The organism is Litorivita pollutaquae (assembly GCF_003205515.1).
GTDB classification, from domain to species: domain Bacteria; phylum Pseudomonadota; class Alphaproteobacteria; order Rhodobacterales; family Rhodobacteraceae; genus Litorivita; species Litorivita pollutaquae.
Window position 1 is genome coordinate 1 of record NZ_KZ826488.1, and the last position, 57671, is coordinate 57671.

General features: G+C 58.6%; 53 protein-coding genes (1 of these 53 running past the window's edge). 31 read left to right on the top strand and 22 right to left on the bottom strand.

Annotation, left to right across the window (positions count from 1 at the left end):
• Window positions 1–89: 89 nt before the first annotated feature.
• From DI396_RS12780 to DI396_RS12800, 5 genes are read left to right on the top strand one after another with little or no spacing between them, the layout of a single operon-like run.
• Entirely contained in the window at window positions 90–1289 is a 1200-nt protein-coding gene (locus tag DI396_RS12780) for an acyl-CoA dehydrogenase family protein (RefSeq protein WP_110796622.1), read from the top strand.
• Between the two features lie 11 nt (window positions 1290–1300).
• Window positions 1301–2155, top strand: coding sequence for an SDR family NAD(P)-dependent oxidoreductase (locus DI396_RS12785; RefSeq protein WP_110796623.1), 855 nt, complete (start codon window positions 1301–1303; stop codon window positions 2153–2155).
• Entirely contained in the window at window positions 2148–2951 is an 804-nt protein-coding gene (locus tag DI396_RS12790) for an enoyl-CoA hydratase-related protein (RefSeq protein WP_027238543.1), read from the top strand. Before DI396_RS12785 ends, DI396_RS12790 begins: the two co-directional genes overlap by 8 nt.
• A gap of 11 nt (window positions 2952–2962) precedes the next feature.
• A complete protein-coding gene (locus tag DI396_RS12795; protein WP_110796624.1) occupies window positions 2963–3445 on the top strand; it encodes a PaaI family thioesterase in 483 nt (160 codons plus the stop codon).
• The gene (locus tag DI396_RS12800; RefSeq protein ID WP_235851866.1) at window positions 3442–3846 is read left to right on the top strand and encodes a PaaI family thioesterase; all 405 of its coding nucleotides are present in this window, start codon (window positions 3442–3444) and stop codon (window positions 3844–3846) included. Before DI396_RS12795 ends, DI396_RS12800 begins: the two co-directional genes overlap by 4 nt.
• Window positions 3847–3864: 18 nt before the next feature.
• On the opposite strand, the gene DI396_RS12805 is transcribed toward DI396_RS12800, so the two are convergent.
• Window positions 3865–5238 (bottom strand): TetR family transcriptional regulator, encoded by a 1374-nt coding sequence (locus DI396_RS12805; RefSeq protein ID WP_110796625.1) that lies wholly within the window; start codon window positions 5236–5238, stop codon window positions 3865–3867.
• 90 nt (window positions 5239–5328) lie between these two features.
• On the opposite strand from DI396_RS12805, the gene DI396_RS12810 reads away from it, so the two are divergent.
• The 3 genes from DI396_RS12810 to DI396_RS12820 all read left to right on the top strand — a co-directional run bounded on the left by DI396_RS12810 (window position 5329) and on the right by DI396_RS12820 (window position 8998).
• Complete coding sequence (locus DI396_RS12810; protein ID WP_027238539.1) at window positions 5329–6090, top strand: glucose 1-dehydrogenase; 762 nt, start codon at window positions 5329–5331, stop codon at window positions 6088–6090.
• A 119-nt stretch (window positions 6091–6209) separates the two neighbouring features.
• On the top strand, window positions 6210–8147 hold the full coding sequence (locus tag DI396_RS12815) for an AMP-binding protein (protein WP_110796626.1): 1938 nt from the start codon (window positions 6210–6212) through the stop codon (window positions 8145–8147).
• Window positions 8144–8998, top strand: coding sequence for an NAD(P)H-binding protein (locus DI396_RS12820; protein ID WP_110796627.1), 855 nt, complete (start codon window positions 8144–8146; stop codon window positions 8996–8998). The genes DI396_RS12815 and DI396_RS12820 overlap by 4 nt, the downstream gene beginning before the upstream one ends.
• 550 nt (window positions 8999–9548) lie before the next feature.
• On the opposite strand, the gene DI396_RS12825 is transcribed toward DI396_RS12820, so the two are convergent.
• The 7 genes from DI396_RS12825 to DI396_RS12855 all read right to left on the bottom strand — a co-directional run bounded on the left by DI396_RS12825 (window position 9549) and on the right by DI396_RS12855 (window position 17671).
• On the bottom strand, window positions 9549–10973 hold the full coding sequence (locus DI396_RS12825; RefSeq protein WP_110796628.1) for an aspartate kinase: 1425 nt from the start codon (window positions 10971–10973) through the stop codon (window positions 9549–9551).
• Window position 10974: 1 nt separating this feature from the next.
• Window positions 10975–11370: an ectoine synthase gene (locus DI396_RS12830; RefSeq protein ID WP_110796629.1), complete on the bottom strand. Its 396-nt coding sequence runs from the start codon at window positions 11368–11370 to the stop codon at window positions 10975–10977.
• 5 nt (window positions 11371–11375) lie between these two features.
• A complete protein-coding gene (ectB, locus tag DI396_RS12835) occupies window positions 11376–12668 on the bottom strand; it encodes a diaminobutyrate--2-oxoglutarate transaminase (protein ID WP_110796630.1) in 1293 nt (430 codons plus the stop codon).
• Between the two features lie 36 nt (window positions 12669–12704).
• Window positions 12705–13238: a diaminobutyrate acetyltransferase gene (gene ectA, locus DI396_RS12840; RefSeq protein WP_110796631.1), complete on the bottom strand. Its 534-nt coding sequence runs from the start codon at window positions 13236–13238 to the stop codon at window positions 12705–12707.
• 402 nt (window positions 13239–13640) lie between these two features.
• Window positions 13641–14111, bottom strand: a complete 471-nt coding sequence (locus DI396_RS12845) for a MarR family winged helix-turn-helix transcriptional regulator (protein ID WP_027238532.1) — start codon at window positions 14109–14111, stop codon at window positions 13641–13643.
• A gap of 513 nt (window positions 14112–14624) precedes the next feature.
• Complete coding sequence (locus DI396_RS12850) at window positions 14625–15191, bottom strand: flavodoxin family protein (protein ID WP_027238531.1); 567 nt, start codon at window positions 15189–15191, stop codon at window positions 14625–14627.
• A 446-nt stretch (window positions 15192–15637) separates the two neighbouring features.
• The gene (locus DI396_RS12855; RefSeq protein WP_204362854.1) at window positions 15638–17671 is read right to left on the bottom strand and encodes an FAD-dependent oxidoreductase; all 2034 of its coding nucleotides are present in this window, start codon (window positions 17669–17671) and stop codon (window positions 15638–15640) included.
• Window positions 17672–17767: 96 nt separating this feature from the next.
• On the opposite strand from DI396_RS12855, the gene DI396_RS12860 reads away from it, so the two are divergent.
• The 18 genes from DI396_RS12860 to DI396_RS12945 all read left to right on the top strand — a co-directional run bounded on the left by DI396_RS12860 (window position 17768) and on the right by DI396_RS12945 (window position 39135).
• Complete coding sequence (locus DI396_RS12860; RefSeq protein WP_027238529.1) at window positions 17768–18949, top strand: acyl-CoA dehydrogenase family protein; 1182 nt, start codon at window positions 17768–17770, stop codon at window positions 18947–18949.
• Complete coding sequence (locus DI396_RS12865; RefSeq protein ID WP_027238528.1) at window positions 18946–19725, top strand: enoyl-CoA hydratase/isomerase family protein; 780 nt, start codon at window positions 18946–18948, stop codon at window positions 19723–19725. Before DI396_RS12860 ends, DI396_RS12865 begins: the two co-directional genes overlap by 4 nt.
• A gap of 9 nt (window positions 19726–19734) precedes the next feature.
• The gene (locus DI396_RS12870) at window positions 19735–20895 is read left to right on the top strand and encodes an acyl-CoA dehydrogenase family protein (RefSeq protein WP_027238527.1); all 1161 of its coding nucleotides are present in this window, start codon (window positions 19735–19737) and stop codon (window positions 20893–20895) included.
• Window positions 20896–20921: 26 nt separating this feature from the next.
• Window positions 20922–22313, top strand: a complete 1392-nt coding sequence (locus DI396_RS12875) for a phenylacetate--CoA ligase family protein (protein WP_110796632.1) — start codon at window positions 20922–20924, stop codon at window positions 22311–22313.
• Window positions 22310–23917, top strand: coding sequence for an acyl-CoA carboxylase subunit beta (locus DI396_RS12880; protein WP_110796633.1), 1608 nt, complete (start codon window positions 22310–22312; stop codon window positions 23915–23917). Before DI396_RS12875 ends, DI396_RS12880 begins: the two co-directional genes overlap by 4 nt.
• Window positions 23918–23927: 10 nt before the next feature.
• Window positions 23928–25934, top strand: coding sequence for an acetyl/propionyl/methylcrotonyl-CoA carboxylase subunit alpha (locus DI396_RS12885; RefSeq protein ID WP_110796634.1), 2007 nt, complete (start codon window positions 23928–23930; stop codon window positions 25932–25934).
• 4 nt (window positions 25935–25938) lie between these two features.
• Window positions 25939–26898, top strand: coding sequence for a hydroxymethylglutaryl-CoA lyase (locus DI396_RS12890; protein WP_110796635.1), 960 nt, complete (start codon window positions 25939–25941; stop codon window positions 26896–26898).
• Between the two features lie 11 nt (window positions 26899–26909).
• Entirely contained in the window at window positions 26910–27824 is a 915-nt protein-coding gene (locus tag DI396_RS12895; protein WP_110796636.1) for an SDR family NAD(P)-dependent oxidoreductase, read from the top strand.
• Entirely contained in the window at window positions 27824–28618 is a 795-nt protein-coding gene (locus DI396_RS12900) for a citryl-CoA lyase (RefSeq protein ID WP_036783923.1), read from the top strand. The genes DI396_RS12895 and DI396_RS12900 overlap by 1 nt, the downstream gene beginning before the upstream one ends.
• Window positions 28619–28621: 3 nt before the next feature.
• The gene (locus DI396_RS12905) at window positions 28622–29785 is read left to right on the top strand and encodes an acyl-CoA dehydrogenase family protein (RefSeq protein ID WP_027238520.1); all 1164 of its coding nucleotides are present in this window, start codon (window positions 28622–28624) and stop codon (window positions 29783–29785) included.
• Window positions 29786–29876: 91 nt separating this feature from the next.
• The gene (locus DI396_RS12910) at window positions 29877–30629 is read left to right on the top strand and encodes an SDR family NAD(P)-dependent oxidoreductase (protein ID WP_110796638.1); all 753 of its coding nucleotides are present in this window, start codon (window positions 29877–29879) and stop codon (window positions 30627–30629) included.
• Window positions 30630–31487: 858 nt separating this feature from the next.
• On the top strand, window positions 31488–32249 hold the full coding sequence (locus DI396_RS12915; protein ID WP_110796639.1) for an ABC transporter ATP-binding protein: 762 nt from the start codon (window positions 31488–31490) through the stop codon (window positions 32247–32249).
• A gap of 25 nt (window positions 32250–32274) precedes the next feature.
• A complete protein-coding gene (locus DI396_RS12920; RefSeq protein ID WP_110796640.1) occupies window positions 32275–34251 on the top strand; it encodes an AMP-binding protein in 1977 nt (658 codons plus the stop codon).
• A 15-nt stretch (window positions 34252–34266) separates the two neighbouring features.
• Window positions 34267–35151, top strand: a complete 885-nt coding sequence (locus tag DI396_RS12925) for a branched-chain amino acid ABC transporter permease (RefSeq protein ID WP_110796641.1) — start codon at window positions 34267–34269, stop codon at window positions 35149–35151.
• Between the two features lie 3 nt (window positions 35152–35154).
• Window positions 35155–36207 carry a branched-chain amino acid ABC transporter permease gene (locus DI396_RS12930; RefSeq protein WP_110796642.1) on the top strand — a complete coding sequence of 351 codons (1053 nt, stop codon included), beginning with the start codon at window positions 35155–35157 and terminating at the stop codon, window positions 36205–36207.
• A 34-nt stretch (window positions 36208–36241) separates the two neighbouring features.
• On the top strand, window positions 36242–37480 hold the full coding sequence (locus tag DI396_RS12935) for an ABC transporter substrate-binding protein (protein ID WP_110796643.1): 1239 nt from the start codon (window positions 36242–36244) through the stop codon (window positions 37478–37480).
• Between the two features lie 62 nt (window positions 37481–37542).
• Entirely contained in the window at window positions 37543–38334 is a 792-nt protein-coding gene (locus tag DI396_RS12940; RefSeq protein WP_027238513.1) for an ABC transporter ATP-binding protein, read from the top strand.
• Window positions 38335–38346: 12 nt separating this feature from the next.
• The gene (locus DI396_RS12945) at window positions 38347–39135 is read left to right on the top strand and encodes an SDR family NAD(P)-dependent oxidoreductase (RefSeq protein ID WP_110796644.1); all 789 of its coding nucleotides are present in this window, start codon (window positions 38347–38349) and stop codon (window positions 39133–39135) included.
• 22 nt (window positions 39136–39157) lie between these two features.
• Here the strand turns inward: DI396_RS12945 and DI396_RS12950 are convergent, their stop codons facing one another.
• Window positions 39158–39583 (bottom strand): CoA transferase, encoded by a 426-nt coding sequence (locus DI396_RS12950; RefSeq protein ID WP_110796706.1) that lies wholly within the window; start codon window positions 39581–39583, stop codon window positions 39158–39160.
• 94 nt (window positions 39584–39677) lie between these two features.
• On the opposite strand from DI396_RS12950, the gene DI396_RS12955 reads away from it, so the two are divergent.
• The 3 genes from DI396_RS12955 to DI396_RS12965 are packed head-to-tail and all read left to right on the top strand — an operon-like array spanning window position 39678 to window position 42903.
• Window positions 39678–40466 carry an enoyl-CoA hydratase/isomerase family protein gene (locus tag DI396_RS12955; protein ID WP_235851867.1) on the top strand — a complete coding sequence of 263 codons (789 nt, stop codon included), beginning with the start codon at window positions 39678–39680 and terminating at the stop codon, window positions 40464–40466.
• Window positions 40467–40481: 15 nt separating this feature from the next.
• Window positions 40482–41720, top strand: a complete 1239-nt coding sequence (locus DI396_RS12960) for a thiolase family protein (protein WP_110796645.1) — start codon at window positions 40482–40484, stop codon at window positions 41718–41720.
• Between the two features lie 16 nt (window positions 41721–41736).
• Entirely contained in the window at window positions 41737–42903 is a 1167-nt protein-coding gene (locus DI396_RS12965; protein WP_110796646.1) for an acyl-CoA dehydrogenase family protein, read from the top strand.
• A 181-nt stretch (window positions 42904–43084) separates the two neighbouring features.
• Here the strand turns inward: DI396_RS12965 and DI396_RS12970 are convergent, their stop codons facing one another.
• The 10 genes from DI396_RS12970 to DI396_RS13015 form a co-directional block, all read right to left on the bottom strand.
• Window positions 43085–44281 (bottom strand): phenylacetate--CoA ligase family protein, encoded by a 1197-nt coding sequence (locus DI396_RS12970; RefSeq protein WP_235851868.1) that lies wholly within the window; start codon window positions 44279–44281, stop codon window positions 43085–43087.
• A gap of 27 nt (window positions 44282–44308) precedes the next feature.
• Complete coding sequence (locus DI396_RS12975) at window positions 44309–45118, bottom strand: enoyl-CoA hydratase/isomerase family protein (RefSeq protein ID WP_027238506.1); 810 nt, start codon at window positions 45116–45118, stop codon at window positions 44309–44311.
• 33 nt (window positions 45119–45151) lie between these two features.
• On the bottom strand, window positions 45152–46303 hold the full coding sequence (locus DI396_RS12980) for an acyl-CoA dehydrogenase family protein (RefSeq protein ID WP_110796648.1): 1152 nt from the start codon (window positions 46301–46303) through the stop codon (window positions 45152–45154).
• A complete protein-coding gene (locus DI396_RS12985; RefSeq protein ID WP_235851869.1) occupies window positions 46300–47424 on the bottom strand; it encodes an acyl-CoA dehydrogenase family protein in 1125 nt (374 codons plus the stop codon). The genes DI396_RS12980 and DI396_RS12985 overlap by 4 nt, the downstream gene beginning before the upstream one ends.
• Complete coding sequence (locus DI396_RS12990) at window positions 47421–47804, bottom strand: MaoC/PaaZ C-terminal domain-containing protein (RefSeq protein WP_235851870.1); 384 nt, start codon at window positions 47802–47804, stop codon at window positions 47421–47423. The genes DI396_RS12985 and DI396_RS12990 overlap by 4 nt, the downstream gene beginning before the upstream one ends.
• Window positions 47805–47857: 53 nt before the next feature.
• A complete protein-coding gene (locus tag DI396_RS12995; RefSeq protein ID WP_110796650.1) occupies window positions 47858–48577 on the bottom strand; it encodes a transglutaminase-like domain-containing protein in 720 nt (239 codons plus the stop codon).
• 65 nt (window positions 48578–48642) lie between these two features.
• A complete protein-coding gene (locus DI396_RS13000) occupies window positions 48643–49779 on the bottom strand; it encodes a CaiB/BaiF CoA transferase family protein (RefSeq protein WP_110796651.1) in 1137 nt (378 codons plus the stop codon).
• 9 nt (window positions 49780–49788) lie between these two features.
• On the bottom strand, window positions 49789–50646 hold the full coding sequence (locus tag DI396_RS13005) for a MaoC/PaaZ C-terminal domain-containing protein (protein WP_204362855.1): 858 nt from the start codon (window positions 50644–50646) through the stop codon (window positions 49789–49791).
• A 23-nt stretch (window positions 50647–50669) separates the two neighbouring features.
• Window positions 50670–51821, bottom strand: a complete 1152-nt coding sequence (locus DI396_RS13010) for a thiolase (RefSeq protein WP_110796652.1) — start codon at window positions 51819–51821, stop codon at window positions 50670–50672.
• Between the two features lie 3 nt (window positions 51822–51824).
• Window positions 51825–52202 carry a Zn-ribbon domain-containing OB-fold protein gene (locus DI396_RS13015; RefSeq protein WP_027238498.1) on the bottom strand — a complete coding sequence of 126 codons (378 nt, stop codon included), beginning with the start codon at window positions 52200–52202 and terminating at the stop codon, window positions 51825–51827.
• A 104-nt stretch (window positions 52203–52306) separates the two neighbouring features.
• On the opposite strand from DI396_RS13015, the gene DI396_RS13020 reads away from it, so the two are divergent.
• Both DI396_RS13020 and DI396_RS13025 read left to right on the top strand, forming a co-directional pair.
• Window positions 52307–53452 (top strand): CaiB/BaiF CoA transferase family protein, encoded by a 1146-nt coding sequence (locus DI396_RS13020; protein WP_110796653.1) that lies wholly within the window; start codon window positions 52307–52309, stop codon window positions 53450–53452.
• 28 nt (window positions 53453–53480) lie between these two features.
• Window positions 53481–54647, top strand: a complete 1167-nt coding sequence (locus DI396_RS13025) for a CaiB/BaiF CoA transferase family protein (RefSeq protein ID WP_110796654.1) — start codon at window positions 53481–53483, stop codon at window positions 54645–54647.
• A gap of 21 nt (window positions 54648–54668) precedes the next feature.
• On the opposite strand, the gene DI396_RS13030 is transcribed toward DI396_RS13025, so the two are convergent.
• From DI396_RS13030 to DI396_RS13040, 3 genes are all read right to left on the bottom strand, one after another.
• A complete protein-coding gene (locus DI396_RS13030) occupies window positions 54669–55826 on the bottom strand; it encodes an acyl-CoA dehydrogenase family protein (RefSeq protein ID WP_110796655.1) in 1158 nt (385 codons plus the stop codon).
• A gap of 222 nt (window positions 55827–56048) precedes the next feature.
• On the bottom strand, window positions 56049–56975 hold the full coding sequence (locus tag DI396_RS13035; RefSeq protein WP_027238648.1) for an electron transfer flavoprotein subunit alpha/FixB family protein: 927 nt from the start codon (window positions 56973–56975) through the stop codon (window positions 56049–56051).
• Window positions 56975–57671 carry the 3' portion of an electron transfer flavoprotein subunit beta/FixA family protein gene (locus tag DI396_RS13040; RefSeq protein WP_027238647.1) on the bottom strand. Its footprint extends 62 nt past the window's final position, so only the last 697 of its 759 coding nucleotides appear in the window; the start codon falls outside the window, past its right edge; its stop codon occupies window positions 56975–56977. The genes DI396_RS13035 and DI396_RS13040 overlap by 1 nt, the downstream gene beginning before the upstream one ends.

Below are 57671 nucleotides of genomic sequence, written 5' to 3' on the forward strand. Positions count from 1 at the left end.
AAACTTCTGGAGATCGGGGCGGGCACCAGCGAAGTTCGCAAGATCATCATCGCCGAAGAACTTTTGCGCGCCTGAGGGAGGACCCAGCCATGACCAAGCAATTACGCAACGATATCGACCTTCCGACACATTTCATGACGGATGAACAGCAGGCACTGGCCGATCAGGCCGGCAAGTTTTTCATGTCCGAGTTCCATCATCTGAACGCGGAAATGGACGACACCGACGATCTGCCCGCCTCGGTTTTCCCCAAGTTGGGCGAGATGGGCTACCTTGGCCTCAATGTGCCGCCGGAATTTGGCGGTGCCGGTCTCGATTTTACATCGGCCTGCATCATCACCGAACAGATGTCGCGGGCGTCGGCCGCCATCGGATTGACCCATGTCGCGCATGACAACCTGTGCGTCAACAACATCTACCGCAACGCCAATGACGAGTTGCGCCGCAAGTATTTGCCGGGGCTGTGCAACGGCACGCTGATCGGGGCTTTGGGCCTGACCGAACCCGGTGCGGGGTCGGATGCGCTTGGCTCGATGCGCACGACGGCGAAGAAGGATGGCGACGATTACATCCTGAACGGGGCCAAGATCTATATCACCAACGGGCCGATTGCCGATGTGGTGCTGGTCTATGCCAAAACCTCGCCCGAGAAGGGCGCCAAGGGCATTTCTGCCTTTATCGTGGAAACCGATACGCCCGGCTTTAAAGTGGCGCAAAAGCTCAACAAGATGGGCTTTCGCGGCTCGCCCACCGGCGAGTTGGTGTTCGAAGATTGCCGTGTGCCGGCCAAGAACATGGTTGGCAAATTGGACGGCGGTGTTGCGGTCACGATGTCGGGGCTGGATCTTGAACGCGCGATCGTTTGCTTCAATGCCTTGGGTATTGCGCAACGGGCGTTGGATATTTCCATCGATTACGCCAAGACGCGCCAGCAGTTCGGCAAACCGATCGCCAGTTTCCAGATGGTGCAGGCGATGTTGGCCGATATGTATACCCGCCTTGAAGCGGCGCGCAGCCTGTCCCTGAAAACTGTTGCCATGTGCGAGGGTCTGGAAGAGGGCGAAGGCGGACGCGGCGAGATTCACAAACTGACCGCCGCCGCGATTTTCAAGGCCGCCGAGGTCACATCATTCGTGCTCGACAAGGCTGTCCAGATCCACGGCGGCTCTGGCTATATGCGCGATACCGAAGTGAACCGGCTTTACCGGACGGGCCGCGTGCTTGAGGTGGGCGCGGGTACCCAAGAGGTGCGCAAGCTGATCATCGCTGGCGAACTTTTGAAAGGCTGAGGGGGAAACACATGACTGAGAATAAAGCACCGCGTTACGCGCCGGATCTGATGGCCGGCCAAGTGGCTCTTGTCACCGGATCGGGTTCCGGGATGGGGCGGGCAACCGCGCTTGAGATGGCCGCTTGCGGGGCCAAATTGGCGCTGTTTGCGCGCCGTGAAGAGCCATTGGAAGAAACCGCTGAAATGATTCGCGCGGCGGGGGGCGAGGCATTTGTCGTGCCCGGAGATACCCGCGACGAGGACAGCATCGAAGTCGCAATGGGCCGCATCAAGGACCATTACGGACGGCTTGATGTTTTGGTGAATAACGCCGGAGGCCAATATATCGCCGCCGCGCGCGACATCACCAACAAGGGTTTCGAGGCGGTGATTCGCAACAACCTGATCGGATCATGGCAAATGACCCGCGCCGCAGCGGATCATTTCATGTATGAAAATGGTGGCTCGGTTGTGTTTGTCACCGCGATTTCCGCGCGCACGGCCCTCACCGGCTTTACCCATACGGTTGCCGCCCGCGCCGGTGTGACCGGCATGATGAAAACGCTGGCCGCTGAATGGGGCGAATATGGCATTCGTCTGAACTGCGTCGCACCGGGGACGATCAAGACCGAGGCGCTTGGCCGCTATCCGATTCCGCCTGAGCAGTGGAAAAAGCTGAACCGTTCGGTCCTGAACCGGATGGGCGCGGCCGAGGATATCGCGGGTACGATTATTTTCCTCGCCTCGAAGTTGGGCAATTTCGTCACCGGCGAAGATATTTATATCGATGGCGGAGAAACCTTGCACATGGGTCATGATGCCCGCGATATGATCAATCCCGAGATGTTTGACAATCGTGAACGCGGAGACGGAAAAGATGAGTAAGCCTTGTGTCCTTCTGGACGTCAAAGACCGCATCGCCACAGTGACGTTGAACGATCCGGAGCGCCGCAACCCGATCACCGGCAACGATATGATCGAGGCGCTTTTGGAAACCTTTGCCAAGGTGCAGGCCGACCCCGAGGTCAGCGTCATGATCCTGACAGGGGCCGGTTCGGCATTCTGTGCCGGCGGTGACATCAAGGAAATGAACGACCCCGACAGCGTGTTCCGCAAGGAACCTCTCGCTGCGGCGCAAAGTTATGTCGACGGTGTGCAACGCCTTCCACAGGCGATCTATAATCTCGACATCCCGACCATCGCGGCCGTTAACGGCGCGGCGGTTGGCGCAGGGTGCGATTTGACGATGATGTGCGATATGCGCATTGCATCGGAAAAGGCAAAGTTCGGTGAGGTATTCTTGAACCTCGGAATTATTCCGGGCGATGCGGGCAGCTGGTTCCTATTGCGCCGTCTGGGCCATCAACTGGCCGCCGATTTGACCTTTTCGGGCCGTATGGTCGAGGCCAAAGAGGCTTTGGACATCGGCATGGTGCTTGAGGTTGTGCCGCATGATACGTTGTTGGATCGGGCCCGCGAACGCGCGGCCGTGATCGCGGCGAAACCACCGCGTGCGGTGCGTGTAGCCAAACGCCTGATGCGCAATGCCGAACGGATGGATCTGCCGGACTTCCTGAATTCCGCAGCGGCCTATCAGGCCCTGATGCATCAGACCGAAGACCACCACGAGGCGATCTCTGCGTTTATCGAAAAACGAAAACCCAATTTTACTGGGCGCTAAGGAAAGAACGTATGGCTGAAATCAGCAAAGAGAAGATGGAGCAGATCGCGCAGATGTGGAATGCGCGTGGCAAAGGGTTGATCACCCATATGGCGCTCGAAATCGAAGAGGTCTCGAGTGACGGCGTGCGGGTTCGGATGCCATTCAATCCGGACTTTTGTGTCGATACGGATCAAACCCTGCTGCATGGTGGCATCCTGACGGCCCTTCTGGACAGTGTTTTCGGTTTGGCAAATTTTGTGGCCATCGAGGGCGTCAGCACCATGGCGACCCTCGACCTCAGGGTTGACTACCTGCGTGCGGCCCGTTCGCGCGCGGATGTCATTGTGAACGCGCATTGCTTCCGGCAAACCCGCCATATTGCCTTCAATGCCGGCAGCATCTGGTTCGATGGCCATGAGGATGCGGAAATCGCCCGCGGCACGGCCTCGTTTGCATTGACGCGCGGGGACGTCAGCCTGTTTGAAGCGATGACAAAAGGAAAAGCCTCGTGATTGATTTGGAAACTGTAAACGCCAACGCATCCCGAGTGCCGTTCTTCCGGTTTCTCAACTTCGAAGTTCAGAGCTTGGACAGCCTCCATGCCGAAGCGGAGATGACCTTTGAAGAACGTCATATCGGCAATCCGGTCATGGATCACTACCACGGCGGAATCATCGCGAGCTTTATGGAAGCAACGGCGGCTATCGCTGTCCATCCTGATTTCAGCGAAGCGCCGGCCAAGCCGATCAATCTTACGGTGGATTATTTGAGACCTGGCGTGAAGGGCCCACTCTTTGCCCGTGCAAATGTGACCCGCAAGGGTAAGCGGATCGCAAGCGTCAGCGTGATCACCTGGCAAACAGACCGGGATAAACCTGTCGCAGAGGGATTGTATCACTTCCTATTGGTGTGATTGTGAAAGGGGCTGCGGTTAACGCGCCCCTTTTTCTTCTTCTGAGAAGGCGATGTTTTCCCTGTCGCAAATGCCCTCGAGAAGCAATTTGATGAGCATGCCGGAGAATTCGGACAAAGACAGATACCCATCTACGCCTGCCTTGTCCGAATCAAACCATTCCACCGTCCAATTCAACGCGCCGAGCATCACCTGCCGCAACGGGACAATTTTAATGTCCGATCTAATCGCATCATCTTCTTGTGCGTCGCGCAAGATTTTATCCCAGAGCCTGCCGTATTGATGCCGGATGCCCCTATGCCGCTCCCTGAGTTGATTGGGGAGCATGCCATAGCTTCGGATGTTCGCGGAGGTGAACTCGCTTGCCTTGAACAGAAAATGCAAATGGGTCCAGATCGCAGTCGCGATCCGGGCATGGTGATCATATGGCGGCTGGAACTCGTCGGCTGCGGCGCTGACGCCAGAAAGCAGATCGCTCAACCCGGCGTTCAGAACCTCGTCGACGATCGCTTCCTTGGATTTGAAATGGTAATAGACGCTGCCCGCTTTCATATCGGCATCGTCTGCGATCTGACGCAACGTCGTGGCCTTGTATCCGTTGTCTCGCAGAACACGCGCCGCAGCTTTCAGGATTTCCGCACGGGTTTTTGCCGCCTTGCCCGAGGTTTCAACAGCTCTGAACATAATATCACTGGGCATCTTCCGCCCGGCGGTGTCGGCGCTTCGTTGTGAACACATTCCGTCAAGGATGAGCGTGCTCATACGTTCCGCAAGGAGGTTCACCGGATATCGGTTCACGTCATACCATTCGACCGTCCAATTCATCGCGCTGAGCACGAATTGCCGAATGGCCGAAACAGAAATATCCTTTCTCAAAAGGCCGTCACGCTTGGCCTCTTCGAGAAAATCGCTCCAGACCTGCGCGTAAGAGGCGCGCAACTCACGGTGCGGAGCACGTGCTTCATCCGACAACATCGGGTAGTTTCGGATATTGGCCGAGGTATAGTCGCTGGTGGTCAAAAGGTAGGTCAAATGTGTTTCAATGAGCTGCGAGAAGGTTTCCCGAAACCCGATGGATTGATCTTGCGCGGAACGGACGATTTCACTGACGCTCTCGTAGAGCTCGCGAACACCGATATCGAGCACCTCACTCAGAATCTGGTCCTTCGATTCAAAATGATAATAGATGCTTCCGGCTTCAATGCCGGATTCTTGCGCGATGTCGCGCATTGTCGTCGCGTAATAGCCTTCATGCCGAAAAAGCCGAGCGGCCGCAGCAAGAATGCCCTCGCGTGTCCTTTCGGACTTGCTTAGATCGTCGACGATTTTATTAACCACATCATACTGTTCTACCATTCTGTGTCGATACTTGTCAGCGGCAAGGCTGTCCATTGCAATAAATCTAACAACTGTTAGAATACACCAAAGAACCATCGAATCAAGTTCTTTGCTACGATTTTAATGCAAGAGGAGGACCTTCATATGCGAGGGCTGAGTGGAAAACGGGTAATCGTGACAGGCGGCGGCAGCGGCATTGGTCGCGCGGTTTGCGAACGGTTTGGACAAGAGGGCGCTGAAGTCGCTGTCTTCGATATGAATGAAAAAGGCGCGCAAGAAACAGCGCAGCTGATTCAGGACGCCGGTGGGAAAGCCACGGCTTATAAGGCGGATATCACTGACCGCGCTGAAGTCGATAAAGCGGTTGCTGCCTTCGAAGCGGGCGGTCCGATCGACGTGCTGGTGAACAACGCGGGTTGGGACGTGATTAAACCGTTCCTCGATACCGATGCCGATCTTTGGAAGAAAGTCATCGACATCAACCTCTATGGCCCGCTGAACATGCATCATGCGGTGCTTCCGGGCATGGTCAAGAACGGTGGCGGCCGCGTGGTCAACATCGCGTCGGACGCTGGTCGCGTTGGATCCTCGGGCGAGGCAGTCTATTCGGCTTGCAAAGGCGGGATCATCTCCTTCACCAAAACTGTGGCGCGGGAACTGGCGCGCAAAGGCATTCAATTGAATGCTGTTGCCCCCGGCCCGACCGACACGCCGCTGTTTGCCCAAGTTGCCGAAGGCGAAGCCGGTCAAAAAATCGCGGAGGGTCTCAAGCGGGCCATCCCGATGAAACGTCTGGCGCAGCCGGCCGATTATCCCGGCGCCATTTGCTTCCTGTCGTCCGACGACGCCGGTTTTATCACCGGTCAGGTGATTTCGGTCTCTGGTGGTCTGTCGATGCACGGTTGACCGTTGGCGGCGGCCGCGTCTGTCACAGGGCACGGCCGCCAAGCCATATTCAAGAGGGTTACCTCCCAAACTGGCCGCGCCAACGGCGCGGCCCTTTTTGCGTTGAAGAAAGATAAAACATGTTTCAGCCAGCTTCTGACATTCAGCGTTCAAGCACACTTACAGCCTTCCTGAAGGAGTGCGGTGCGGACAGCTATGAGGACCTCGCCCGCCGGGCCAATGATGAGCCGGACTGGTTCTGGGATCGGGTTATCGACTACGCCGGCATACGGTTCTCCCGCCCCTACACCAAGCTACGAGATATGTCCGATGGGCCAGAATCGATCAAATGGGCCGTTGGCGGCGCTTTGAACCTCACGGAAACCTGCCTTGACGCCCGTATCGAGGACGGACTTGGCGACAAAATCGCAATCGACTGGGTCGGCGAGGACGGAAGCCGCCGCAGCTGGACCTATACCGAGCTTGCCAATGAGGCCGCGCGCGTTGCCTCGGCACTGTCCCGCCGCGGGGTAAAACCCGGTCAAGCGGTGGGCATTTACATGCCGATGATCCCCGAGATTCAAGCCGCGCTTTTGGGAATTGCCCGTTTGGGTGCCGTGGCGGTGCCGCTGTTTTCGGGGTTTGCACCGCATGCCATCATCAGCCGTCTTAACGATGCCGAAGCCGTGGCGGTCCTGACCGCAGATGCGTCGCCGCGTCGGGGCACGCCCGTCTGGATGGAGGCCAAACTGGCCGAAGCCCTCGAAGAAGTGCCCTCGACCCATACCGTCATCAGCCTGCGCCGCTTTGATGGCGCGGTGGCCGATCCGGCCCGTGATCTCGATTGGAACGAGACCGTCGGAACGGCCGATCCGGCCTATCCCGCGCATCCGGTAGAGGCGGACGCGCCGCTGCTCATTGCCTATACCTCTGGGACCACCGGACGCCCCAAGGGCGTGGTGCACACCCATCTTGGCGTGCAGGCCAAGGCCACATCCGATTTCCTGTTGGGGCTCGACATGAAGCGCGACGACCGGCATCTGTGGATGACCGATATGGGTTGGGTCATGGGGCCGCTGACGATTTTGTCGGTGCTATTGTCGGGGGCGACCTTGGTTCTGGCCGAGGGCGCGCCATCGATGCCCGGCGATCCGTTTCGGCTTTTGCGTCTCGCGTCAGAAATGAAGGTCACACATATGGGCGTTGCGCCGACCTTGGTGCGGCAATTCATGACGCAAAATCGCGCGCCGCTGTCAGGTTATGATCTGTCGCCGTTGCGCATCGTCGCCTCGACCGGCGAGCCTTGGACCGACGACGCATGGCTTTGGCAGCTTGACCATATCTGCCGCCGCCGTGCGGTGCCGTTGAACATTTCCGGCGGGACCGAACTTTTTGGCGCGATCCTGACGTCGACCGTGCTGCATGAGATCAAACCCGGCGGGTTTTCTGCGCAGGCGCTGGGTGTCGGGGCCAAGGTGCTGCGCGAGGACGGCAGCGAAGCCGCCCTTGGCGAGGTCGGCGAATTGGTCGTGACCCAACCGCCCATGGGGTTGACGCCGGCCATCTGGGGCGACCGCGAGCGGTATTTGGAAACCTATTGGTCCACCTTCCCGGGCATGTGGCGGCACGGCGATTGGGTGCGCTGCGACCCGGACGGCACATGGTATATTTTGGGGCGCTCCGACGACACGTTGAACATCGCCGGCAAACGCATCGGCCCGCCCGAGATCGAGGCCGCCCTGACTGAAACCGGCAAAGTGGTGGACGCCGCCGCCATCGCGGCGCCCGACGATATCAAGGGCGTGGCCGTGGTGTGCGTCTGCGTGGTGGCACCGGGGGTGACCCCCGATGATGCCCTTGTCGAACTGCTCAAAAATCAGGTGGGCGAGATCGTCTCGAAACCCTTCCGCCCGCGCGAGATTTATTTTGTCGAGGGATTGCCCAAGACCCGCAGCATGAAAACCATGCGCCGGATCGTGCGCGCGGCCTTCCTTGATGAAGACCTCGGTGACCTGTCATCCGTCAACAATCCCGAAACCATCCCGCCCATTGCGGCGCTCAGAAAGGAAAAGCCATGATCACAGTCTTTGGAGCCACCGGAACCACCGGCGCACCGCTTGTTGAGACCCTTCTGGCCAAGGGTGCGGACGTGCGCGCCGTGACCAGCGATCCTGCCAAGATTGGCGGGCTGAAGGCCAAAGGATGCGAGGCCGTCACCGCGAGCTTCACCGACCTTGCCGCGCTGGAACAGGCCTGTGCCGGAGCCGAAAAGATCTATCTGGTGACGCCTGCGCATCTGGATATGCGTCAGTGGAAGGCCAATGCGATCGCGGCGGCCAAGGCCGCAGGTGTGAAACATGTGGTTCTGGCCACCGGACTTGGCGCATCGCCCAAGGCGGGGCTGACCTTTGGCAAATGGCATTCCGAAAGTCAGGAATTGCTAAAGGAAAGCGGCCTTGACTGGACCTTTGTGCAGCCGACTTATTTCATTCAAAACCTGATGTGGCAGGCCGGTAGTATTGCAAAGAATGGGGTGTATTACGACGATCTGGGCGGACCTGTGTCGTGGATCGACGCCCGTGATATCGCCGATGTCGCCGCCGAGGCGCTGACCGGCGCGGATCACGCGGGCAAGGGCTATGGCGTGACCGGCCCCGAAGCGCTGACCGGCGACGAGATCGCTGCGGTTCTGTCCGACGTGACCGGGCGGTCCATCACCTCGGCGACCCTATCCGCCGATGAGGCCAAGGCGGCCATGGTCGCGGGCGGAATGCAGGATGAAGTCGCCTCCGCGATGGTGGAACTGGCCTCGATCGCGCCCAAGGGATACCTCGGAGGCATTGAAACCACGGTCAGTGATGTGCTCGGACGTCCGGCGCGCAGCTTCCGCGATTTTGTCACCGAGAATCGGGACGCCTTCGTTCAGTGACCAGACGGCTGCGCCGCTCGATTTTGAGCTAACACGCTCCGCAGGTGTGGCGGCGCAGCTGGATCAGATTCTCCTGCGCGGCGGTGGACGCGGGCGGTGCGCCGCCATCTTTTCTGTGAGGTCCGGCAGGGCCGGTGACGGCAATTTGCCTGTGTCGCGCGCCCTACCCTGTCGCGGCCCGCGCAGTTTCCACCGCCCCTTCTGTTGCCCGGGATGGCAGCGGACGCGCAGGATGTAATCCAACACCGGCGTGCCAAGGTGGTTCGGCCGCCCAGTGCGCCGTGTTTTCAGGGGGGCCAGCTGTCTTTTGGGCTTTTGTTTCGGCTTCGCACTGCAATGATGGGCCAAGGTAGGCCGTCACGGATCAATAGGGCGAAGTGAGAGCACGCGGTGGTGCAATGTGGCCCGATAAAATGATGATGGGCACGGCCGACATGCGCGGCATGGCGTCCGGATCGGGAAGATGCGGACCTCATTCCCTTCAAGATCTGCGACGGGGCCTATCCGCGCATTGAAAGGCCCCGTTAATTCGAGAGGTCTGAAACGCGTATCAGGCCGCGCGTTTTAAGCGCGGCTCATGCTTTTCGATCAACTCCGCATGCAAGCTCTGGATCGCAGGTTTCAACGCGTCCTGGTCAAGAACAAACTGCACATCGACACTTCGTGGACCTTGGCTGGCGCCCACCACTTCGAGACCTGCCTCCTCCAGCGCCCGCAGTCCGCGCAACAACACAGATAGGGACGTCAGGTCGCGGCCAATCGCTGAGACCATGGCCAACCGGCGCGTGGTGATATCGGCCGAAGGATAATGCGTCGTGAGATCTTTTTCGATCCGGCGCATGTTTTTGAGCGAGGTGTCGAGATAATGCGTGATGGTGTTGGCGTTCGACACCTTTGACACGATCGGGACATTGTGGCGCTTCAGGACCTCGAGGATCGTGGCGTCATAGCCTTTCACTCCGACCATGTCCTGTTCAAACACCTCAAGTGTCACGATTTCAAGACCCGTGATGATTTCGACACCCGGTTCCTCAGCGGGTTGATCGTCGATCAGCGTGCCCGGATCCTCTGGCTCGAACGCGTTGGTGACGCGCAGCGGGACTTTGGCCTGACGCAATACTTTTGCGGCTTTGGGGTGGATTGCTTCCATCCCCATGTTCGACAGTTGGTCGGCGACGTCGTAATTTGTCCGGCCGAGCTTGCGAACCGTTCCTTCCCCAACCAACTTTGGATCGCAGGACGACAAATGGAATTCCTTGTGGATGATCGCCTCGCGGGCGCCAGTCTGCGCCGCCAGCCGCGAAAACGTCACCTCGGAATAACCCCGGTCATATTCCCCCATCAACCCTTCGGCGCATTGCGCATAGCCGGTCACGATCGGCATCTCGGTGCTTGGATCCACGCCCTCGAAGGCCTTGGCGATTCTTTCGTTCAAGGTCACGTCGCCCTCGTCGCGCCAGCCCGACAGATCGACGAACCGCGCATTCACGCCCGCACGTTGCAGCAACAGCATGCTGACGAAAGCCGAATGCGCCTCGCCCAGCCCCGAGAGCAGTTCGCGGGTCTGGCCCATGTGCTCTGCCAGACGGAAATGGCCGTATGAGCACAGCCGCTGCAGGTCAATCAGACAGCCACGCGCGCCGTGCAGGCGTTCATCGACAAAGGCATCTGCCTGCTGAAGGTCTGCGGAATGGCTGAGAATGCGGCCATGCGCTTTTTTCATGGCTTCGGCCACAGAGTCGAGCTGATCGTGCCAACCATGGTTGGTATCGTCATTGGCGAAATAGGCATAGACCCCCGGCGCACCGGTTTTCTTGTGCTCCAGAAGAAGATCCGTGATGCCGCCAAATGCCGACACCACAAACACGCGCCCGTACAGGTCAGCCCCTTCGCGGCCCCCGATGAAGAGGGTATCGCGCAGTTCATCCAGACGGGACATTGATGTCCCGCCGATTTTCTCAACTGTGTGGCTCATATCAGGCCTCGTCGGCGGCTGCGTAAGACCCGTCTTCGCGGTGCACTTCGGTGCCGGTGACGGGCGGATTAAAGCAGCAGGCCATGACCAGTTCTTCCTCTGCGCGCAGGATATGGCGGTCATGATCGTTCAGCGCATACATCACCCCCGGCACAATCTTGTGGGTTTCGCCGGTGGCGAGGTCGGTGATCGACCCCTTGCCCTGCATGCAATAGACGCTCTCAAAGTGGTTCTTGTATTCGAACGTGTGTTCGGACCCCGCATCCAGCGTCGTGATGTGAAAGGAAAATCCCATTCCGTCATCCGCCAGCAGCAACCGCACCGAGGTCCAGCTTGCATCCGAAACCACGCGATCAGGTTCGTTTTCGACAATTTTGTTAAAGTCTCTGACAATCATGTCTTTTACTCCGCAGCTATATTGGTCGTTTCGGTCAGCGTCTCACGCGCAGCTTCGAGCAGGATGTCAAAGCCCTGGCCAAAGGTTTCAGGTGACGTTGTCAGTGGTGCAAGCACTTTGACGACCTGATCTTCGTTGCCAGAGGTTTCTATCACCAGTCCCTTCTCATAGGCGCGCGCGCAAATGTCGCCTGCCAACTTGCCCGAGCCGACATCGACCCCCTGCATCAGGCCGCGGCCCTTGAGTTTGGCACCGGGGATGAGCGCCGCCAGATCGGACAGCGCATCGTGGATCAGATCGGACTTTTGTGTCAGCTCGTTCTGGAACGTCTCGTCGGCCCAGAATTTTTCGATCGCGACGCGTGCGGTGACAAAGGCGTGAGTGTTGCCGCGAAACGTGCCGTTGTGCTCGGCCGGCTCAAAGACATCATATTCTGGCCGCACCAGCACCAAGGCCATCGGCAGGCCAAATCCCGAAAGTGATTTCGCCATGGTCACGATGTCCGGGGTCACGCCCATCTCCTCGAAGGAAAAGAACGTCCCGCAACGGCCACAGCCGGCCTGAATATCGTCGATGATCAACAGGGCCCCATGCTTTTTGGCCAGTTTGGCGATGCGCCGGACCCATTCGGGACGGGCGACGTTCAGCCCGCCTTCGCCCTGCACGGTTTCAAGGATGATTGCTGCGGGCGCGTCGAGCCCGCTGGAGCGGTCATCAAGCATGGCCTCCAGATAATCCGCCGTGTCCGACTGACCTGCGATATATCCGTCATAGGGCATGCGTGTCACGCCATTGAGCATCATGCCCGCGCCCCCCCGGTGGTAGGAATTGCCGGTCGCGGCCAAGGCCCCTGCCGTGACACCGTGAAACCCGTTGGTAAAGGCGATGATGTTGGTGCGCCCGGTGACCTTTCGTGCGATCTTCATCGCCGCTTCGACGGCGTTGGCCCCGGTGGGGCCGGTGAACATCACCCGATGGTCCATGTCACGGGGGGCCAGAATGTGCCGTTCGAAGGCGGCGAGAAAGCTTCCTTTGGCCCCGGTGTGGAGATCAAGACCATGTGCGATGCCGTCGCCCGCGATATGGTCGATCAGCGCCGCCTTCATATCCGGGTCGTTATGGCCATAGTTCAGCGATGAACATCCGGCAAGGAAATCGATCCAGCTGCGCCCGTCGGCGTCTTTCAGTTCCGAGCCGCTGGCACTTTGAAACATTGCGGGCATACCGCGGCAATAAGAGCGCACGGCGCTTTCGCGGCGATCAAAGATAGTAGAGAAGTCGATCATATCCGAAGTCATGAAACGTCCTATTTGGTTTATTACGGGGAAAATGGTTCAGGCCGCGCGGGCCATCGCCTCTGGGGCGGGCAGCGTGACTGTCACCATGTGTTCGGTATCGTGGAGCCCTTCGAAATGCGCTTCACATTCGAAGTGCGGTGCATCAGTGAGTTCGCCGCCGATATCTCGGGCCAGACTGCGAAACAGCGACCATGATGCGTCGTTGTCTTTGGTGATCGTGGTCTTGAGATGCGTCGCCGCATCGCAAGCGTCGCGTTCGATCAGCTCGCGCAGCATGGCGCGGCCAAGTCCGAGGCCGCGTGCCTTGGGGCTGACCGCCACTTGCCAGACGAAAAGCTCATCGCGCGCGGGAATCATGTGTCCCGATATCCAGCCAACGATCTCGCCATCCATTTCGGCGACGACACAGGTGTCGCGGAAATGGTCGGCCTGAACCAGATTGCAGTACATCGAATTTTCGTCGAGCGGCTTGCAGGCTTTTACCAGCGCCCAGATGTCGGCTCCATCCGTCGTATCGGGTTTGCGCAGATGCGGCATCTGCGTTGCGGAGTTTTCGATATCTTTCGGCATGGGTCTAACCTCTCGTTTATTAGCTAAGCTAAGTAGTGCGCGATGGTTGGAACGTCAACCCGAACCCCAAAATACCCGAATAGGCGGTGCGCCACAGTCATAATTCATGCAAAATGCCTGTGGTGAATGCTTTTTGCCTCATGGGACGAGGTGAGCCACTACTTCGACAGTGCTAATCATTTCAATTGAATTCTTAGGCCGTAAGGGGTTCACATGCGGCGTGAGCCGCACCTGCTCTGGGCAAGTAAACACCTGCCATAGGATCGGAAGGGGGTCGCGCAGTCGCGTCGATGGTGAAATGTCATGCGTGATCTTAGCCGCTGCGGGCAGGCTTTATTCTTGGCCTTTGCGTTCGCATGACCGGTGGCCATTTAGGGCTTTGCCATGTCTGCTTCGCCACGCCTATTGCCGCAGATCACCGGCATCCAGCACTGGCGCGGCGTCAAGCTCTTCAGCATCCAGCATCGTGGCGACGCGCTCCAGTGATGCAAGCAGCATTGCCTGTTCCCACTGCTCCATTTCCTTGAAGCGGCGCACATAGCGTTGTTGCAGCGGGTCCGGCGCATTTTCAATCGTGCGGCGGCCATGTTCGGTAATGATGATATTGGTTTGCCGGCGATCGGCTTGCGATTTTTCACGCATGACCATCCCTTGCGCCACCAGCTTGTCGACAAGGGCCGTGATTGTGGCCTGGCTCACCCGCATCCGGGTGGAGATTGCCTTGCCTGTGGTCTGACCCGTTTCGGCCACAACTTGCAGCACGCGGAACTGGACCGCAGTCAAGCCTGCCGACTGCGCCAACTCCCGCCCGAACATCTCGGTCGTGCGCAGAATGCGGCGCAGAGCGACAAGGCTGCTGTCAATTCGATCCATGGAGGCCATCCTTGTAGTGCATCAAGAATATTTGGCAGGATTATCGCCATGCATCAAGCGAATTCACCAGCATAAGTTTCGTTTTGCTAATTACTAAATGGCTGCCCTTGGCGTAATTGACGCGCATCAAGTACTATTTTCGCGGGAATTGAGGCTTTTTGGTATTTGTAATACTTAGAGCGACAAAGCAAATGTGGGTGACGGGGTCATCAGGGTGTGTCTGTCTCGTTGTTGTCCTTTGCACGGCAGCTTTGTTTATCTGGCACGCGCAAACAGCCACCCCGTCAATTGACGAACGGTTTTGATGTGTCGCCGATGTGGTGGAGCGGGGCAGAATTCAAACCATTTGCGAAATGCGCGCTTAGGTTTTCACGCACAGGACAGCAAATTGGTCGTGATGGCGGCCGAAACGCGAATTGGGCGGTGTGGCGCTGCTGAATGGCGGGCGCTTGCGCCAAAAGCGCTCCGGCCGCCGCGCGCTCGGGCGGCCGGAACATGTATTGCAAAACCGGATCAGCGGCTGGCGACTTCGGCCAACCGTTGGCCATAGGCGCGCGCCGTATCCAGATCGCCGCCTGTCGGATACTCCTCGGGGGAGCTGTCAGAGGGGGCAATCGCCAGAAGGCCAGAATACCCGCCCGTCCAGTTCAGCTTTTCCGGGCCGTCGGCCTTGGTGTTCGCTGGCATCAAGCCAACGCCGCACCAGAGCTGACCATGTTGCTGCGACAATGTAATGAACTGCTGGATGGTCGAAAACTTGTCGCCATTGACTGTAGCCGAGGTGGTAAAGCCGCCGCCGATCTTGTCCTTCCAGTTTTGCGTAAACCAAGGCTTCGAGCTGGCATCGGCGAATTTTTTGAACTGCCATGCGGGGCCGCCCATATAGGTCGGACTGCCGTAGACGATCGCATCGGCCGCATCGAGCGCCGCCCATGCTGCCTCGTTCAGCTCTCCGTCTTCGGACAGTTTCAGCAATTCGACCTCGGTGCCCTCGACACCCTTGGCCCCTTCGGCAACGGCCTTGGCTTGCACTTCTGTGTGGCCATATCCGCTGTAATAGACAATCGCGACTTTCGTCATGGTTCGGTACACCTTTTGCTTGAATCCTAATGGCTCCGACCTAGGAAGGTTGGCTCCCGAATGAAAGCGGATTGTGTTTTCGATCCAAAGCCGCAGCCGGTTGCTCCAACTGTAGAGGATTTCCAACATTTCACGTAAGTGATTGTAATGTTATGAAAATATAGATACGTTAGATGTTCACCCAAGGGCCTGTGAGCGCAGCCGCACAACCATTGTGCGCCGACTGCGTCATGGGTTGCGCGGTTTTTCATCGGCGGCCAGATCCCAAACGCCTGCCGGTCGACCTTGCGAAGGGTCCATAGCGGCGACCCGTGAAGCGGACTGAAGTGAATTCACGCGGTCGCATCTTGCAGAGATCACCGCCTGTTGCGCGGCACAAGCCACCCACCGCGCGATATGCCGGTGGGTGGCTCGGTCAGCCTCGCATCCTCTCTTGCTTTGGCAGCTCAGAGGCTTTGCGCCAGCCGAACGCCTTCATCAATGGCGCGCAACGCGTCAAGTTCCGCAGCTTCCTTTGCGCCGCCAATCATGGTGACGGTAGCCCCGCGGGCTGTGAGATCCTCTGCCAAAGCGCGCTCCGGCTCCTGACCGGTGCAAAGCACGATGGTGTCTGCAGCAATGGTCTTTGGCGCGCCATCTACCATGATATGCAGGCCTGCGTCATCGATCCGGTCATAGACCACGCCGCCCAAGGCTTCGACCCCGTGTTTGCGCAGCGCGTTCCGCAAGATCCATCCCGTCGAAACGCCAAGCCCCGTGCCCGGTTTTGAGGCCTTGCGTTGAAGCATGACAACCTTGCGGCGCGATGGCTTCGGCGCCAACGGATCACCCGCAAGCGCACCCGATGTCGCAAATTTCGGGTCCACGCCCCAGGTATCACAGAACGCGTCGGTGTTATGAGCTTCGGCCGGTTCGGTCACAAGGAATTCGGCCACGTCATGGCCAATGCCCCCTGCCCCCATCACCGCGACGGTTTCGCCTGCGGCGCGGGCGCCGGAGAGGATCTCGGCGTAGGTCGCGACGCTGGGATGGTCGACGCCCAGCAGGTCGGGAATACGCGGCGTGACTCCGGTGGAAATAACCACATGGTCAAAACCGTTGAGATCGTCCAACCCGGCGCGCTGTCCAAGGCGCAGTTTGACACCGTGCTTTTGCAACTGGCCGCTATAATAGCGCAGGGTCTCGTTAAATTCATCCTTGCCCGGTGCTGCTTGCGCCAAATTCAACTGACCGCCCAGCTTGTCTTGCGCCTCGAACAGGGTAACGTCGTGGCCCAGTCTTGCGGCCTCGGAGGCCGTGGCCATGCCTGCGGCGCCGCCGCCAACAACGGCTACCGTCTTGGGTGATTCGGTTGGTGTGTCGCGAAATTCGGTTTCGCGCCCCGCGCGTGGGTTGACCAGACAGCCGACCGGTCGGTCCGAGAAGATGAAATCCAGACAAGCCTGATTGCAGGCGATACAGGTGTTGATCTCGTCGGCGTGGCCTTCGCGCGCTTTTTTGACGAAATGCGGATCGGCCAGAAAGGGACGCGCCATCGAGATCATATCCGCCTCGCCAGAGGTCAGAATGTCTTCGGCAAGCTCGGGGGTGTTGATTCGGTTGGAGGCGACCACCGGAATTGAGACCGCCGCTTTTACGTTTGCCGCCGCCTTGCGCCATGCGCCGCGCGGAACCGGATAGGCAATGGTCGGCACGCGTGCCTCGTGCCACCCGATACCGGTGTTGAGGATATCCGCGCCTGCGGCCTCGATCTTGCGCGCCAAGTCGGCGATTTCATCGGCGGGCGCGCCGCCCTCGACCAGATCGGCGGCCGAAATCCGGTAAATAACAAGGAAACCGGGCCCGCAACGTTCGCGCACCGCGCGCACGATCTCGACCGGAAAGCGGTGGCGATTCTCGGCGCTGCCACCCCATTCGTCTTCGCGTTTGTTGGTGTGGGGGACGGTGAATTCGTTAATCAGATAGCCCTCGGAGCCCATGATTTCGACGCCATCGAATCCTGCGGCCTGTGCATTGGCGGCAGATTTGGCGAAATCCTCGATGGTGCGGCGAATATCGGCATCGGTCATTTCACGCGGAACATAGCGGTTGATCGGCGCGCGAATCGGGCTGGGGGCGACGCAGCCTTCGATCTTTGCATAGCGCCCGGCATGAAGAAGCTGTGCGCAAAGCAGGCTGCCTTCGGCTTGGACCGCTTCGCAGATCGGGCGCAGGTTTTCCGCCTCCTTTGGATCGTCGATCCGCGGGCCTTCGGGGTCGAATATCCCTTCAGCATTGGGCGAAAATCCGCCCGTGACCAGAATAGCCGCCTCGCCCCGTGCCCGTTCGGCATAAAAGGCGATCTGTTTGGCAATACCATCAGGTTCGGTTTCCAACCGGGTGTGCATCGACCCCATAATAACGCGATTGCGCAACATATGTTGACCCGCACGGATCGGTGACAGCATGGTGTCGAAGTTGTCTTTCTGCGAATTTTTCATTTTGGTCCTCCTCGTCAAAACATCTCTTGAAGTGTATTCTAACATTTGTTAGATTTTAGGGAAGAAGATATTTTTCGGTCATGGGGAGGAGCACCGATGCAATTCCAAGCAACAGAAGATCAAAAGGCGTTTCGCGAGACAGCGAAACGATTCGCAACAGAGAAGTTGGCGTCGAGCTATTTGGAGCGCGCAAGCGGCCACACATTCGATCGCGCGCTGATCAAGGAGATGGGCGCACTGGGTCTCATCGGGGCAGATTTGCCCGAAGAGTTCGGCGGGATGGGGCAAAGCTCTGTCACCTCGGGGCTGATTGTCGAAGAGATCGCTTATGCCGATTTCAACGCCAGCTACGTGCAGCTTTTGGGCTCGCTCATGGGCGGCATGGTCGCCAAACACGCGTCTAAAGAGATTGCAATGGAATGGGTGCCCAAGGTTGTGTCCGGCGAGGCCGTGATTGGTTTGGGCCTGACCGAACCGCGTGGCGGGTCGGATGCGGCGAACCTGATTTTGAAAGCCGAGAAATCCGGCAACGGTTGGGTTCTGAACGGCGAGAAAACGTCCATGAGCTTTGCCAGCCAAGCCGATGCGGCGGTGGTTTTTGCCCGCACCGGCGATCCGGACGGCGGCGCACGCGGCGTGAGCGCCTTTTTTGTCGACCTGAACCAAGAGGGCATCAAGCGCACCCATTTCGACGACATCGGCACCAAGCCTGTCGGACGCGGGTCTGTGTTCTTTGACGATGTCTTCGTGCCGGCTGAAAATATGATGGCCGAACAGGACCGCGCCTTTGGCACGATCATGGCGGGCTTCGATTATTCCCGCGCGTTGATCGGGCTGGAATGCTTGGGCGCGGCGCAAGCGTCGGTAGATGAAACTTGGGCCTATGTTCAGGAACGCGAGGCGTTCGGCGCCCCCATCGTGCAATACCAAGGCGTCAGCTTCCCGCTGGCCGAGGCGGAAACGCAACTGACCATGATGCGTCAGCTTTGCTATTACACGCTGGATCTGCGTGATCGCGGCATGCCGCACACGTCACAAGCGGCGATGTGCAAATGGTATTTGCCCAAAACCGCCTGCGAGATCCTGCACCAATGCCTGATCCTGCACGGGCACTATGGCTATACCACTGATTTGCCGCATCATCAGCGTTACAACGACGTTCTTGGCCTGCAAATCGGCGACGGCACCGCACAGATCCAGAAACTTGTGATCGCGCGTGAAAAAGTCGGCCGGATGGCGCTGCAATACGACAAAAAGGCGAAGGGAGCATCGAAATGAGCGACCCCGTAGTCGCCAGCATCGAAGGTGCCACCGGCATCATTGATCTGGCCCGCCCTGAGAAATTCAATTGCCTGTCACTTGACGTGCATGAACGCATCACTGCCGCGCGTGCGGAATTCGAGGCAAACCCGGACATCCGGGCGATCCTCATCCGTGCGCAGGGCAAGCATTTTTGCACCGGTGCCGATTTGACGGAAGTGAAAGGTAAATTGAACGATCCCGCCGCGCTGGATCATTTCATTGCTTTTGGCATGGAAAACCTGCGTGCGCTCGAAACCTCCTCCCTCCCTGTCGTCGTGGCCGTGCAGGGTTTGTGTCTGGCCGGTGGGATCGAACTTATGTTGGCATGCGATGTGTGCTTTGCTGCCGAAAGCGCCCAGTTTGGCGATCAACACGCGCAATTCGGTTTGATCCCCGGTTGGGGCGGATCGCAGCGGCTCACCCGGTTGATGGGTCAGCGCCGCGCGCTTGATCTGATGTTCTCGGCGCGCTGGCTCGAGGCCGGAGAGGCCAAAGAGGCCGGTCTGGTCAATTATATCGTGCCGGATGCGGACTTGCATGAGGCCGCGCTGGAATATTGCCAGAAAATCGCGACCCGCTCGCGTCCCGGTATCGCCGAGATGAAGCGTTTGGCGCGCGAAGGTGCCGATCTTGGCATCGATCAGCAAATGCGGCTCGAGCGCGACGCAGCTGTGCGCGCTTTGCCGAGTGATGACGTCGCCGAAGGCCTTAATGCTTTCGAGAATCGGCGCAAACCTGAATTCAAGGGCTAAGGAAGAACCATGGATTTTACTCTGAACGACGAACAACGTCAGATCTACGAATACGGCGGCCAGCTGGCCCAGCAATACGACAACACCTATTGGCTCGAGCACGCCCGCAAGCATGAATTCCCGCACGACATGTTCAAACAGATTGCCGATGACGGCTTTCTGGGGATCATGGTGCCGGAAGAATACGGCGGCGCCGGCCTTGGCATGACCGAAATGGCGTTGTTCATGGAAGGCACCGCCAACCATGGTATTCCGCTTTTGATGATGGTGGTCGGACCGACCATGTCGCTGGCCCACCTGGCCAGCCACGGCACCGAATTCCACAAGAAAGAGCTGCTGCCGGCGGCCTGCCGCGGTGACATCCAGTTCTGTTTCGCGATCACCGAACCCGGTGCCGGATCCAACACCATGAAGGCCACGACACTGGCCAAGCGCAATGGCAACCGGTTCACCCTGTCGGGCGAAAAAACCTTTATCACCGGTGCCGAAGTGGCGGATTACTGCCTCGTCGTGGCGCGGACCAAACCCCACAATGAAGTGGACCGTAAGACCGACGGCTTTACCCTCTTTGCGGTCGACCTGAAGAAAAAAGGCGTCGACAAGCAGCGGGTTAAGATCTCGATCCCGCTGCCCGAGGAACAGTGGACATTGTTCTTTGATGACGTGGATCTAGGCCCCGAAGATGTGGTCGGCGAAGTGGACGAAGGCTTCTCGATCCTGTTCGACAGCCTTAACCCCGAGCGCATCATCCTCTCCGCACTGTGCTGCGGCATTGGCCGGTTCGCGCTGAACAAAGGCGTGGCTTATGCCTCCGAGCGCAACGTATTCGGTCAACCGATCGGCGCGCACCAAGGCGTGCAACACCCGATGGCCAAAGCGCACACAGCGGTCGAAATGGCCAGCCTGATGACCCGTCGCGCGGCATGGGAGTTTGACAACAAACTGCCTGCTGGTGCGTCGTCGAACATGGCAAAATATGCCGCCGCCGAAGCCGGGATCGAGGCCGTAGATGCCGCGCTACAGGCGCATGGCGGATCGGGCTTTACCGAGGATACAGGGCTTTACGAGATGTACCCGCTGGTGCGTTTGCTGCGCACGGCGCCGGTCAACCGCGAACTGTGCCTCAGCTTCATTGGTGAAAAGGTCATGGGTCTGCCGCGATCTTATTGATCGCGCAGCCCGGAACGGAGGACGATATGCAATTTGGAATGCGCTTCCGGCGGCAGGACGCCGCCGACAAGGTAAATGATCGTTTCTGGCACGAGATCGAGGGCATGCCTCTCGATAAAGTGCGCCAGATTCAGGAAGAGCGGCTTCGCGATCAAATGGCCTATCTCAAGGCGAACTCGACCTTCTATCAGGAAAAGTTCGCCGAAGCTGGCGTGGATTTTGATGATATTCGCACCATCGAAGATCTGCAAAAGCTGCCCTTCACCTACAAAACCGAAATCCGCGAAAGCCTTGCGGCGGAGCCGCCCTTTGGCAAACACCGGGCCGCACCGATGGCGGACATCGTCCAGATGCAAGCCTCGTCCGGAACGACCGGTAGCCCGTCTTACGTGGCGATGACCGAGTCCGACACCGAGATGTGGCATGAGATGACCGCACGTTGTTTCTTTGCCAATGGTGTGCGCCCCGGCGATATGGTGCTGCATGCCTTTGCACTGGCCAAAGGTTTTGTTGGCGGCATTCCGGTGATGCAAGGTTTGCAATACATGGGTGCAGTCGATGTGCCGGTGGGCGCCGATGGCGGGGCCGAACGGCTCTTGCGCGCCTGTGCCGACACGCGCCCGCGCTGCATTGTCGGCGCGCCGAATTTCGTTCTGCATCTGGCCGAAAAAGCGCCTGAGGTGCTTGGCTGCAAGGCCAGCGAATTGGGCGTCGAACATGTGATCGTCGGCGGCGAACCCGGCGGCGGCATTCCTGCCATCCGTGCCAAGATTGAAGAGGCTTGGGGCGCGAAATGCTGTGAAATGCTGGGCGGCACCGATCTCGGCGTGACCTATTGGGCCGAATGCGACGCCCAATCGGGCATGCATATGGTCAACATGGACTATATCATCACTGAATTGCTTGACCCTGAAAGCGGCAAAATCATTCCGTGGGAAAAGGGCGCCGAAGGCGAAATGATCTATACCGCGCTTGGCCGTCAGGCCAGTCCTGTGGTGCGGTTCCGGTCCGGCGATTATATCGAAGTGATCGACACCGAATGCACCTGCGGGCGCACCGGACCCAAGATCCGCTGCACCGGCCGGACCGACGACATGCTGATTGTGCGCGGGGCCAATGTGTTCCCTTCGGCGGTCAACAGCGTGGTCACCGAAATGGTGCCGGACACCAATGGCGTCATGCGCATCGTGGCCGATTTCACCGGCCACACCACGCAGGGCGCGCTGACGGTGATTGTTGAACGCGGGCCCGACCGTGACCCCGCAGATGACGCGGCCCTCAAGAAAAAGATCGAACAGCGCCTGCGCGACGCTCTTGTCTTCAAGGCCGATGTTCATCTGGTGGCCCCTGACACCTTTGAAAAACCCGGCGCCGCCAAGGTCGCCTTTGTTCTGAGAGAATATCCAGATCTGCCATGACAAAAATGAAATCCCTCCTCGACACCGGGTCTGATGACTTCCGGGAAAACGATGCGCAGTATCGCGCCAAAGTTGACGATCTGCATGCGCTTCGGCGGACGCAGCGCGTCGGCGGCCCTGAAAAGGCACGCGAACGGCACGAATCCAAAGGCAAGATCCTGCCGCGCGAGCGCGTTGAGCGCTTGATCGATCCGGGCACGCCGTTTTTGGAACTCGGCGAACTGGCCGGGTTGAATATGCACAAGGGCGTTCCGCCCGGCGCCGGCATCATCACCGGCATTGGTGTGATCGAAGGCCGTCAGTGCATGATCATCGCCAATGATGCCACCGTAAAGGGCGGCACTTATTTCGGGATCACCTGCCGCAAACACGTGCGCGCGCAGAAAGTCGCGTGGAAAAACCGCCTGCCTGTCATCACGCTGGTGGATTCCGGCGGTGCTTTCCTGCCTGACCAAGCCAATCTGTTCCCCGATGAAGGTCAATTCGGTTCGATCTTCCACCAACAGATCGGCATGTCCGGCGACGGCATTCCGCAGATCGCCGTAGTGATGGGTCCCTGCACCGCAGGCGGCGCCTATATTCCCGCGCTCTGCGACGAAGTCGTGATCGTGCGCGGTCAGGGCTTTATGTATCTGGGCGGGCCGGAATTGACCTTTGCCGCAACCGGCGAAAAGGTCGAAGCCGAAGAGTTGGGCGGCGGCAAAATGCACTCCTCCGTCTCCGGTGTGACCGACCATTTGGCCGAGGATGATGCGCACGCATTGGCCATCACCCGCGATATTGTGCGTCACTTGGGCGAGAAGCCCGTGCCCCGCAAAACACCCGCCGAACCGCGTCCGCCGGCCTACCCGACCGAGGAAATTTACGGCCTTATCAGCCGCGATCCCAAGGTGCCGACCGACAACCGCGAGATCATCGCGCGTCTGGTCGACGACAGTGATTTCCACGAGTTTAAACCGCTCTATGGTGACACCATCATGACCGGATGGGGCCGTATCCATGGCCACGAAGTCGGCATTATCGCCAACACCGGTGTGCTCTTTGTCGAGGCCGCGTTGAAGGCCACGCATTTCATCAATCTTTGCGTCCAGCGCGATATCCCGCTGCTGTTCCTGGCCGATGTGAACGGCTTTATGGTGGGCCGCGAGGTCGAACAGATGGGCATCGCCAAAGCAGGTGCCAAGATGATCACCGCCATGTCTTCCGCGCGGGTTCCGAAGTTCACCATCATCACCGGCGGCTCCTACGGGGCTGGTTATCTGGCGATGCTGGGCCGTCCGTTCCAACCGGACGCGATGTTCGCGTGGCCCACGGGCCGCTCTGCGATCATGGGCCCCGAGCAAGCGGCCAGCGTTCTGGCGCAGGTGCGCGCCCAAATCAACGAACGCGAAGGCAAAACCTGGACCCCAGAGGAAGAGGAAGCCTTTAAGGCCCCGATCCGCAAGGAATACGAAGAATTTCAAGGGGCCTACAATTTCGCATCGAACCTATGGATCGATAGCGTGATTGAACCGTGTGAAACCCGCAACGTCATGGCGCTTATGCTGGATGTGACGTCGCGCAGAGCCAAGGTCGAAACCAATTTCGGCGTGTTTAGGATGTGAGGAGCGATCCATGAAAATCAAAACGCTTCTAATCGCCAATCGCGGCGAAATTGCCTGCCGGATCGCGCGCACCGCGCGGGCCAGCGGTATCACCCCTGTTGGCGTGCATTCCGATGCCGATGCCAATGCCCTTCATGTCCGCGAAATCGGGCATTCCGTCTGCATCGGGGCCGGACCGGCCTCCGAAAGCTATCTGAAGATCGACGCTGTGATTGCCGCCGCGAAATCGGTCGGCGCGGATGCAATCCATCCCGGGTATGGCTTTTTGGCCGAGAACTCCGATTTTGCCCGTGCAGTCGAAGCCGCCGGTATGGTCTTTATGGGGCCAACGCCGGACACACTTGAACGGTTCGGCGATAAGGCCAGCGCCAAAGAGGCCGCCGTGGCCGCCAGCGTTCCGGTTATTTCGGGCGCCGAAGGTGCGCGGTCTGATCCACAAGAGATCGCCGAAGAGGTGCGCGCGATGGGCTTGCCCGTCTTGCTCAAGGCCGTCGGTGGCGGTGGTGGACGCGGTCAGCGTCTGGTGACCGACGAAACCACCCTGGTGGAAGACATCGAAGGCGCGCTGCGCGAGGCAAAGTCGACCTTCGGCTCCGAAGGGCTTTTGCTTGAACGGTTCCTGCCCGAAGCGCGCCATGTCGAAGTGCAAATCGCGGGCGATGGTAAGGGGCATGTGGTGCACCTGTTTGAACGCGATTGCACGCTGCAGCGCCGTCACCAAAAGGTCATCGAGGAAGCGCCGGCTTGGGGCCTGCCCCGCACGCTTTTGGACAAGATCGCGCAGGACGCGGTCCGTCTGGGCGAAACGCTTGACTATCGCGGCCTTGGCACGGTGGAATTTCTGGTCGCGGGGGAAGAATATTTCTTCCTCGAAGTGAACCCCCGTATTCAGGTGGAACACCCCGTGACCGAAGCGATCACCGGCTTGGATCTGGTTGCGCTGCACCTGCGGATTGCCGAAGGCGCGGGCCTTGGCTTGGTACAGGATGATTTGAAAATCAACGGCCACGCGGTCGAGGCACGGCTTTATGCCGAAGATCCGGCGATGCAATTCGCCCCCTCGACAGGCACATTGACCACGCTGAGCCTGCCGGAAGGTTTGCGCATCGACAGCGGCGTTGAAGAAGGCGACGCAGTGACGCCGTTTTACGATCCGATGATCGCCAAACTGGTGGTGCATGCCGCCGACCGCGAAACCGCATTGGCGCGGCTGGCGACGGCTTTGGACCATGTCGCGGTCGAAGGGGTGCAAACCAACCGGGCTTTCTTGACAGCTCTGGCGCGCAATCCCGAATTTGAACAGATGCAGGTGCACACGCGCTGGATCGACGGCAGGCTCGATGAGCTCACGCAGGCGCATACCCTGTCCCGTCCTGCGCTTTGGAAAGCCGCCGCGGCCATTCTTTTCGTGGCCGCATCGCGGAGCGACGCAAGCACCAATCCATGGACCAACCGCGATACCTTTACCGGATGGCGGCTTGGCCTTGGCGGTGATGCGATGGAAGCAGGGCAGCATGTCACGCTAACCGATGCTGCCGACACCTCCGAGGAATTCCGCGTCGGGCCGATCAAAGCTGTGGATACTTACACCGTCATGTCGGAAAACGGCGATGCTTTGACCTTGGCCATGCGTGAAATCACCCCGGGCCGGTGGCGCATCAGCGACGGCGATGACGTCTTCTTGATTGATGCGCGCTTGCATGCGGGCGTGATTGAAATGGACACGCCTGAGGGACGGCTTGTCTTCCGTCCTGCCGCGCCTTTGGACTTCGCCGGTGGCGATGCAGCCGGTGATCGCGCTGTGGCCTCGCCGCTCACCGGTATGATCGTCGAAATCAAGGTGGCCGATGGTCAAGACGTGACCGAAGGCGACGTGATCGCGGTGATGGAATCCATGAAACTTGAAATCTCGATCCGCGCGACCGCTGCGGGGATCGCCAGCAACATATCCGTCTCGAATGGGGACATGGTCGATCGCGGCCAAGTCATCGCCGAGATACTACCATCCGAGGAGTGATAAAATGAGCGATTTTCCAAAATTCGTCGAGTTCAGAGAAGAAGGCCCGCGTGAAGGCTTTCAAATCGAAAAAAAGATCTACCCGATCGAAGAGCGGATCGAACTGATCGACATGCTCAGCGAAACCGGATTGAAGCGCATTCAGGTCGGCAGCTTTGTCAGCCCGAAATATGTGCCGCAAATGGCAGATACCGGCGAGTTGTTCCAACGCATCAAACGCAAACCCGGCGTGAACTACACCTCGCTTTGGTTGAACGACAAAGGCTTCCGCAAGGCCCTGACCGCGCATGAGGTCGATATCGACCCGCGCCTGTTGTTCTACCCCTCCGAAGCCTTTGCGCAATCGAACAACAATTGTTCTTCGGCAGAGATGCGCGAAAAACAACGCGATTGGGTTCGGCTTTACAAAGAAGAAGGCTACACCGTTGATGCGGCCTATGTGATGACGGCCTTTGGGTGCAACTTCGAAGGCGCCATCCCGCAAGAACGCATTCTGGACGATTTCCGCTTTATCATTGAGCTTTGCAAAGACGAGCAAATTCCCCTGCCCATCCTTGTGATCGCCGATACGATGGGTTGGGGCAATCCCGAAGCCGTCAAACGGATGATCGGCGCGCTGCGCGACATGGCACCGGAGGCCCGCATCGGGATGCACATCCACGATACGCGCGGCCTTGGTATTGCCAATCTTCATGCGGCCCTGTCGATGGGTGTGGACATGTTCGAAAGCTCTGTCGCCGGTCTTGGCGGCTGTCCTTTCGCTGGCCACGGCCATGCGCGTGCTGCGGGCAACGTCTGCACCGAAGATGCGGTTTTCCTGTGCCACGAGTTGGGCATTGAAACCGGCATCGATTTGGACAAACTGATCGCCGCCGCCGTCAAGGCGGAAGAGATCATTGCCGCGCCGCTTATGGGCCGCGTCATGCACACTGGCGGTCTCGACAAATACCGCAAAGCAAGCTGAGGGAGACGAAGATGACAAAGGCACTTGATGGAAAAGTAGTTCTGGTCACCGGAGCAGGTGGCGGAATCGGACGTGACATCGCCCTGATGGCAGCCTCCGAAGGCGCCGCTGTGGTGGTCAACGATTTGGGCGCGTCGCTGAAAGGCACCGGCCAGACCGAAAGCGCAGCGCAAAAAGTGGTTGAGGAAATCAAGGCCGCAGGCGGCGATGCGATTGCCGATGGCGGCAACGTCACCGATCCCGACGCCGCGCGCGCCATGATCGAAGCCGGTGTGAAGGAATTCGGCCGCATCGACGCAGTGGTGAACAACGCCGGCATCCTGCGCGACGGGTTCTTCCACAAAATGACCTATGAAGATTTCGACGCAGTGGTGAAGGTCCATCTTTATGGCTCCTTCAACACCAGCCGTGCCGCCGCAGATTATTTCCGCGAGCAAGAGGGCGGCTCCTTGGTGCATATGACCTCGACCTCGGGGTTGATTGGTAACTTGGCGCAGGCGAACTATTCCGCTGCGAAACTGGGCATCGCCGCCTTCTCGAAATCTGTGGCGCTGGACCTTCAGCGTTGGAACGTGCGTTCGAACTGCATCGCGCCCTTCGCGTGGAGCCGGATGATTTCGTCGATCAAAACCGACACGGACGAGCAAAAAGCGCGGGTTGCAAAGATCAAAGAAATGACACCGGCCAAGGTGGCACCCATGGCCTGTTTCCTGATGAGCGACCGCGCAGCGGACGTGACGGGACAAATCTTTGCTGTGCGCAAGAACGAAATCTTCTTGTTCAACCAACCCCGCCCCGTGCGCTCTGTGCATTCCGGTGACGGTTGGACCGCAGATGAAATCGCCGACCGCGCTATTCCTGCGCTCAAATCGCAATTCACACCGCTCGAAGTGTCGGCGGATGTCTTTTCGTGGGATCCGGTCTAATGGGTAAGCGTAAGGAAAAAATCAGCTCCGATATCGCATGGAGCACCGCCGACAAGATCAGCGTGCGCGGGCTCGACCTGCCAAACGAAATCCTGGGTCACATGAACCTTGGTGATCTGGCCTTTTTGCAACTGACGGGCCGCAAGGCCACGCCAGAGGAAAGCCGCGTCTTCAACGCCATCGTGATCACCTTGGTCGAGCACGGCATCACGCCGTCGGCCATGGCCGCGCGCATGACCTATATGGGCGCGCCGGAATCGCTTCAGGCGGCTGTCGCGGCTGGCCTATGTGGTTTGGGCACGGTGTTTGTCGGCTCCATGGAAGGCGCATCGAAGATGCTCTATGAGGCGCTGCCACCAGAAAAACTGGGCACTGGCGCTGATTTGGATGCGATTGCCTTGGAAACGGTCGAGAAATTCCGCGCCAAAAAGACCATCGTGCCGGGGCTTGGCCATCCGGTGCACAAACCGGTCGATCCGCGCACTCCGCGTCTGTTCCAAATTGCGGCCGAGAACGGCAAGTCTGGTGAATACATCGAATTGATCCAGAAAATTCAGGCCGTGGCCGAAGAAAAGTCGGGCAAAATGCTGCCGATCAACGCCACCGGCGCGATTGGTGCGATTTGCTGTGAATTCGGCTTCCCTTGGAAAATCGTGCGCGGTTTCGGTGTCATGGCGCGGTCTATCGGACTGGTCGGGCATATCCTTGAGGAAAGCGAGAACCCGATTTCCTATGAGCTGTGGCAGCGTGCCGAGCAGGAAATCCTCGAAACCTCCGGCCCCGGAGCAACGTAAATCATGCAAACCTCTGCCCCAGAAAACCATACTGATCTGCGTGACGCGCTGCGTGCGCTTTGCGCGCAGTTTCCGCCGGAATACCACCGTAAATTCGGCGAGGATGAAACCTATCCCGAGGAGTTCGTCGATGCCTTGACCCGCGAGGGTTGGTTGGCCGCGATGATCCCCGAGGAATACGGCGGGTCGGGCCTTGGTCTGACCGAAGCATCGATCATCATGGAAGAGGTAAACCGTTGCGGTGGCAACGCCGGCCACTGCCACGGGCAGATGTACAACATGGGCACGCTTCTGCGGCACGGCTCGGACGCGCAAAAGCAGCAATACCTGCCCGGCATTGCCAGCGGTGAACTGCGCCTGCAATCCATGGCCGTGACCGAACCCACCACCGGGACCGACACCACCAAGCTCAAGACCACAGCCGTCAAAAAAGGCGACCGCTATGTGATCAACGGCCAAAAGGTGTGGATCAGCCGTATCCAGCATTCGGATCTGATGATCCTGCTGGCGCGCACCACCCCGTTGAAGGATGTCAAAAAGAAATCTCAGGGTCTGTCGATCTTCATGGTCGATCTAAAGGATGCCATCGGCAACGGGATGGAGGTTCGCCCCATCGCCAACATGCCCGGCCACGAGACCAACGAAGTGTTTTTCGACAATCTCGAAATTCCCGCCGAGAACCTGATCGGGACCGAAGGGCGCGGTTTCTATCATATCCTTGACGGTTTGAACGCCGAACGGACATTGATCGCGGCGGAATGTATCGGCGACGGCTATTGGTTCGTGGACAAGGCCCGCGCCTATGCGGGCGAACGCATCGTTTTTGACCGTCCCATCGGGCAAAATCAGGGCGTTCAATTTCCCATCGCCAAGGCATTCGTGAATGTCGAGGCCGCCAACCTGATGCGGTTTGAAGCCTGTAAACGCTTCGATGCGGGTCAGGATTGCGGGGCGCAGGCGAACATGGCCAAACTGCTGGCCTCCGAGGCCAGTTGGGAAGCTGCCAATGCCTGTATTCAAACCCACGGTGGGTTCGGGTTTGCGCGCGAATATGATATCGAACGCAAATTCCGCGAGGCCCGTTTGTATCAGGTGGCACCAATTTCGACCAACCTGATCCTGTCCTATGTTGGCGAACATATTCTTGGGATGCCCCGCTCCTTCTAAGATATTCATGCGCGGGAATTGATCTCCATCATATGAAGAACTAATCGAATCCTCCACAATTGCTCCAAAGCAATTGTGGAGGAAGATCGATATGAAACGACTTCAAGGAAAGATCGCACTCATCAGCGGTGCAGCCAAAGGCATGGGGGCGGCCGAGGCGCGGCTCTTTGCCAAAGAAGGCGCACAGGTCATTGTCGCCGATGTCGATGACGCGGGCGCAAGTGCCGTGGTCAAGGACATCGAGAACGCGGGTGGTCGCGCGATAGCGGTTCATTTGGATGTCTCTGACGCCGCAAGCTGGCAAACGGCCATCGCAGAAGGAAACAAGGCCTTCGGCAACATCAACGTGTTGGTCAACAACGCCGGCATCTTGCTCATGAAGCCCGTTCAGGACACCACCGAAGACGACTGGGATAAGATTTTCTCGATCAATACCAAGGGCGTGTTTTTGGGCACCAAAGCGGTTTTGGAGAACATGAAGGCCGCAGGCGGCGGATCGATCGTCAATATCTCGTCGATCTACGGCTTGGTCGGCGCGCCCTCGGCGGCGGCGTACCAAGCGACCAAAGGTGCGGTGCGATTGTTCACCAAATCGACGGCGGTGGATTACGCCGAGTTCAACATCCGGGCGAACTCGATCCATCCGGGCGTGATACGCACCCCAATGACCGAAGGCCTTCTGGGCGATCCGGGTGTCGAGAAGGCAATGCTTGGGACAACGATCTTGCAGCGCCCGGCCGAGCCGGAAGAAGTGGCGCGGGCGGTGTTGTTCCTGGCGTCCGATGATGCCTCCTTCATGACCGGATCGGAAATGGTGGTTGATGGTGGCTATACCGCGCAATAGCGTCGGCACCCTCGGCAGGGCTGGTAGAACTATATGGCCAAAACAGTGCGGCGGGCGCAATCGCCGTCGATCCCGTCGTCGTTTGGATCGCTGTCTTAATCCGCCCTGGCAGACCAAGAGAGGTCAGCCGTTTTTGATGGCCTGCGCGCGTGACCAGCCTCTTGCGATGGACAGGAATGCAGATTCCAAAAACGGCTGCGATGGTCCGAGTGTGACGCACGCATACTCAACCAGCGACGCGCTTTGCAGTCCGGGACGTCAGTCGGCAGTCTTTCGCGGTATCAAGGCGCCCTCACCGGCGCCGCACCGACCCGCCGCGCCAGAGGAGATGACACTCCAAACCAGTCCTGTCCCTCGGCCCTCGGTCGTTGTTCGGTACCGCGCGGCCATTCAATGCATACCGCCTTCACTACGACCACGCGCGGCGTCTTACACCAAATCCTAGTCCGTGCTTGTCGCCCATGGCCCGGTGCAAATGCACACGGCCCTCAATCGCACCGCAAAACCTGTGTGAACGCGCACGGACAATTTGCTTCCGCAGCCTCACGTCTCAGCTACGGCCTCTCAAGCGATGATACAGATACGGCTTGGCACCGGAATGAGGGCGACTTCTTCTCTTTTGACGCTTATTAATCAGTAATTTACATCATTTTGGAGCTGCGATAAGTCAACTGTTGATTTGCCTTTCTAACGTATGTTAGGTTTATCTCGTGAGTGCTTGGCATAGTTGCCGAGTGAACCTCTGAACAAAGAGGTGGGAGGAGAAATAATGGGAATGATCCCTTGCACCCGCGCTTGCGCGGAAGATGCCGCTATGTCTGTACGTACAATATGTCGCGGGAAAACCGAGGTCACGTCATGACGGCGGCGCCGCTCGCGGTTCGCAACGCAACATTGAAATTCGGCGGTGTGACGGCGCTTGACGATGTCAGCATCACCGTAAACGATGACGAATTGCTTGCCATCATTGGCCCGAACGGGGCCGGAAAAACATCTCTTTTGAACGTCACGGCCGGGTTCTACCGTCCACAAAAGGGCAGTGTCGAGCTTTCTGGCAAAGACGTCACCGGTCAGCGTGTCGATCAAATCGCCCGGCACGGTTTGGCCCGCACCTTTCAAGGCACCCATCTTTTCGCCGGGCAGACCGTGGTGGAAAACATCATGATCGGCCGGCACATGCTGATGAAGTCAAATGTGGTTCAGGCCTTTTTCCAATATGGCACGGTGATGCGCGAAGAATCGGAGCATCGCGAAGCGGCCGAGGAAATCATCGATTTTCTGGAAATCGAAGCGATCCGGAACAGGCCAGTGGGCACATTGGGTTACGGGCTGCGCAAGCGGGTCGATCTGGGCCGTGCGCTAGCGCAAGAACCGTCGATCCTACTGATGGACGAACCGATGGCCGGCATGAATTCGGAAGAGAAGGAAGACCTGGCGCGCTTCATTCTCGACGTGCGCGAGGCGCGCAAAATTCCGGTGGTTTTGGTGGAACATGACATGGGCGTGGTGATGGATCTTGCCGACCGGATTGTGGTGCTGGATTTCGGGCGTGTGATCGCCGAAGGCACCCCCGAGGAGATCCAGAAAGATCCAGCCGTGATCAAAGCATATCTGGGGTAGCGGAATGGTCAAACAACGAACAGCAATGGTCTACACAGACCCCGCCGTCACGCAGAGCGAAACCCTGCCGCAAGTCCTGTTGGCCCGCGCAAAATCCGCGCCCGACGCGCTTGCCGAACGCCACAAACGCCTTGGTATCTGGCGCGAGTTCACCTGGAGTGACGTGCTTGAAAAGGTCCGTGCGCTGGCGCTCGGACTGGAGGCAAAAGGCCTGAAAGCCGGCGATTCTGTCATGCTAATTGGCGAGAACGAGCCCGAACATTTTTGGGCGGAATACGCGGTGCAGTCTTTAGGCGGGAAAATCCTGTCTGTTTATCCCGATCAAACGGCCGATGAAATTCTCTATCTGGCAGAAGATTCCGAGACCCGCGTGTTTCTGGCACAGGATCAGGAGCAGGTCGATAAATGCATCGAAGTGGCCGACAAATATAACGGCGCCATTGCGATTGTGTTTTGGGATGGATCGGGGCTTTGGAACTACGAGCATCCGCTGTTGAATTCCTTCGACAGCATAAGCGATGCCGGTCGTCAGGTCCACGCCACAGAGCCGTCGCGCTTTGAAGAACATGTCAAACGCGGCCGCGCCGAAGATATTGCCATGCTGTCCTACACCTCGGGGACCACGGGAAAGCCCAAGGGCGTTATCATCAGCCATCGCTACCTGTTCGACAACAGCTCGCGGGTGATGGGGGCCATCGACATCGCACCGGGCACCGAATACCTGACTTATATTTCACCCGCTTGGGTGACCGAACAGATTTTTGGCCTGTCCATCGGTTTGATCGCGCCCATGGTCGTGAACTTCCCCGAAGGGCCGGAAGAAGTGCTCGACAACATCCGCGAACTGGCGGTGGACGCATTGGTGTTCAGCCCGCGGCAGTGGGAAAATCTCGCCTCCATCGTGCAGGCGCGGATGCTCGGCGCCGGCAAGTTCCGCACCGCAATGTACAATTGGGGAATGAAGGTCGGCCGTGACGTGCATGTCGAACGGTTGGAAGGGCGCAGCCCGCGCCTTGCCGCACGCCTGCAACTGCCCTTTGCCGAGGCGCTGGTCTTGCACCATCTGCGCGACAACCTTGGTCTCGGTAAGGCCAAGAACGCAATGAGCGGCGGCGCATTGATGGCGCCGGACGTTTTCCGGATGTTCCACGCGATGGGCGTCAAATTGCGCAACGTCTATGGCGCGACCGAGATCGGGCTTTTGACGGCGCATATGGGCAAGAGCTATCAGCTTGAGACAAGCGGCAGCTGGATGCAAACCAATACCGCCTACGGCGATTTGCTGGAATACCGGGTGTCGCCGGAAGGCGAACTTCATGTGCGCGGCGGATCGGGGTTCGGCGGATATCACGGAAAACCCGACAAGACCGCCGAGGCGCTGACCGAAGACGGTTGGTATGAAACCGGCGACGCCGTGTCGATGACTGACGATGGAGAGCTGTTGTTCTTTGATCGGGTCAAGGACATGCGCCGTCTGGCGAATGGGCACAGCTACCCGCCGCAGTTCATCGAAACGCGGCTGCGCTACAGCCCTTTCATCAAGGATCTGATGACCTTGGGCGACGAGGCCCGGGGTTTCGTCAGCGCTTTGATCAATATCGACATGGAAGTACTCGGCCGTTGGGCGGAAGAGAACAAGATCAGCTTCTCGACCTATACCGACCTGTCGCAAAAGCCCGAGATTTTGGAGCTTATTAAAGGCGAAGTGGCACGCATCAATGCGCTGTTGCCCGAAGGCTCCCGCGTGGCGCGGTTTGCGAATTTCCCGAAAGAGCTCGACCCCGACGAAGGCGAGCTGACCCGCAGCCGGAAACTGCGGCGGACCTTTTTGGAAGAACGCTATGCCAAACTCGTCGACGCGATTTATGGCGGTGATGACATGACCGATCTGGAAATCGCCGTGACCTATCAAGATGGCCGTCAGGGCGTTCTCAAAGCCACGGTTCGGGTATCGGATGTCGAAAATGCATCAAAGGCTGCCACGCGGCAGTCGCAAACTTAAGGGAGGTCGGGGAAATTGGTTTATTTCATCAATGACATCATCACCGGGGCTTTGATCGGCCTGCTTTACGCATTGGTCGCGATGGGGTTCGTCGTAATCTACCGCGCCAGTAAGGTGTTTAATTTCGCGCAGGGCGAACTTGTCATCATCGGCGGTTTCATCGTTTGGTTCACAACCATGCAGCTGGGCCTTAGCCTTTGGCTTTCGATCCCGCTCTCGCTGGTTCTGGCCGGTTTGGTCGGCTACGCGATTGAACGGATTTTCCTGACGAAGCTCATCGGTGAATCGGTGTTCTCGATGGTCATGGTTACAGTCGGTTTGCTGATTTTGTTGCGCGGTCTTGTGCTGTTGCTCTTTGGCCCTGCTGTGCGGCCCTTCCCGATCATCTTTCCGCTCAAGCCATTGTTCCTTGGGGATATGTTGATCCCGATGAATCTGTTGGCGGGTGGGATAATAACCATTGTCGCCGCGGTTGGCCTCTCGTGGTTCTTTAACCGGACACGCTCCGGCCTTCGGATGACCGCCGTCGCAGAAGATCACGTTGTGGCCTCCTCGATGGGTATTTCCGTAAAGGGTTCGATTGCCTTCGCTTGGGTTCTCGGTGCGATCTTGTCCACCATCGGCGCGATGATCTTTCTCAGCGGCAAGTCGCTGACCTTTCTGGCCTCCGATATCGGGTTTGCGGCGCTGCCTGTGGCGCTTTTTGCCGGATTGGAATCAATCGGCGGGCTCATTTTGGCGGGGGTGATCATCGGCGTCGTGCAAAGTCTGACCACCAACTACCTTGATCCGATGATCGGTGGCTCACTGGGCAGTGTTGTGCCCTATATTATCATGCTTGCCATTTTGCTGATCCGGCCCACCGGCCTGTTCGGATGGCGCACAATCGAGCGGGTGTAAGCCATGGATCCTTCTGGAATTTTCCCCACAAGCTATCGCACCGACCGGCGCGTTGTGCGCACACGCTGGCAGGCCATCGCCCTTGCTGTGTTCATGGGTCTCCTGCTGGCGGCACCCTATCTTGCCAGCGGGCGTATCATCGCCGTACTGAACATGATGTTGATCAGCGCCGTCATCGCGGTCGGGCTGCAAATCTGCACCGGCTACGCCGGTCAGATCAACCTCGGTCAAGCGGCATTCATGGGGGTTGGGGCTTATACCGCCTCGATATTGGCCTCGAAAACCGGCATGTCGTTTCTGTTGACGATCCCCTTGGCGGGGTTTGCGGCGGCGCTGTTCGGATTTCTGTTTGGCCTGACAGCGGCACGGATCAAGGGGTTTTACCTCGCGCTCACCACCATTGCCGCGCAGTTCCTGTTCCACTTTGCGGTTTTGAACCTGCCATCGTCATGGATGGGCGGATCAAACGGCATCACCGTGCCGCCTGCTGAACTTTTCGGGTTTCGCATTGTTGGCGAAACCTCACAGTTCTACATGAACCTTGCGGTTGCTACGATCATGATCGCGGGTGCATTTGGCATCATCCGGTCCCGCTTTGGCCGCGCCTTTGTGGCGGTCAGGGACGATGACGTTGCCGCCGGTATCATGGGCATCAACGTCGCGGCGACCAAGGCAAATGCCTTTTTGATCGGTGCCTTCTACGCCGGGGTTGGCGGGGCGCTTTGGGCCTATTTGATCCGTTTTGTCGGGGTCGATCAGTTCACCTTGTTCAACTCGATCTTCTTTATCGCGATGATCATCGTCGGCGGCATGGGGTCCATTGTCGGCGCTTTGGTCGGTGTGTTCGTCATCCGTGTCATTCAGGAAGTCATCGCCACCGTCGGACCCAACATCGCCGACTCTGTGTCGTTCTTGGGTGGTGACATCGTCTTCGCCGGCATGAATGTCATTTTGGGCGGCGTGATCGCAGGGTCCATGATCCTTGAGCCCAAGGGGCTGATGCATCGCTGGAATATCCTGAAATCGTCTTTTCGCATCTGGCCGTTCCCCTATTGATAGGAAAACGGTTTTCAACCTGGGAGGAAAACTAATGATCTGCAAAATGAAACCGGGGTTTCGTGGCCTGCTGGCAGCCGGTGCCGTTGCCCTGACGGCAACGATGCCGATGAAAGCACAAGCCGAAGAAACCTATAACCTTGCTCTGCTCTCGGACTTTTCCGGACCCTATGCCGATATCATGCCTGTTTTGGCTGGTGGACGCGAGGCCGTGTTCAAATGGTGGAATGCGACCCAAGGCAAGGAACTTGGCGTTACGCTGAACTATAAAAACTACGAAACCCGCTATGACGCGGCCCAAGTGGCCAGCCTTTGGCCGGGCATCAAATCGGAGCTCAACCCGATTGCCGTTGTCGGCCTTGGCGGACCCGATGTTGCCGCGCTTTCCGAGCGCCTGCCGGAAGACAAAATCCCGATGTTCATGGCCACGGCGGCCTATGGTTTCGCCTGGAAGGAAGACGCTTGGATCTTTAACCCGCGTCCAACCTATTCGCATGAAAGCGCGGGCTTCTTGGCATGGATGAAAGAGCAGCGCGGCGGCGATGAGCCGCTCAAGGTTGCGATCATGGCCTCCGAGGCCTCGCCTGCCTATGTCGATATGGCGAAGGGTCTGGAGCTTTATGCCGAGGAAAACCCTGATGCACTTGAAGTTGTCGAAGTCATCTATACCGAAGTGCAGCCGACCGATTTGACGACGCAAATGCGCCGCGTTGCACGGGCCGGTGCGGAAGCACTGATCGTTCAGACCAACACCTCGATCGTGGTTGCGGCGAAACGCGGGTTGCAGGCCAATGGCGCTGACATCCCGATCATGATGAGCTCGCACAACGGTTTACCTGCTTCTGGTGGCGCGCTCGGCGGGCTTGACCAACTTGAGGGCGATTTTGAGGCCTACGGCATGGCCGTTGCCGCCGAAGAGGACACACCCGCGCGGCAGTTCTACCAGACACTGGTTGCGGAGTATGACCTCGATGCGCCTTGGAACGTTGTAACCGCCATGGGTGTTTCTCAAGGCCTTTATACCGTGACTGTGATCCAGCATGCGATCGAAGAGAACGGTGCCGAGGGTCTGACCGGCGAGATGGTGCGCGAAGCGCTCTTTGCCAAACCGATCACCACCGAAGAAACCCACGGCTTCCTGCCGACCTTGACCTTCACCCCCGAAGCGCCCTTCCCGTTGAAAGGCCTTAAAGTAAACGTGGGCACCGTCAAGGATGGCAAAATCACCATCGAAGCCACCGGCGTGGACGTTCCTGACGTTCACAAGTGGTAAGTTAAACTTGGGCGCCGCAGTCGCGGCGCCCGTCCTGATCCTTAGCACCGGGCACAATGACCATGCTGGAACTCAACAACGTAGAAGTGACCTATTCCGACGTCATCCTCGCGCTCAAGGGCGTATCGATGAACGTCAAGGAAGGTCAATGTGTTGCCCTGTTGGGCGGCAACGGCGCGGGAAAAAGCACAACGCTAAAGGCTATTTCCGGAACGCTGAAATCCGAAGACGGCACCGTTTCGGCGGGCTCCATCATTCTGGACGGCACGCCTGTTCAAAACATGGAAGCCTCGAATGTGGTGAAAAACGGTTTGGTTCATGTGATGGAAGGGCGGCGCGTGTTGCGTCACCTCACCTCAGAGCAGAACCTGATCGTCGGCGGGCATATGGTGCCGAACGCCGCCGAGTTGAAAAAGCGGCTGGATCACGTTTACACGCTGATGCCGCGCCTTGCGGATCTGCGCAACCGCACATCGGGCTTCATGTCCGGCGGTGAACAGCAATTGCTGTTGATCGGCCGGGCCATGATGGCGAAACCGAAAATCATCGCGATTGACGAGCCGTCTTTGGGGTTGGCACCGATGATGATCCGCGACGTGTATGAGGTGCTCAAGCAACTCAAATCCGAAGGCACGACGTTCTTCTTGGTCGAGCAAAACAGCGCTGCGGCGCTGTCGATCGCCGACTATGCCTATGTCATGGAGAACGGGCGGATCGTGATGGACGGACCGGCGGACAAGCTCGCCAATAACGAAGACATCAAAGAATTTTATCTCGGGGTCACCGCCTCTGGTGAACGCAAAAGCTACCGCGAGATCAAACACTATCGGCGCCGCAAAAGGTGGCTTGGATAAAGGGTAAATATCATGAGTGAACTGCTCGACATAAAAGGGCGCACCGCATTTGTCACCGGTGCGGGCCAAGGCGTGGGCCGTCAGGTCGCGCTCTATCTGGCTCAACATGGCGCAGGGGCCGTTGTCATCAACGACTTCCACGCTGATCGCGCCGAAAGCGTTGCCGCAGAAGTCGAAGCGGCGGGCGCAAAGGCATTGCCGCTGGCGTTTGACGTGTCCGACTATGAAGCTGTCGGCGCGGCCTTTGCCACGGCTAAAGACACCTTTGGCAGCGTGGATATTCTGGTCAATAATGCTGGCAACGCCGGTCCAACCTCGCGGCTGGATGATCTTGTGCCGTTTTGGGAATCCGATCCCGACGAATGGCGCCGCTGGATGGCCACCAATTTCGATGGCGTGCTAAACTGCACTCGGCATGCCATGCCGTTGATGGTTAAAGGCGGCTACGGGCGCATTGTCACCGTCATCTCCGACGCAGGCCGCGTGGGCGAGCCGCATCTGGCGGTTTATTCCGGTGCCAAGGCCGGTGCCGCAGGCTTCATGCGCGCCATTGCAAAGGCCAGTGGCCGGTTCGGGATCACCGCGAATTGCGTTGCTTTGGGCGGTACGAGAACGCCCGCTGTTGCCGATTTGATCCCTGATGCAGAGACTGAAAAGCGGGCGCTTTCGCAATATGTGATCCGCCGTCTTGGTGAGCCGGAAGATCCTGCGAGCATGATCTTGTTCCTGTGCTCGGACGCCGCAAGCTGGATCACCGGACAAACATATCCGGTGAACGGCGGGTATTCCTTTGCCTGCTAAGGCCCATTTTGGGCGGTCTCCGTTAGTCGGAGCCGCCCATAACGACGCTTTCATTATCCGCCCTGATCTCAGGCGGCACACCAGAGATCAGGGATTCAAAACCCGCGCACTTCAACGGTTGCACCAAGAAGGTTTCGGCCTTGCCGCCATCATGCGCGAAGGACCGGGTCATCAACTCGCCACCCTTACAGGTGAAGACACCGTAAGCCGGTTCGGCGATGAACTTGCCCAATGCGGTGCCGTTCGCCGCCGGAATCAAAAATGCCGTGCGCATCGACACCGCCCCATTGGACATGGAGACATCGACGCAACGCCCCTGCCCCGTGCGTTGGCCCGACAGGATCGCGATGGCCGCGAACAGCGCCGCGCCAACATCGGCCAAAGGCAAGACCGGCATCTGTCCCGGCTGTCCGGCGGTGCAGTGCTCATATCGATCTCCAACTGTCATTTCTTCCGCGTCCGAGTCCACCTCATAGCAGCGCAACCCGACGTGGAAAGTAACCAAAAATTCAAAATAAACCACTATATTTCAGGAGCTTAACATGACTGAAACACCGAAAACCCTATCCGTGGAACGCATCGGGCGAACCGAATGGATCACCTTCCTGCGCACCGAGCAGTTGAACGCGATGTCGACACAGATGTTGCGCGAAATGACCGCAGCGTTAGAGGCCACAATTGCCGACGACGGCGTGCGCGCCATTGTCCTGACCGGATCGGGACGGGCGTTCTGCGCCGGTGCCGACCTCAAAGAAGTCGCCGGTGCCAAACATGAACCCGGCGAGCCGGATCTGCTTGATCTTGTCGATCATACCTTTGGTCTGATGCGTCATGGCCCCAAGCCAGTGATCGCCGCCGTGAACGGGTTGGCGATGGCGGGCGGTCTGGAAATGGTGATGGCCTGCGATTTGGTCTTTGCCGCCGAAAGCGCGCAAATGGGTGATGCGCATTCCAATTTCGGCGTCTTCCCCGGCGCAGGTGGGGCGGCAATCCTGCCACGCCGGATCGGGTTGAACCGTGCCAAATACCTTCTGTTCTCGGGCGAAAACATTTCGGCCCGTGAGATGATGGATTGGGGATTGGTCAACAAGGTCGTGCCGGACGCAGAATTGCGCGACGCCGTGCAAGCCTTCACCGACCGGATCGCGGACAAAAGCCCCGCCGTGTTGCGCCGCATGAAGACGGTCGCAAACCGATCCTTGAATGTCGACGAAGCCGCCGCCCTGTCCGAAGAAATGCTGAACCTGCGCGCACACATGCGCTCCTGGGACATGCTCGAAGGACTGACAGCATTCAATGAAAAACGCAAACCGCAGTTTCGCGGTTACTAAATAGGAGACTGCAAAATGCAGGATATTTACGTTGTAGGCGTCGGGATGACGCCGTTCGGGAAATTTCGGGACAAGACCATCAAGGATATGACGGGCGAGGCTGTCGCCGCAGCTTTGGCTGACTCTGGCGTGGCGGCAGATCGCATTGATGGCGCGTTTTTCTCGAACGCGGTACAGGGCCATATGGAAGGTCAGCACATGATCCGCGGCGAAATCGCGCTGCGCGAAATGGGCATTCAGGGCATTCCGGTGGTGAATGTCGAAAACGCCTGCGCCAGCGCCTCGACCGGCTTCAAGCTGGCGGTGGATTTCCTTAAGGCGGGCAATGGCGATTGCTGTTTGGCTGTCGGTGCCGAGAAGATGTATTCCGACGACCGCGCGTTGATGTTTTCCGCCTTTGACAGCGGTTGGGACGTCAGCAACGGCGAAGAAGTCGCACAGCGGCTTGCCGATCTGGGCGCTGGTATCGAGGAACCCGAAGGATCGAAATCGCCGAAACCCTATAGCGTGTTCATGGACGTCTATGCCGGTTTTGCACGGCTGCACATGAAGACCTTCGGCACCACGCAGGAACAGTTTGCCGCCGTTTCTGCCAAGAACCACGCGCATTCTGCGCATAACCCGTTGGCGCAATATCGCGATGCGATGACCATCGAACAGGTTCTGAACGCGCCGCCGATCACCTACCCGCTGACCCTGCCGATGTGCGCGCCAATCTCGGACGGTGCGGCAGCGGCAATTTTGTGCACCGGCGAAGGGCTCAAACGGATGGGTCTTGATCCCGCCCGCGCGATCAAGGTCAAGGCCGCGATCCTGCGCTCGGGCACCGACCGTCCGCCCGAGGACTACAAAAACCACCTGACCCGCCTTGCCGCGCTTCAAGCCTATGAACAGGCGGGACTTGGCCCGGAAGACATGTCGGTCGCCGAGGTGCATGACGCCACAGCCGTGGGCGAGGTCATCCAGATCGAGAACCTCGGCTTTGTCGAGTTTGGCGACGGCGGACCGGCCAGCCTGCGCGGCGAAACCAGCATCGGCGGGCGCATTCCCGTGAACCCCTCGGGCGGGCTCGAATCCAAAGGGCACCCTGTCGGTGCCACCGGAATCGGACAGGTGTTTGAGCTGGTCACACAGCTGCGCGGCGAAGCCGGCGCACGTCAGGTCGAAGGCGCACAAAACGCCATTGCCGAAAACGGTGGTGGTCTGCACGGTGTCGAAGAAGCCGCCGCCTGCGTCACCATTCTAGGTCGCTGAAACAAGGAAAAGAAAAATGGAAAATGTGATCGCTGCCGCTCAGGCAATTTACACAGACGAGCAACGCATGTTGCTGGAAAACTTTCGCAAAATGGCCGAGGCGGAGTTCGCTCCGCTGGCCGAGAAATATGAAAAACTCGGTCACCCGCCCGATGCAGACACCCTGAAATCCTTGTTTGCCAAGGTCGAGGAATTCGGGTTGATCAGCGGCCTGATCCCCGAAGAAGCCGGCGGTGCGGGCATCGACCGGATGACCTACGGCATCCTTTACGAAGAACTGGCCCGTATCTGGGCGGATCTGGCGATTGCGGTTCTGATCCAAGGCCACGCCGTGTTTGCGGTCAACCTTCTGGGCGATGCCGCGCAAAAAGAGGCCTACCTCAAGCCGCTGTTGCGCAGTGAACGCATCTGCGCCACCTGCATTTCCGAACCGGAGGTCGGCTCCAACGTGCGCGAGGTCAAGACCCGTGCGGAACGTGTGGGCGACAAGATTTTTGTCACCGGACAGAAGCTTTGGATTTCCAACGGCGCGCAATCGGATTTTGCCATCGTGGTTTGCAATCTCGATGACGGGATTTCCATGGTCATCGTCGATCGCGACAAGGGCGGCTATGAAAGCCGCGAGCTGCGCAAGATGGGCCTTGTGGGCGCATCGACCTGCGAATTGTTCTTCGACAAGGCCGAAACCACTGCCGATCATGTTCTCGGCAACTCCGGTGGCGGTCTGTTCCAGACCTTGAAGCTGTTCGAAAGTGCGCGCGTTTTCGTCGGGTTGACCAGCATCGGGATTGGTCAGGCGGCGCTCGAATGTGCGGTGAAATATGCCCAAGAACGCGAGCAGCACGGCAAGCCCATCGGCGGGCACCAGTTGATCCAAGGCTATCTTGCCGACATGGCGACCCAACTCGACGCTGCGCGGCTGTTGTGCCAGCGTGGGTTGCAACTTTTGGATCTCGGCGTGCGCTGTGACACCCAAACCTCGATGGCGAAATGGTATGCGACGGAAATGGCCGTCGAAATCGCCGGCAAAGCGGTTCAAATCCACGGCGGCAACGGCATCACCAAAGAGTTCCCCGTTGAGCGGCACTTCCGCAATGCCAAGGTCATGCCGATCCCGGATGGCACCACCGAGATCCAAAAATTGGTTATCGGGCGAAACCTGACGGGTTTGAGCGCGTTCTAAAAAGGGCCGGTTTCCTGCGGCATTGGTCACCTATCATGGCGACCAGTGCCGTATGGTTTTCACCCGCGAAATCATATCGCACAGGATACGCGGCGCGGTATTAAACGAAAACGGGCGGCAGGTTTCCCTGCCGCCCGTTTCTATTCCAACTTCTGAACGCCCATATATTTCGGGAACGGTCTCAGTTGTCTTTTTGATTGATGATCAAATCTGCATTTTCCGGCAGCTCGGCGACGACAGCCACCTCATCGGCGCGAATTCTTGCATGCAATTTGAAAGCCTCTGCGGCGGAGGTTTCCGCATCAGACGCCGATGCGCCCTCTTCAAGGACCAGCGAAATGCGGATCATATCGCGGTCGTTCTCGCGCGTCACCACGGCCTGCGCCGCCTTGGCACCCGGTGTGGCGATGACAACTTCCTCGACCACGCGCGGATAGACGAATATCTCGCGCACTTTAACCGCCGCGCCGACGCGCCCTTGCAACGCGGAAACGCGTTTGACGCTGCCATCTTCGTTGCTTTCCAGCGCAAAGGCACTGTCGCCGGTGCCAAACCGGATCATCGGCCATGTCGCATCACAGGCGGTGACAACAACCTCGCCCGGCTCGCCTTGGTCCACCGGAGCGCCGCTGACCGGATCGCAGATTTGCACCACGCGGTCGGGATGCACCACATAACCTTCGCCGCCGTCCTCATAGGCCACAAGACCCAGATCGGCGGTGGCATAGGCCGCCCAGGTCGACACGCCATAGTCCGCCTCAATCCGGCGGCGTTTGGCCATCCAGTCGCCCATTTCGCCGCCAAGGAAGGCGGTTTTGACCTTCCATGCGTCGCGGCCATAGATTTCGATCACCTTATCCGCGAGTGTCAGGAAAAACGCCGTCGAGGCACAAATCGCGGTCACGCCGGTTTCGACGATGATCTGCGCCTGAAGCTCGGTATTGCCAACACCGCCGGGAATGACCGTGGCGCCTGCGGCCTGCGCGGCTTCATCAAACAACAGCCCCGCCGGTACGAGGTGATACATCCATGTGTTCAGGATAACGTCGCCTGCGCCGACGCCTGCGGCTTTGAACAGCAGATCAAGCCCATGCCCACCGATGCCGGAAAGCGAGGGTTCAAAAATAGGGCCGGGGGACACATAAATCCGCCCGATGTCCTTCAGGTCCGCGCCGAGAAACCCGCCAAAGGGGGGCTTTTCACGCTGAATCTTCAGGAGTTCTTCTTTTTTCATCACCGGCAGACTCGATAGATCCGCCAGCGATTCAACGGCTGCCGGATCGAATCCGGCAGCCGCAAACCGGGTCTTTAGACCCGGTGCCTTTTCGGCCGCTGCGGCATAGGTTTGCGCGATGTCTTTGTAGATGTTTACGGACATATCTATGCCTCCTTGACCTTGTGTTGCTTAGAGCGGGCAGTCTTTGCGGAAGTTCGGTGCGCGTTTCTCGCGGTGCGACAACACGCCTTCCTTCACGTCTTCGCCCATGAAGCCGAGCATTTCCAACGCGGTCGAAGCGTCGAAAATCGGGCCTGCCTGGCGCAGCCAGTTGTTCAGCGAATACTTGGTCCAACGGATGGCGCTTTGCGATCCATTGGCCAGCTCAACAGCTGTATCCAAAGCGGTTTGCTGCAGCTCTTCGTCTTCGACGCACATCGAAACGAGACCGATGCGCTCTGCTTCTTCGCCAGACACCGGCTTGCAGGTCATCAGGTAGTATTTCGCTTTGGCCATCGAGGTCAGCAGCGGCCAGATGATCGCAGCAACGTCACCGGCGGCAACACCCAAGCGCGGGTGACCATCGACGATTTTGGCACGTTTGCCGGCAATCGAGATGTCCGCGAGAATAGCGACAACAAGACCCGCGCCCGCAGCCGGGCCGTTGATGGCCGAAATGATCGGCTTGTTGCAGTTGATGATGTTGTAGACGAGGTCTTTGGCCTCTTTCCACGTTTTCATGATCTCATGCGAGTTGCCGATCATGTTTTCGATCAGGCTGAAATCGCCGCCTGCGGAGAAGGCTTTGCCCGCACCGGTTACGATCACCGCGTTGATATCGGGGTCGCGGTCGATGTCGATCCACATATCGGTCATCTGGGTGTGGGTTTCCGCGTCAACGGAATTGAACGACTCTGGCCGGTCGAACGTGATGCGCAAAACGCGATCCGCCGGGTAGTCGAACTTCATCTTGTGGTACTTTGCATAGCGATCAGACATATCTTACTTCCTCTATCAGATGTCAGTGCGGGTTTAACCAGGCAATCCGAGGACGGCCTTGGAAAGGATGTTGCGCTGGATCTCGTTGGATCCACCGTAGATCGTTGTTGGGCGGGCCTTGTAAAAGCTCGCCAAGACATCAACGTTGACATTACCGACCTGAAGCGGGCCGATGGTGCCGCCATCAGGGCCAGCCGCCTCGATCATCAATTCGGTGATGCGTTGGAAACACTCGGTCACCCAAATCTTGAGCATCGAGACATCCGCGCCGAGGGTTTCGCCCCGTTTGAGTTGGTCCGCAAAACGGCCATAGAGCGCAGCGTGATCCTCAACGTCGAGAGCGGCCTGCGCAAAACGGTCGCGGAATACCGGATCGTCAAAGGCACCGCGGCCACGGGCAAAGCTTTCAAGCTGCCCAAGCGCGTTCTGCGCCAAGCTGGGCGAACCGATGAAGATACGCTCAAAGCTCAACAGCGCCTTGGCCATGGTCCAGCCTTTGTTCAGCTCGCCAACAAGGTTGGCTTTCGGCGTGCGGGCGTTGTCAAAGAACACCTCGCAGAATTCCGTTTCGCCCGACAATGTAGTGATCGTGCGCACTTCGACGCCCGGTTGATCCATCGGTGCCAGCAAGAAGCTGATCCCTTGCTGTTTCTTCGGGGCATCCGGATCGGTGCGCACCAACATGAAGATATGCGTGGCGTCATGCGCCATCGTGGTCCAGATTTTCTGACCGTTGATGACAAACTCGTCGCCCTCAATGTCTGCGCGGGTGCGCAGATTGGCCAGATCAGAGCCGGCACCGGGTTCGGAATAGCCTTGGCACCAGATGTCTTCGCAGCTCAGGATACGCGGAAGCCAATAATCTTTTTGCTCTTGGGTGCCGAATTTGATGATCAGCGGGCCAACCATTTGAATGCCCATGTCGCGGCCACGGTTCACGCCCCAACGCTGCTGTTCTTCGTAGAAAATCAACAACTTAGCGGCGTTCAGGCCCATGCCACCAAATTCCGCAGGCCACGCAGGCGCGACCCAGCCTTTGGCGTGCAGCTTGACATGCCAATGCTCGATCTCGGCAAATTTCGGACGGTGCGGCAGATGGCGCAACTCTTCGGGATATTCCGCTTCGAAGAACCCACGCACTTCCTTGCGGAACTCCGCGTCGCTCATTGCGTTCCAATCAGTCATTGTGCTGCCCCTTCTTCTTCGCGCGCATCAAACCACATCCGCCGGTGATAGGCGTCATCGCCCAACCAAGCCGACAGCACCAGCGCCCGGTTCAGGTAAAGTCCGATATCGAACTCGTCGGTATAGCCGACCGCCCCGTGCAACTGGATGGAATCGCGGGTGATTTTTTTCGCGGCCCTCACGGCACGCGCCTTGGCACGGCTGGCGAGACGCGCGCGGATCTTTGGATCGGCTTCGCTGTCCATTTGCGCCAGGGCTTCGCGAACGCCCGCTTGGGCGACTTCGCGCATCACATGCAAGTCCACCGCACGGTGTTGGATAACCTGAAACGACCCGATCGGTTTGTCGAATTGTTCGCGGGTCTTGATGTAATCCAAGGTGATTTCAAAGGCGCGATCGCTGAGCCCGACGAGCTCGGCGGCGGCAAGAGCCGTGGCATCGCTGACCGCATCGGCAAGGGCGTCCTGCACCGCGGCACCATCGGCAAGCTGCTCTGCTGGCGTGCCCGAGAACGAAAGCTCGCCCATCGCGCTGCCATCGGCCTGCGGGCTTTTTTCCAAGGACAATCCGCTTGCTTTGGCCTCTGCCAGAACCAGAACCGGCCCGGCGTCGCTGTCGGCCACGACCAGAAAACCATCGGCCCCAACTGCGCCAACCACCCAAGCCTTGCTGCCGGTCAGTTTTCCGTCAGCGTAGCGGCAGGTCGCCTCGGCGGGACCGCCATTCGGCCCGCGTTCTTGCCATGCAACGGCCAGAACGGTGGTCCCGCCGACAAGTTGTTCCATCTTGGCATGATCGGGGCAAAGCCGGCGCAGAAGGCCAAGGCTCAACCCGACGGTCACCACCACCGGCTCCGGCGCGATCACACGGCCGACTTCTTCGGCGATAACGCCACCGGCCGCCAGACCCATGCCAAGCCCGCCATTGTCTTCGGGAACGGTCACGCCGAAAACGCCGGCCTCGGCCAGTTCACGGATCATATCCGCGTCCCATCCGCCATCGGCATCGCGTAATTTTCTGGATCTTCCGCTGCCGCCGGCGCGCTCAAACAGGGTGCGCGCGCTCTCACGCAGCATGCGAAGGTCTTCTTGGTCGCTGGAAAGCATATCAGTCTGTGTCATGTTTGTTTTCGCTGGATCATAACGGGCGTGTCGGTTGTAAAAACGACCTCGCCCTTGGGGTTTTTGGCGCTCAGCGTATAGTGCAAAACGCCGCGGTCAGGCTTGCTTTTTGACGGTGTCACCGAATTGATTTTCATTTCGACTTCAAGAGGTTCATCCGGCCGAACCGGCCGCAGCCAGCGCAGATTGTCGAAGCCCATGCCGCCAATATTGGCAACATCGATCATAAATTCCGTCATGATGGGCTTGAAAACCTCAAGCATGGTCTGAAAACCCGAAGCGATCAAACTGCCATGAATGGTGGCGGCGTAATCTTCATCGGTGTGCAGCCGTTGCGGGTCCCACTCATGGGCGAAGGCTTTGATCGCCTCTGCGCTCATCGGGGCGCTGGTAAAGTGAAAAACCTGACCTGCGGAAAAGTCATCAAGATACTTCAAGATGTCCCCTCCTTCGAGAAACCGGCATCATAGCCGCTGGAATCCTTGGCGATGCGCACGCGGTTGAACTCTTCCAGTTTCGGGTAGGTTTCTTTGAAGGCGATCAGGAACTCTTCCATCGGCGCATCGAAATACAGGCCCCGATCATTCACATATTCCATGTGACGGTGGTCCTGTTCGTCGAACTCGTGGAACAAGGCATCATGATACCCGTCAAAGACCAATGGCTTGACCCCGAACCGTTCACAAAGCTCCATGTTGAAGGCAGGCGTGACCTTGTAGGTTTCGTCACCCAACCACAATTGAACGTAGCCGTGATAAATAAACAGATCGGTTTCCATCAGCTCTTGCAGCTTGGGCGTGTTCAGGTGGTTACGCACATCCGCAAACCCCAAAGCGGCGGGAATACCGACCGCCCGCAAACAGGCGGCAAGGAGAATGGCCTTGGGCACGCAGAACGCGGCTTCGGCTCCGGCAATGCGGCTGGCGCGATAAGAATCCTCATCCAGCGCAAAACAATAGGGGTCATAACGGATATCGTCGCGCACCGCCTCAAACAGACGAATCGCCTTGTCTCGATCGGAGGCATCCGCAGCAAGCTCGCGCAATGCGGACGACACGAAACCTTGCACTTCAAGGCTGTCGCTCTCGACGTAATGCGACGGCATGACATAGCGTTCCGCTTCTGCCGGCAGGTCATCTTTCGACTGCACCATTATTTCCTCCCTCGTTTTCTAACAAGTGTTAGATTAATGACTGAAAACCTGCCCGTCAACGAGATTCATTCTCTGTCGCGCAAATCCGCGCCAAAGCGGACATTGTCCTCTCCCAAAGTGGCCGCGCGACCGGCAGAACCTGCGGGCGAACGGAATTCCGGCGCGATGGGCAAAGGAAGGGCTGGCACCTCCTGACCGGCAATGTTCAACGTCCGGTCGAACACGCCGCGCGCGGTGAAATGCGGATCCCGCGCCGCTTCGGCAGGGGTTTTCACCACAGAACAACAACAATCAGCAGCAATCAGCAATGGCTCCCAATGCGTGGACGGCTGACTTCCCAGGCGGCGCGCAACCTCTGCCGCACATGCGTCCGGGTCGCTCCAATCATCGCGCAGCGCTTCCGGTTGGCCGATAACATCGCAAAAAGCTTGCCAAAATTTCTCTTCCACCGCGCCGACGGCAATCTGCCGACCATCGGACGCCGAATAAAGCCGGTAACGCGCAAGCCCACCGGTCAAACGGGCGGATGCACTGCCAATGTCCTGTCCGGCAATCACGCCTTGCGCATGCGCCCAATAGGCAAAGGCAAACGCGCCCTCGGACATCGCAATATCGAGGTGAACCCCTTCGTTGGTCTGTTGCCGCGCCATCAAAGCAAGCAAGATATTGACGACCGCAGGATAGGTGCCGCCGCCGACATCCGCGACCAACCCGAAGGGCGCGGTGGGCTGATCCACCGGCCCACGGCTCAGCGACAAGACGCCCGCATCGCCGACGTAATTCATGTCGTGACCCGCCGATTTGGCCTTTGGTCCGGTCTGACCATATCCGGTGATCGAACAATAGATGATTCGCGGATTGATCGCGCGCACCGCCTCATATCCGAACCCGAGCCGATCCATCACGCCGGGGCGGAATTGCTCAACCACAACGTCTGCCTTCTCAAGCAAGGGACGCAGAATCGCGCGCGCGTCCTCGGACTTCAGATCGATGGCCACCGATTTTTTGCCGTGGTTCAAAACGGCAAAACCAATGCTTTCGCCGTCGATCTTCGGAGAGGTGTGTCGCGCGTCCTCGCCTGTCACGGGACGCTCGACCTTGATCACCTCCGCCCCGGCCTCGGCGAGCATAAGCGTCGCCATCGGGCCGGGGAGAAGGGTGCTGAAATCCAGCACGAGGATGTCCTTAAGAGGCTGTGACATCCCCTTGTCTTACGCGAATCGCGCGGCGCCGTTGTTCAACACCAAGACTTCGCGTTCCGGGATCGACGCACGGAACCGTGCCTCGCCATCCTCTTCCCAAATCTCGAACCGCACGGTTTCGCCCGGATAGACCGGTGCCGAGAACCGCACGTCCAGACCGACAAGCCGGGACGCATCATAATCAAGCGAGGACTTCAAAATCGCACGTGCCGCAAGGCCATAAGTCGCCAGACCATGCAGGATCGGGCGATCAAACCCGACCGAACGGGCAACATCGGGATCCGCGTGCAGCGGGTTATAGTCACCGCTCAAACGGTAGATAAGTGCCTGACGCGGCAGGGTTTCGATATCACAAACATGATCAGGCGCACGATCCGGCAATGCCGCAGGTGCAGGGCCAGCCTTGTTCTCGCCGCCAAACCCGCCATCGCCGCGACAAAACGCCGACATCGCCACGCGCGCCAGCTTGTCGCCGGTGTCCGCATCAATGATATCGCGGCTTTGGTAGATGACCGCGCCTTTGCCTTCGCCCTTATCGGAGATGAAGTCGATCTTGGTCCGGCCGATAATCCGGCCCTTTGTTGGCAGCGGCTTATAGATGTCCAGCCACTGCTCGCCATGCAGCACTTTTTGCCAGTTCACACCGGTTTTGGGATCGCGCAGCCAAAAGCCGGGATATCCCATCGTTACCGCCATCGACGGAACCGCCTTCAGGCCGTCCTCATAGACGTAGGCCAGTTCCTTTTTGTCGGTTGGGTCTTCACCGAACCCCAACCCGAGCGCGTATAGGATGGTATCGCGCTCTGTCAGCGTCTGATCGATCTCTGCAAAGTCCCAATTCGACAGTTCTTCGAAATCCAATGGCATAATCTTTCCTCCCTTGATTACATTCAGAGTGTATTTTGTGACCCCAGAATGGCCGTGACCTGGCTCGACAACACGCCGCCGTTACCATGAGCCAATGCCAGATCGACGTCCTTCAACTGCATACCGGGCGCATCGCCGCGAATTTGGCGCGCGGCCTCGATCACGGTGAAAATGCCGTACATGCCCGGATGCACACAAGACAGCCCGCCGCCATTTGTGTTCACCGGCAAAACCCCGCCCGGCGCAATGCGTCCGCCTTCGACAAAGGCGCCGCCCTCGCCCTTGGCGCAGAAGCCGAGATCTTCGAGGAACAAAATCGTGTTGATGGTGAAGGCGTCGTAGAGTTCCACCGCCTGAATGTCGCTGCGCGATACGCCCGCCGCCTCAAAGGCACGCTGACCCGACTCGCGCGCGGCCGTCACGGTGAAATCTTTCATTTGCGAAATCTGCCGGTGCGAACTTTCCGCCGCGCTGCCCAACACATAAACCGGCGCCTTGGGGAAATCCTTGGCGCGGTCGGACCGCACCATGACGATCGCACCGCCGCCATCGGTCACCAGACAGCAATCGCGCACCGTCAACGGATCCCCGACCATACGCGCGCCCAACACGTCTTCGCGGGTCAACGGACCGCGCTCGAACGCTTCGGGATTGTGCTGTGCCCAGGCCCGCGCCGAGACGGCCACATCGGCCAATTGTTCGCGGGTGGTGCCATATTCATGCATGTGCCGTGCCGCCGCCATCGCATAGGCGGAAATCGGATAGCGCGGATTATACGGCGCCTCATAGGCCGGCGGGCGCGAGGCCGTCACCAGTTTCCCCGACGCCGTGCGTTGGTTCGACCCGTACACGATCAGCGCGACATCACACAAACCGGCCTCAAGTGCCATGCTCGCAGATGTCAGGTAGTTCACGAAAGACGACCCGCCCAGCATGGTGCCGTCGATAAAGCGCGGCTGAATACCCAGATATTCCGCCGCCATAAGGGCCGGCATGCTGTCTTCCATCATGGTGCAGAACAGCCCGTCAACGTCGGACAGCTTCAGCCCGGCATCGCCAAGCGCCGCAAGCGCCGATTGCGCCATGACATCATAGGCCGTCAGACCATGTGCCTCGCCAAACCCGGCGTGTCCGGTGCCCACAATGGCAGTTTTTCCTCGAAGATCATTGGTCATGGGTTATTCCTCCACCGGCTTGAAAAGTACGACCGGCGCTCCGTCGGCCTCGCCCACAAAGGCGGTCACGTCCATGTCGATCGCAACGTCGCCGGGGGCGATCCCCTCGACCCGGCTCATCATGCGAACACCTTCCTCCAGCTCGACCATACATATGTTATAGTCGCCACCGCGTTCGGGCTTGCGACGCACCACAGTGGTGGTATGAACCCGGCCTTTGCCGCTGGCGGGGGTCCACGAAATCGCGCTGCTATGGCAATGCGGGCACATAACCCGTGGAAAGAAGTGAAACGCGCCGCAGTCATCACACTTGGGCAACAGAATTTCGTTATTGGCGAGGGCACGCTGAAAAACGTGGTCTGGTCCTGTGGTGTTCTGCACCTGCGGTCTCCTTCAAATGATCCGGTAGCTGGCTAACCGTGTTGATAAAATTTCTAACAGATGTTAGAATTAGTCAAGCCCTTAGGATCAATTGCGAGAAACTCATGTCAGGTTCACATTCATCTGCCCTTGCGGGCAAACTCGTTGTCGCGCTCGAACAGGCGGTCGCCGCCCCCTTCTGCTCGTCTCGTTTGGCCGATGCCGGTGCGCGGGTCATCAAGGTCGAGCGCAAGGGCGCCGGTGATTTTGCCCGCGCCTATGACACCGCAGTGAACGGCGAAAGCGCCTATTTCACATGGCTGAACCGGGGCAAGGAATCGATTGCCTTGGACATCAAGGACGCCGAAGACCGCGAAATCTTGTTGAAGATGTTGGAACATGCCGATGTCTTCATTCAAAATCTGCTGCCGGGTGCTCTGGCAAAGATCGGGCTCGATTCGGCCACCTTACGGGAAAAATTTCCGCGACTCGTCACCTGTGATATCACCGGATACGGCGAAGATGGCCCGATGAAAAACGCCAAAGCCTATGACCTGTTGGTGCAGTGTGAAAGCGGATTGGCCTCGGTAACCGGCACACCGGACGGGCCCGGACGGGTTGGCGTTTCGGTCTGCGATATTGCCACCGGTATGACAGCCCACGCAGGCATCTGCGAAGCTTTGGTCGGCCGTGACCAGACCGGCAAAGGCAGCGGTGTTTCAGTGGCAATGTTCGACGTGATGGCCGACTGGATGGCGGTGCCCCTGCTCTATCACGACTATCTTGGCAAGGAGACACCGCGTGTTGGATTGAACCACACGGTGATCTGCCCCTATGGCGCCTATGAATGCGGCGACGGTGAGCAAGTCGTCGTTGCCGTGCAGCATTCCGGCGAATGGGATCGGTTCTGCACGCATATCCTCGGCGACGCGGACCTTGCGACCGACCCGCGGTTCCATGACAACACCTCGCGCCTGAACAATAAGATCGCGCTCGAAAAAATCATCAAGGCCGAGTTCGCGTCACATGACCGCGCCGCAATGCTCGAACGGCTGAACGCCGCAGGGATCGCATCCGGAGCCGTGAACGATGTGGCCTCCCTATCGGGCCACCCGCAGCTCGACAGGTCCACGATTGGCACGCCCTCCGGCGAAATCAATGTCCCGACGCCGCCGATCCGGCGCAACAGCGGCGCACCCATATTGGGCCCCTCGCCGGCCTTCGACGCCGACGGTACGGCAATTCGTGCCGAATTCGGACCCCGGTCATAACCGAGCATAATACAGGACACGCGCACATATGACATCCGCACAGAAACCTGCGATCCTTGATGGCGTCAGGGTCATCGATCTAACGTCAGTGGTATTCGGCCCGTTGGCCACGCAAATGCTCGGTGATCTCGGTGCCGATGTCATCAAAGTCGAAGGCCCGGACGGCGATCTTTTGCGCCAAGTCCAACCCTCCCGCAACAAATTGATGGGAGCGGCCTTTCTCGGCGCCAACCGCAATAAGCGCAGTGTCGTGCTCGATCTGAAAACCCAAGCCGATCGCGACCGGCTACAAAAGCTTCTGGCCGAAGCCGATGTGATGATTTCAAGCATCCGGCCCGCAGCGCTTGCGCGGCTGTCGCTCGACCCTGACAGCTTGCGACGCGCCAATCCGAACCTGATCACGGTCTCCGCGACCGGCTACGGTCAAGATGGACCCTATGCCGCCAAGCCCGCCTTTGACGACATCGTTCAATCGGTTTCGGGTTTGGCGAGCCTCGCAACCCTACGCGACCCCGAGGCGGCGCCCGAATACGCCCCGACGATCCTCGCCGATAAGCTTGGCGGGGTGACCGCCGCCTACGCCATTATGGCCGCGCTATTTCACCGCGAACGCACGGGCGAAGCCCAGCATGTCGAGGTGCCGATGTTTGAAACGCTGGCATCCTTCCTGCTGGCTGAACATATGGATGCGGCGACATTCGAAGAAAAGCCGCAAGATTTCGGCTATGCGCGTATGCTGGTGCCGCACCGCCGTCCGGTGCAGACCGCAGATGGCTATATTACGCTTCTCCCCTACACCAACATGCAATGGGCGCGTTTTTTCAAAGCCGTCGGACGCGATGACATGCTCGACCACCCTTGGGTCACAGATATGGATGTCCGCAGCCGCAACATTGGCGCAGTCTATGATATGGTGGCGCAGCTTGCGCTGACACGGACAACCGATGACTGGCTCGCGATGATGGAGGACGCCGATATTCCCGCCATGCCAGTGCGCAATCTGGCGGATCTGCCGAGCGACCCGCATCTTGCAGCCACCGGCTTCTTTCAGCAAGTTGATCACCCGACCGAAGGGGGGATCTGGACAACGCAGCCGCCGGTGCGTTTCTCGGCAACCCCGGCGCGTCATGATTATCGCCCCGCCCCCCGCCTTGGAGAGCACAGCGATGAGATTTTGGGACCGGATAAGGCCTAACCCCACCCGGTCCCGAACCGATCAGATATCCATCGACCGGGCGATCAATTCTTTCATGATCTCGTTCGTGCCGCCATAGATCATCTGCACCCGGCTGTCGGCATAAAGACGCGCGATCGGGTATTCCATCATGAAACCGTAACCGCCGTGCAGTTGCAGGCATTCATGCATGACCTCGTTTTGGGTCTGACTGCCCCACCATTTCGCCATGGACGCTGTGGCCGCATCCAATTCGCCGGCCTCAAGCCGCGCAATGCCATCATTGACAAAGCTACGCAGCAATTCGGCCTTGGTCTTGCATTCGGCCAATTTGAACCGGGTGTTTTGGAAATCCATGATCCGGCTGCCGAAGGCTTTGCGGTCCTGAACGTATTTCACGGTTTCGTCGATGGCGAAGTCAATAAAGCCAAGCGCCGTGATGCCGATCATCAGCCGCTCCCATGGCAGTTGCTTCATCAACTGATAAAACCCCTGCCCTTCTTCGGCGCCAAGCAGGTTTGAGGTCGGCACGCGCACATCTTCAAAGAACAGCTCTGCCGTGTCCGAACCCTTCATGCCCAATTTCTTGAGGTTGCGCCCACGGCGGAACCCTTCCGCGCCTTCGGTTTCCAGAACGATCAGCGAAACACCCTTGGCACCGGCGCCGCGATCGGTTTTGGCCACGACCACGATGATATCTGCGGTATGACCGTTGGTGATGAAGATCTTCGAGCCGTTGATCTTGTAGTGATTGCCGTCTTTTTCCGCGTGGGTTTGGACGTTTTGAAGATCGGATCCCGTTCCCGGTTCGGTCATGGCGATGGCCGCGACGTTCTCGCCGCTGATCAACTTCGGCAACCATTTTTTCTTCTGCTCTTCGCTGCCATAGGCGTTGATGTAATGGATCACGATGGTCTGAATGCCATAGCCCCAACCGGTGTCACCGGTGCGGCCCTGTTCATAGACGGTGATCGCATCGAACCCGATGCCGCCACCAAACCCGCCGTACTCTTCGTCAATGGATCCGCCCATGACGCCCTGTTCGCCAACGGTCGTCCAGAAGTCACGATCGACGATGCCTTGCTCTGCCCATTTATCAATGTTCGGAGCCATTTCAGCATCAAAAAGCTTGCGGGTGCTGTCCGCGAACATCTTGTGTTCACCGGTCGCCCAATTTGGGGAGTTCTTAATCAAAGACATGTTGTTTTCCTACCGAACATTACGAGAATTATAGAAAATCTAACAACTGTTTTGTTTTTTGACAACGATGCATACTTGCTCTGACGGAGCGTCATATTGCGCAAAACCGGCCCCCGGCGCCGCGCGGTTGGCCCCAGGGCGAAAACGCTCCAACCATAAAAAAGGCCCGCCAGTTTGGCGGGCCTTCGATCTGTTGTTGCGGGCCCATTTGCCCACCGCGATTTAGAGTTTTTCGGTCAGTTCCGGCACGGCCTCGAAGAGGTCTGCGACCAATCCGAAATCGGCAACCTGAAAGATCGGGGCTTCTTCGTCTTTGTTGATCGCGACGATGATTTTCGAATCTTTCATACCGGCCAAGTGCTGGATCGCACCCGAAATACCGGCCGCGATGTACAAAGCCGGCGCAACGACTTTGCCGGTCTGTCCCACTTGCCAATCGTTCGGGGCATAGCCGGAATCGACCGCCGCACGGGATGCACCCACTGCCGCGCCCAGCTTGTCGGCCAAGGCTTCGATGATTTTGAAATCCTCTTCGGAGCCGACGCCACGGCCGCCCGACACAACGATACCGGCGGAGGTGAGCTCGGGGCGGTCGCTTTCGGCGACTTTGTCCTCAACCCATTCCGAAAGGCCCGGGTTCTCTGCGGCGCCAATGGTTTCAACCGAAGCCGAACCGCCCGTGGGTGCCGCATCAAAGGTCGACGTGCGGAAGGTGATGACTTTCTTTGCATCCGACGATTTCACGGTCTGCACCGCGTTGCCCGCGTAGACCGGGCGTTCAAAGGTCGTGCCATCGACAACACCGGACACATCCGACAATACCATCACATCCAACAGCGCAGCGACGCGCGGCATGACGTTTTTCGCGTCCGTGGTGGCCGGTGCAACGATGTGCTCGTAATCGCCTGCAAGGCTTACGATCAACGCCGCAGTCGGCTCCGCCAAACGGTGGCCGAGACTTTCGTCTTCGGCGACCAACACTTTCGACACGCCATCGATGGTGGCCGCCGCATCGCCCGCAGCGGCAGCAGACGCGCCGGCGCACAAAACGGTTACATCACCGATCGCCTTGGCGGCGGTCACGGCCTTGGCGGTGGCATCCATCGCCAGTTCGCCATTGGTCACTTCGGCAAGGAGAAGAACAGCCATTACACAGCCCCCGCTTCTTTAAGTTTCGTAATCAGTTCATCGACCGATTCCACCATGATACCGGCCGAGCGTTCGGCGGGCTCTGCGGTCTTGATGACTTCGAGACGCGGCGAAACATCGACACCGTAATCGGCGGCGGTTTTCTCGTCCAACGGCTTTTTCTTGGCCTTCATGATGTTGGGCAAGGAGGCATAGCGCGGTTCGTTCAAGCGCAGATCGACGGTCACGATGGTGGGCATCTTGACCGAAATCGTTTGCAAGCCGCCGTCAACCTCACGGGTCACCTTGGCATTGTCGCCATCGATGTCCACTTCGGAGGCGAAGGTCGCCTGCGACCAGCCCAGAAGCGCCGACAGCATTTGGCCGGTGGCGTTCATGTCGTTGTCGATCGCCTGTTTGCCGCACAGTACAAGGCCCGGCTGCTCTTCGTCGACAATGGCTTTGAGGATCTTGGCAACGGCCAGAGGTTCGATATCCTGATGGACGTCATCGGCGGCCACGACCAAAATCGCGCGATCCGCACCCATGGCCAAAGCTGTGCGCAGGGTTTCCTGCGCTTGCTTCACACCGATCGAGACGGCAACCACCTCATCGGCCTTGCCGGCTTCTTTCAGGCTGATCGCCTCTTCGACGGCAATCTCGTCAAAAGGGTTCATCGACATTTTTACATTGGCAAGATCGACACCCGATCCGTCC

Bases quoted from the DNA above. Each gene is read 5' to 3' on its own strand.
- DI396_RS12965 (WP_110796646.1), top strand. From the start codon at position 41,737: ATGGAAAATGTGATCGCTGCCGCTCAGGCAATTTACACAGACGAGCAA.
- DI396_RS13035 (WP_027238648.1), bottom strand. From the start codon at position 56,975: ATGGCTGTTCTTCTCCTTGCCGAAGTGACCAATGGCGAACTGGCGATG.
- DI396_RS12875 (WP_110796632.1), top strand. From the start codon at position 20,922: ATGCAATTTGGAATGCGCTTCCGGCGGCAGGACGCCGCCGACAAGGTA.
- DI396_RS12780 (WP_110796622.1), top strand. From the start codon at position 90: ATGACCAAGCAATTACGCAACGATATCGACCTTCCGACACATTTCATG.
- DI396_RS12985 (WP_235851869.1), bottom strand. From the start codon at position 47,424: ATGACACAGACTGATATGCTTTCCAGCGACCAAGAAGACCTTCGCATG.
- DI396_RS12790 (WP_027238543.1), top strand. From the start codon at position 2,148: ATGAGTAAGCCTTGTGTCCTTCTGGACGTCAAAGACCGCATCGCCACA.
- DI396_RS12960 (WP_110796645.1), top strand. From the start codon at position 40,482: ATGCAGGATATTTACGTTGTAGGCGTCGGGATGACGCCGTTCGGGAAA.
- DI396_RS12980 (WP_110796648.1), bottom strand. From the start codon at position 46,303: ATGACTGATTGGAACGCAATGAGCGACGCGGAGTTCCGCAAGGAAGTG.
- DI396_RS13030 (WP_110796655.1), bottom strand. From the start codon at position 55,826: ATGTCTTTGATTAAGAACTCCCCAAATTGGGCGACCGGTGAACACAAG.
- ectA (WP_110796631.1), bottom strand. From the start codon at position 13,238: ATGCCGAAAGATATCGAAAACTCCGCAACGCAGATGCCGCATCTGCGC.
- DI396_RS12940 (WP_027238513.1), top strand. From the start codon at position 37,543: ATGCTGGAACTCAACAACGTAGAAGTGACCTATTCCGACGTCATCCTC.
- DI396_RS12950 (WP_110796706.1), bottom strand. From the start codon at position 39,583: ATGACAGTTGGAGATCGATATGAGCACTGCACCGCCGGACAGCCGGGA.
- DI396_RS12880 (WP_110796633.1), top strand. From the start codon at position 22,310: ATGACAAAAATGAAATCCCTCCTCGACACCGGGTCTGATGACTTCCGG.
- DI396_RS12815 (WP_110796626.1), top strand. From the start codon at position 6,210: ATGTTTCAGCCAGCTTCTGACATTCAGCGTTCAAGCACACTTACAGCC.
- DI396_RS12850 (WP_027238531.1), bottom strand. From the start codon at position 15,191: ATGACGAAAGTCGCGATTGTCTATTACAGCGGATATGGCCACACAGAA.
- DI396_RS12995 (WP_110796650.1), bottom strand. From the start codon at position 48,577: ATGGTGCAGTCGAAAGATGACCTGCCGGCAGAAGCGGAACGCTATGTC.
- DI396_RS12810 (WP_027238539.1), top strand. From the start codon at position 5,329: ATGCGAGGGCTGAGTGGAAAACGGGTAATCGTGACAGGCGGCGGCAGC.
- DI396_RS12900 (WP_036783923.1), top strand. From the start codon at position 27,824: ATGGGTAAGCGTAAGGAAAAAATCAGCTCCGATATCGCATGGAGCACC.
- DI396_RS12955 (WP_235851867.1), top strand. From the start codon at position 39,678: ATGACTGAAACACCGAAAACCCTATCCGTGGAACGCATCGGGCGAACC.
- DI396_RS13005 (WP_204362855.1), bottom strand. From the start codon at position 50,646: ATGCCATTGGATTTCGAAGAACTGTCGAATTGGGACTTTGCAGAGATC.
- DI396_RS12945 (WP_110796644.1), top strand. From the start codon at position 38,347: ATGAGTGAACTGCTCGACATAAAAGGGCGCACCGCATTTGTCACCGGT.
- DI396_RS12990 (WP_235851870.1), bottom strand. From the start codon at position 47,804: ATGAGCGCAGAGGCGATCAAAGCCTTCGCCCATGAGTGGGACCCGCAA.
- DI396_RS13000 (WP_110796651.1), bottom strand. From the start codon at position 49,779: ATGTCACAGCCTCTTAAGGACATCCTCGTGCTGGATTTCAGCACCCTT.
- DI396_RS12890 (WP_110796635.1), top strand. From the start codon at position 25,939: ATGAGCGATTTTCCAAAATTCGTCGAGTTCAGAGAAGAAGGCCCGCGT.
- DI396_RS12870 (WP_027238527.1), top strand. From the start codon at position 19,735: ATGGATTTTACTCTGAACGACGAACAACGTCAGATCTACGAATACGGC.
- DI396_RS12820 (WP_110796627.1), top strand. From the start codon at position 8,144: ATGATCACAGTCTTTGGAGCCACCGGAACCACCGGCGCACCGCTTGTT.
- DI396_RS13020 (WP_110796653.1), top strand. From the start codon at position 52,307: ATGTCAGGTTCACATTCATCTGCCCTTGCGGGCAAACTCGTTGTCGCG.
- DI396_RS12855 (WP_204362854.1), bottom strand. From the start codon at position 17,671: ATGAAAAATTCGCAGAAAGACAACTTCGACACCATGCTGTCACCGATC.
- DI396_RS12865 (WP_027238528.1), top strand. From the start codon at position 18,946: ATGAGCGACCCCGTAGTCGCCAGCATCGAAGGTGCCACCGGCATCATT.
- DI396_RS12825 (WP_110796628.1), bottom strand. From the start codon at position 10,973: ATGAGCCACACAGTTGAGAAAATCGGCGGGACATCAATGTCCCGTCTG.
- DI396_RS12785 (WP_110796623.1), top strand. From the start codon at position 1,301: ATGACTGAGAATAAAGCACCGCGTTACGCGCCGGATCTGATGGCCGGC.
- ectB (WP_110796630.1), bottom strand. From the start codon at position 12,668: ATGACTTCGGATATGATCGACTTCTCTACTATCTTTGATCGCCGCGAA.
- DI396_RS12975 (WP_027238506.1), bottom strand. From the start codon at position 45,118: ATGTCTGATCGCTATGCAAAGTACCACAAGATGAAGTTCGACTACCCG.
- DI396_RS12910 (WP_110796638.1), top strand. From the start codon at position 29,877: ATGAAACGACTTCAAGGAAAGATCGCACTCATCAGCGGTGCAGCCAAA.
- DI396_RS12845 (WP_027238532.1), bottom strand. From the start codon at position 14,111: ATGGATCGAATTGACAGCAGCCTTGTCGCTCTGCGCCGCATTCTGCGC.
- DI396_RS12920 (WP_110796640.1), top strand. From the start codon at position 32,275: ATGGTCTACACAGACCCCGCCGTCACGCAGAGCGAAACCCTGCCGCAA.
- DI396_RS12930 (WP_110796642.1), top strand. From the start codon at position 35,155: ATGGATCCTTCTGGAATTTTCCCCACAAGCTATCGCACCGACCGGCGC.
- DI396_RS13010 (WP_110796652.1), bottom strand. From the start codon at position 51,821: ATGACCAATGATCTTCGAGGAAAAACTGCCATTGTGGGCACCGGACAC.
- DI396_RS13025 (WP_110796654.1), top strand. From the start codon at position 53,481: ATGACATCCGCACAGAAACCTGCGATCCTTGATGGCGTCAGGGTCATC.
- DI396_RS12905 (WP_027238520.1), top strand. From the start codon at position 28,622: ATGCAAACCTCTGCCCCAGAAAACCATACTGATCTGCGTGACGCGCTG.
- DI396_RS12885 (WP_110796634.1), top strand. From the start codon at position 23,928: ATGAAAATCAAAACGCTTCTAATCGCCAATCGCGGCGAAATTGCCTGC.
- DI396_RS12970 (WP_235851868.1), bottom strand. From the start codon at position 44,281: ATGTCCGTAAACATCTACAAAGACATCGCGCAAACCTATGCCGCAGCG.
- DI396_RS12805 (WP_110796625.1), bottom strand. From the start codon at position 5,238: ATGGACAGCCTTGCCGCTGACAAGTATCGACACAGAATGGTAGAACAG.
- DI396_RS12915 (WP_110796639.1), top strand. From the start codon at position 31,488: ATGACGGCGGCGCCGCTCGCGGTTCGCAACGCAACATTGAAATTCGGC.
- DI396_RS12830 (WP_110796629.1), bottom strand. From the start codon at position 11,370: ATGATTGTCAGAGACTTTAACAAAATTGTCGAAAACGAACCTGATCGC.
- DI396_RS12895 (WP_110796636.1), top strand. From the start codon at position 26,910: ATGACAAAGGCACTTGATGGAAAAGTAGTTCTGGTCACCGGAGCAGGT.
- DI396_RS12935 (WP_110796643.1), top strand. From the start codon at position 36,242: ATGATCTGCAAAATGAAACCGGGGTTTCGTGGCCTGCTGGCAGCCGGT.
- DI396_RS12795 (WP_110796624.1), top strand. From the start codon at position 2,963: ATGGCTGAAATCAGCAAAGAGAAGATGGAGCAGATCGCGCAGATGTGG.
- DI396_RS12860 (WP_027238529.1), top strand. From the start codon at position 17,768: ATGCAATTCCAAGCAACAGAAGATCAAAAGGCGTTTCGCGAGACAGCG.